Raw genomic sequence first — 57,671 nt, forward strand, 5'->3', positions numbered from 1 at the left:
GATGTACCGAATCGGTACTTGGTGCCTAGTAGCACGAATAAGAAAAGGAATACTCTTCAAAGAGACCATAAGCAGTTTGCTGACGCAAACCGCTCAAGAATAGTTTTGGCATTTTACTTGACGTGAGGCCACATAAGAAAAGCCCCTCAGTGAGGGGCTTTCTAATCTTAGCAATGACGGCTTACAGTTTATTGAGGAACTCTGAGTTTTTGATTTTAATCTCTGCTTTATCAGCAAGAGACTTCACAAAGCTCTGCTCCATTTCCTGTTTTTTGCGCTCAAGAAGTGCTTTATGCACATCTGATTTTGCTGCCTGCCAAGCTTCTTCAGAAGGTTTATCAACCTTAGCAAGGCGAACAAACACAGCACCGGAAGGAGTTTTGTAAGGACCCATCCATTTTTTCTCGCCAGTTTCGAATACTGCTTTCACAACTTCATCAGCAGAACCAACGCCCGGGATAAAGCCCTGACGATCTACCGGTGGAGTGTTTGCAACTTTTGGCTGACCGGCAATATCGCCTGCGAGAACTTTTTCGGAAACGCCTTTTGCAGCTTCGTATGCAAGTTCACCAGCTTTTTCAGCAACGAGCTGCTCTTTAATAGAAGCAGACACGTCTTTAAGAGGCATGCTGGATTCAGGCTTAGACTCTTCGACACGGGCAACAATGTAGCCGCCGTTAGACTCAAGCGGAGTATCTACAGTTGTACCGGCAGGCACTGCAAACAGCTCTTCAGCAGCATCTTTAGCAACACCGATAACAATAGGAGCCTGATCGCGGGAGAATTCCGGAGATGCAACCAGTTTGATATCCTGTTCTTTTGCGATGTCTTCCAAAGACTTACCAGAAAGAATCTGTTCCATTACAACATCAAGAGTTGCTGTAACTTTATCAGCAGCTTTGTCTTCAGCAAGTTTGGTCACAATCTGGTCTTTTACTTTTGCAAAAGCAGGTACAGTGCTTGGCTCAATGCTGTTAAGCTTAATGAGGTGTAAGCCGAAACGGGTACGAACCGGTTCGGAAATTTCACCAGCTTTCATTGAGAACACTGCATCTTCAAATGGCTTAACCATCTGACCGCGACCAAAGAAACCAAGCGCGCCACCAGTAGGTGCGGAAGGTCCTTCAGAGTATTTTTTAGCAAGCTTGCCGAAGTCTTTACCGCTACGTGCAAGTTTGAGTACTTTTTCTGCTTTTGCAGTTACAGCAGCAACTTCTTTGTCGGAAGCGTTTTCGTCCAGTTTAAAGAGAATGTGGCTTGCATCAGCCTGCTCTTCTGTGCGGAATCCGCTTTCGTGCTCAGCGTAGTACGCTTCAGCTTCTGCATCATCAACCTTTACAGTATGCGCAAGACCAGCTGGTGTAACAGCAAGGTACTTTACGGAAACCTGTGCAGGCACTGCATAGCGATCAATGTTTTTGTCGTAGTATGCTTGGATATCAGCATCTGCCACAGCAGCTTTTTTAAGAAAATCGGTTGTGGAGTACATAATGTACTCCATAGAACGTTTTTCGCTGGCATAATCAAAAGCATCGCGAGCTTCTTCATCAGAAACGCTTGCAGAAAGAACTGCATTTTCACGAACTTTTTTTGCCAAAAGGTCTTCTGTAAACTGACGCTCAAAAAGACCGGCAGACATTCCCTGTGCAGCAAGCATCTGCTTGTACACTTCAGGATCAAACTTGCCCTGAGCATTCTGGAACAGAGGGATAGATGCGATTTCTGTTTTTAATTCAACAGGAGTGACTTTCATACCAAGACGTTCAGCTTCCTGAAGCAGGAGAGTGCGGGCGATAAGACCCTGCATAACCTGCTGACCGATTTTCAGCTGTTTAAACTGAGATTCGTCAATGCCAGGAAAACGCTGCTTGATAGCACCCATCTGAAGTTCATATGCTCGTTTGAACTCAGGCATCATAATAGCAGTATCATTAACAGTAGCTAACACAGCAGAGTTTGAATTGTTGTTCATAGAGCCTACACCCCAGAATACAAACACTACAACTATGAGAGCAAAGGCAAGTTTTACACCCCAGGATTGGGAATTTTGCCGAATGGAATCCAACATACGTTACATCCTTTTCTATGAGGATATGGTGAAGCCCACGCCTAGGCTTCACGCCTTTTTGAGAAGCGAACATAATTCAGCAGACCCCCTGCACGAATTATATCCAGTTCCTTTTGCGTCAAATCGTTTGTTACAGCCACACGCTTTCCTGCGCTAAGAACAAGTTCAACAGAAGCTCCTGCTTGAAGCTCAAGCGCTGGCACTGTTACATTTTGTTCCTGTTCAAACGCTTCGTATGCTTCCTTATCCACCAGCATAAGCGGCAAGATACCGAAGTTAACGAGGTTTGCGCGATGAATGCGTGCAAAAGATTTAGCAACAACAGCCCGTACACCTAAATGACGCGGTGCAAGCGCTGCGTGTTCTCGTGATGATCCCTGACCATAGTTTTCACCGGCAACAATGACACCATTTGCTGTATTTTTTGCGCGCGTAGCAAATGATGCATCCATACGCTCAAATACATGTTCACTGATCGCTGGTACATTAGAACGTAAAGCAGTTATTACTGCTCCTGCTGGCATAATATGGTCAGTGGTAATATTATCCCCGGCAACAATGACTACATCTGCTTCAATGTCAGCCTCAACAGCTGCAAATTGTTCAAGAGGAACGATATTCGGTCCACGCACAACTTCAACATCAGAGCCATCTTCCGGTGGAAAAATAAACTGATCCCGAATAGACGGGGTAGTTTTCGGCAGTTCTGGAATTTGTGGAGCTTCACCCCACTCAGCAGGGTCTGTGAACTCTCCATGTAATGCAGCCATTGCCGCAGTCAACGGGCTCACAAGATACACCTGCGCATCCTTAGTACCGGAACGTCCTTCAAAGTTTCTATTAAAGGTGCGTACCGATACACCTTCCGAAACAGGAGAACCGCCCATTCCAATACAAGGACCGCATGAACACTCTAAAAGGCGAGCACCGGAATCAATTAAGTTCTCAAGCAAGCCTTCGCGGGTAAGCATTTTCAGCACCTGCTTGGAGCCGGGGCTGATGAGCGTATCAGTTTCAAATTTAACATGTTTTCCTGCAAACAAATTTGCCACAGAAGCAAGGTCTGCATAGGAAGAGTTAGTACAGGAACCGATAGCAACCTGATTTACGGTAGTGCCAGCAAGACTGGCAACAGTAACAACCTGATCCGGCATGTGCGGTTTAGCAGCAAGCGGAACCAGATCGTTAAGTGTTATGCGAATTTCTTCGTCGTACTCTGCGCCCTCATCCGCAACAAGTTTTGTCCAGTCTTCAGGACGTCCCATGCGGGTAAGGAATTCGCGAGTGTTATCATCACTCGGAAAAATAGAAGTTGTTGCGCCGAGCTCTGCTCCCATGTTGGTAATGACAGCACGCTCTGGTACGGAAAGGGTTTCTACACCGGGACCTGCGTATTCAAAAACTTTACCTACGCCGCCCTTCACAGTGAGTTGACCCAGCAAGTGCAAAATAACATCTTTAGCAGATGCCCAGCCGGTAAGTTCGCCTTCAAGATACACGCGAACAACTTTCGGCATAGTGATGGTGTATGGTTCACCTGCCATTGCTAACGCAACGGACAGCCCGCCTGCTCCCATAGCAAGAGAACCCAAGCCGCCTGCTGTTGGAGTATGACTGTCAGAACCAACCAGAGTTGCACCCGGTTTGCCAAAATTTTCAAGATGAAGCTGGTGGCAGATTCCTGTTCCGGCAGGTGAAAACACAATACCGTACTTTTCTGCAACCGTTTTAAGATAACGATGATCGTCAGGGTTTCTAAAGCCCATTTGCAGTGTATTATGATCTACGTAGCTAACAGATAAATCTGTTTTTACACGGTCAACACCCAATGCTTCAAACTGGAGGTATGCCATTGTTCCTGTGGCATCCTGTGTCAAAGTCTGGTCAATACGCAGCTCAATTTCGCTGCCTGCACTCATAGTTCCGGAGACCAGATGTCCGGAAATAATCTTTTGCGTTACGTTCTGTGGCATCCCTTGTTCCTCTTTTCGCTACGGGTAGTTCCCTACCCTTTTTTCAAACGATATTGTTGGTCACTATGAAAGTGCACTGCGCCAGTTATCTGTCGTAATGCAGCCCCATCTGTGAAGAACAACGAATCCATCCCCTGTCAGTACGGTTGAGTGTGTGCTCGGTGTCTAAGGAATTTCAACCCCTTGACTACGGTACTCATTCAGCTTGTTTCGTAAGGTTCGAACAGAAATCCCGAGCAGGTCAGCTGCCTGCGTTCGGTTGCCCGATGTCTGTTCCAAGCCTTTCAAAATAAGTATGCGTTCCATCTCATGAATTGGAATAACACTACCATTAAAATTGCCGCAACCGCCATCACCTAAGCCGGAGCAAGAATCTGAATCTGTACCGGTTGCCTGACACTCTTCGACACCCTCGTCTTCGAAAAGCGGCCAATTATCAGGATCAAGCAAAAAGTGGCACGGTTCAATGGCGTTACCACCAGCAAGCAGTACTGCGCGCTCCATAAGGTTCTGTAATTCACGAACGTTACCCGGCCAATTGTACGTCTTCAGCCAGGAAATCGCCTCGGAAGAAACCTGAGCAGCAGGCAGTGCGTATTCCTTTGTATACATATCAATAAAGAAACGGGCGAGTTCAATAACATCATCGCCACGTTCTGCAAGCGCCGGAAGTTTTAACGGAATTACGTTAAGGCGGAAATACAAATCCTGTCGGAATTGTCCTTCCTTAACCCAATCTTCGAGATGACGGTTTGTGGTTGCCAAAACTCTGACATTCACTTTGATGGTTTCTGTACCACCAACACGGTCAAGCTCTCCTTCCTGAAGGACGCGCAATAGCTTTGCCTGCAACGCAAGATCCATTTCTGAAATCTCGTCCAGCAGAATTGTACCATTGTGCGCCAGCTCAAATTTTCCGAGCTTACGAGAAATAGCGCCGGTAAATGATCCCTTTTCATGCCCGAAAAGTTCGCTTTCTAGCAAGTGTTCTGGCAATGCAGCGCAGTTAACTGCAATAAAAGAATTATCTGCACGGTCTGATTGTGCATGCAGATATCGTGAGAACATTTCTTTACCGGTACCGGATTCTCCGGAGATTAAAACAGTCGCTTTTGAAGGTGCAACCTGCCGCGCCAATGCAAGTACTCGTTGCATAGCACGGTTAGAACCGATGATTGTCGGTCCGTTATCTGTAGCCGGAATAGCCGCTTTATTCCCACCTAATGTAGATGTAGGTGGAACAGCCTTCGGCTTTGTACCTTGTTCGGGCACTACTGCACATATTTTTTCAAACAACAGTGGTTCGAGCCAATAATCATGCGCACCCATTTGAAGAAATTTTTCAGCTTCGCTTGCATTTCCTTTATCAGAAAATACAACAATAGACGGGAAGTCTTTGTCTGCCTCGGCAGCAGTCAAAAGTTCTTCCACTGAATAACCGGATAATGAAGGACGCGAAAAAATCACATCAGGACGAGACTTGGCAATAAATGCAAGTGCGCCTTTATAATTTTCCGCAAGCCCTACTTCAAAACCTGCGTCTTTAAGCTGGGGGAAAATACGAGTAATCGAAGTAGCCGGTGCAAGAAAAAGTATACGTCTTGATGACATGCAATCCTCTATGGTGACATCAAAAAAACAGAAGTTAAACAGCGGTCAACTTTGCCACAAATTCATCGGATTGGCAAAGTGTTGTTATAGCGGCTGCCCGAATGCCTCTTTCAAAAAAAAAACACTTCGAGTATACCCGCATCCACTTACTGCAAGGCTTGCAGTAGAAACCTAACCGCCGAGATTGGAGAATAACACGTTCATGCCCAATTCCACACCATCCCAAAAGCAAGGCTCTCACGGAGGCGAAATATTTCGCGTTGCCCGCGAAACAGGCGCGGCACTTGCTGATATTATGGATTTTTCCAGCAACGCCAATTCACTGTGCAGAGACACAACAGAAGAAATTCTGTTCTCCAACATGAAGGGGGCATACAGCGACTATAACCATTATCCTGACACATGGTCAGCAGATTTGACGGTTGCAATTGCAGAGCACGAGTCGGTTACACCACATGAAGTTCTTGTCGGTCACGGTTCTACAGAAACAATATTCTTAACATTTCAGCAAGTTAAACCTAAAAGCGTATTGCTTGTCGGCCCTATGTTCTCTGAATACGAAAAAGCGTGTTCAATCTTTGCTGAAAGGTATGATGTCGTTACATGCACATCCGATACCAGTTTTGTACCGGATACGGCTGATTTTGCCAAATCAAGCCAATACGACCTCGTGGTGCTTTGCTCTCCGAATAATCCTGCGACGATAACCTACCCCAACATGCAGGAGATACTCAAAGCTATTTCAAGCCCATATATATTGATAGATTCCACGTATCGAGAATTTATGTATGGAGAAGAAGCATATGCAGCGACAGAAACAAAGCAGTACCGGAAATGGTGCAACAAAAATTCACGCATTATCACCATGCACAGCTTCACTAAATTTTTCTACTGCACTGGAATACGACTGGGATATGCGCTGAGTGACGAAAAGACAATCCAATTGCTGCAAAAAGGAAAAATGCCGTGGACAGTAACAGCATCCGCCCAAAAAGCGGGACTTAGCTTTCTGAAAAATATTGAGCGATACCGTGACAGGCTTCCGCAGATGCGCAACTTCAGGACAGAATTTGTAGAGGCTATTTGTTCAACAAACGTTTTTGCGCCAAACAAAATTTTCGCGGGAGTCAATTTTCTCTTTTGTAGATTACAGAATCCGAACCACGGGGCAGATTTCTATGCTTTTCTTTTTGAGCGAAATATCCTCGTCCGGCTTTGTGACAATATCCCGGGGACTGAAAAAGGATTCATCCGCATGCAGGTGAAGACGCCCCAAGAATGGGAGCCACTTATTAAAGCCTTGCGAGAATGGAGTGCGTTGCTTAACAGATAGAACTTTGACACAACACGTTAGAACGACAAAAGCCCAGTGAGGGGAACACTGGGCTTTTGTCAAAAATGAAGCGACTGAATCATTTCCGTGAAGCGAGGGACCACACGGAGTTGACACCGAAAAGAGCGGTTATTACCGTTCTTTTGTTTCTGTTATAGCACATCCTGTGCCAAAAACACCGTTCACCGCAATAAGCCGGATAGCAACACTTTTCGATTGACGCACCAAGCCTACTAAGTTACGAATTTTCGTCGATTACGATTTTTCGTAACGAAATAATGGAGCAAGGGGACGATAATGCCAAAATCAGGCGACAGCCAGCATCAGGTTCAGGATGCACAAGATGTAAAAAAAGCAAAAGAACGTGTGTTCAGTGCAACCTTTTCTGGAAGAGATGTCACAATCAGTGACTTTCCACTACCTGATGCGAGCAGCCATGAATCTTTCCCCCTTCCATCAACGCAAGACGAAAGACCTGACGCACAAAAAAAGCATCCTAAAAGCTACCAGCGACTTCAAACCAAATTGAATTCGTTGGATATTACACCGTTTTTGGATTTGATGCTCTCTGTAGCGCACGAGCGAGATCCTGCCAAAATTATCGAACGCGCTAGTACCGGATACAAAGGTACACATGTTACCATGGGCGTATTCTGGTTACGCCCTACTCCCAAAATGGCAGACATAATACCTCCGCACCCGTTATCAGAGAGTATGCTGAAGCTTGTTGCCTACTCCGGCATAGGTGACAGTACCCCTTCAGCGTGGAAACATGCGCAAGGAACGTTCGACCTTGTCCCCATCACTGAACCAATTTTTGCATCATGCCTTAACGGTATTCCGTCCATCGGCTCTTCTCCAGAAGACTGGGATCGCCCTGCATGGGCAATTCAAGAAGGCTATCAGGCATATTCATCATTTCCTGTTATGTATAATGATGAGTTCCTCGGCATTATATCCACATTTTATGACCGCCCAATGGTTGGACCGTTTGCACAACTCCACTCAATGCACCAGAAAATGCATAAAATTTTTGCGGATACAGTTGCCCGTGCTCTTGTAAATGCTGTTGCATTTGAAGAAATCCAAAAACTACGCGGTGAGCTTGAATTTGAAAACGAACTGCTGCGCCGTGCTGTTGATGAAAAACGATTAGACGACAATCTCATCGGCGATTCAGATTCGTTAGCCCACGTTATGGAGCAAATCGGTGTGGTATCGCCAACTGATGCCAGCGTACTAATTTTGGGCGAATCCGGGACAGGTAAAGAATTATTAGCAGGAGCAATCCACAGTCGATCTTCACGTAGCCAAAATGCTTTTGTTCGCGTAAACTGCTCTGCTATTCCACACGAATTATTCGAAAGTGAATTTTTTGGACACGTTAAAGGCTCGTTTACCGGTGCTATTCGTGATCGTGTCGGACGATTCCAGATGGCTGACGGCGGAACTCTTTTCCTTGATGAAGTCGGAGAAATCCCATTAGAACTTCAAGGCAAGCTCCTCCGAGTCCTTCAGGAAGGAACATTCGAACCTGTTGGTGACGAACGTTCCAGAAAAGTAAACGTCCGCATTGTTGCCGCTACAAACAAAGACCTGACAAAAGAAGTTGCAGCAGGACGGTTTAGGCAGGATTTATATTTCCGGCTCTCTGTTTTTCCAATAAACGTGCCGCCACTTCGTGACCGCCGTAACGATATTCCGCTATTGGCGCGGCATTTTATCCACCTTGCTGCAACACGTATGAACATTACCCCACCGCGCCTTAAACCGCATCATGTTGAAAAACTGCAAGAGTACGATTGGCCGGGTAACGTGCGTGAACTTCAGAACGTTGTGGAACGCGCAGTTATTATGTCGCACAGTGGCACTATGGAATTCTACATCCAAGATAACAGCCACGCGACACCGCCAACTGAAATGAATGTGCACGCATACTCTGCCACTATCCCAGCGGCAGCGCCGCCTGCATCTGCGCCTCCACCTCAAGATATTATCACTGAGGTGGAATGGATTGCCATGCAGCAAGTCAATATTCAACAAGCTCTGGAAGCGACAAACTGGCGAGTTCAGGGGCACGGCGGTGCGGCAGAACTGCTTGGCATTAAACCGACCACCCTTCGCTCGCGCATACAGAAACTGGGCATAAAAAAGCCATAGGCTCTGCGTGTGGTGCTAGATATAAAAAAGCGACTCATCGCTATTTGCGACAGTCGCTTTTACACACTTTTTTTGAAAGCACTTCTGGAAATCTACGAAGCAAAGTATCGGGCTAATGCCTCGTCTACCGTCCCGTCATAGCCGATGGCAGAAAAAATCCCGCCTTCGCTCAAATAAAATCTTGTTTTTGAACCAACATCTCCACACAAAACGGTGGTGACTCCTTCTTTAATCAGCCACTGGGCAACCTTCTTCCCTACAGCTTCCGTATCGTCTCGATAAGGATTCTCATGAACTTCACGAGCATCCTTTCCCTTTTCAACCAGTACAAATAAGTCAGCTCGACCAAAAACTGGCTCAACTACGTACGTGTCATTTCGTTTTTTTGCTGCAACAGCAATCCTCATATACCCCTCACATCCTGTCGGTAGCCTTGGCAGGCAACAACTGCCTAAACAAAGGCTGCGTTTCGCAGTTCTTCTGCCGCATCCTTCGGAGACAAAGCACCACAAATTGCAGAGATAACAGCAACACCGTCAGCGCCTGCGGCAATTACATCTGCGGCATTCGCTGTGGTAATTCCTTCAAAGCCTACAATCGGGAGATTCGTCATGCTTCGAGCTTTTTCAACGCCTGGCAGTTGCCACGGCTTTGCATCTCTTGGCACAGAAGGTGTAGAAAATACAGGAGAAATACCAATATAGTCAATATCTAATGCGTTGGCTTCTTCAATCTGGTCAGGGGTTTCAACGGTAATCCCCACAATTGCATCCCCACCAATCAAGGAACGCACATCCTGAACCCGCATGTCGGTCTGTCCCACATGAACACCATCAGCATGCACTGCCAGCGCAATATCAACACGGTCATTAATAATCAAAGGAATATCCATAGGAGCTAACAAAGCTCGAAGCTGGCGTGCAACTTCTACAAACTTTCGAGTCTCCATGGTCTTCTCACGAAGCTGTACCATAGTTACGCCGCCGCGCACGGCAGCTGCAACTGTTTCTTCAAGGGGCATCATTGTGCAGCGGCTGCTGTCTGTTACCAGATAAAGCGAGAAATCTGCATGTTGCCTCATTCCACAACCCTCACTTCGACTAGTCGGTTAATATCTTTCTCTGTAAGCTTATGGAGCGCATCAATAAACTGAACAGCAAAAGAACCCGGTCCATTTGATGCTGTCGCTGCAAGTCCACCTGCTGCTGCCATGCATCCCATTGCGGAAACAGCTGCTCCGAGCATATCTTCACAAATAGCCATATGTGCTCCGCAAAGTGCTGTGGCAATGCACCCCATACCTGTCACCAGTGCCATATATTCACTGCCGCCTCTAATTGTGTACATTGTATCACCATCGGTAATAACATCAATACAACCAGAAACAGCCACAACACAGCGGTATTTTTTAGCTAATGCGTTAGCCGCTTTTTCCGCTTCACTTGTATCATGACAAGAATCAACGCCGCGTGTTGTAGAGGTTATACCAGCCAGCGCCATAATTTCTGAGGCGTTGCCTCGCACAATTGAAATTCCACCTTCTTCAAGAAGAGATAATGCCGTTTGGGTTCGCAACGCGGAAGCACCGGCACCAACAGGATCGAGGATAACCGGTTTATAGTTCGCAGCGGCAATGGAAGCGCCCAGACGCATACTTTCAATCCATTCCGGACTAAGGGTTCCGATATTCAGAACAAGAGCACCAGCTATGGCAATAAGCTCCTCAAGTTCTTCTTTTGCATGAGCCATAATCGGTGAGGCGCCAGCGCTGAGAAGTGCGTTTGCGGTAGAGTTCATGACAACATAGTTTGTAATACTATGCACGACAGGACCACTGCCCCGCACTTTATCTATATTGTCCCATACAGTGTCGATTGATAACATAAATGCACCTTCCTCTAATGACGTTAAATAGCATAATAATCAGAATAGGGCATAGCTTACGCCTAAGCTACTATATTGCAATCAAAAAACGGAACAACCAGTATGCTGCATTAAAATAACGCCGCGACCGCTCATTCCGTCTATCAACCGACCTAATTGTCTTTTTTTCTAAACTAAGCTGCTCTTAAACTCATCATTCACGCCCACAATAGCAATACCATGTTCATTCGCAAGAGCAACAGCTTCATCCCTATCGAAGAAAAGTGTTTTTCCTGCGTAATACGCAAGACAGCTATATCCACCATCAACAAGATTCTGAATCGTATTCAAGCCAAGAGCTGGCAAATCAATACGTTCGTCCTGATTAGGTTTCAGCAACTTAATGGCTACGCATCCTTTGCCGCCAAGCTCTGCACCGCGCTTGATGGTTGCATCCGTTCCTTCAAGACATTCAACAGCAACTACCATATTTTCGCGCACAACAATGCACTGCCCGATATCCATAGCACCGATCTGTTCGCCAATAGGAATACCGTATGCCAAAGTTTCACGTTGCTTGTCTGTAAGCTTCTTTTTTGTAAGCACGCCAGCAGGACCACGTAAGTTAGGCACTAGCTCCGCTGCCTGCACAATTTGCAATCCATCAGATTCCAACTCATCCAGCACAGCGCGCAAAAGGACATCGTCCCCTTTAGAGCGGATTTTAAAAAGAAGTTTTGCCGCGCGTAAATCTGGACGAACATCAAGCGCTTTAGGCTTATTGATAGCTCCGGCAAAGCATACGCGGGTAACACCGTTTTTTCTAAAAAATTGGATCAGTTTTGAAAGTGCTCCCAAATGAAGCATCTCAAAAACATCTGCTTTGCTTTCAATTGCAGGGTCTGTGTGCCCGACAAATCCGCACATAACAACTGAAAACCCATCCTTGCGAGCACCTTCAGCCACAAGTTCAGGGAATTGGCCTGCGCCTGCTATAATGCCGATTTTTTCCCGTAGTGCTGCCATAACGTTTATTGCTCCATAAAGTAAAAAAGAAGGAAGGCACTACACCTTCCTTCTTAGTATTGTATTCCGACAGTGCAGCTTAATCGTTATGCGCTGGTAAAATACCGCGTTCACTTTTGCGCACAAAATCTACAAATTCGAGAACTTCAGTAAAGTTTCCAAATTCATATTCCAGCTGTTCCAAAGCCTCTTTACGAGGAGTAGAAGAATGCCAGATAAGTTTGTATGCATTTTTAAGCGCACGGATAACTTCACGAGGAGCTTTGAGTCGTCGTAACCCGACAAGGTTAGGACCATGAACTCCGGCACGGTTACCTGTTGCAAGCATGTATGGTGGCAAATCCTGCCCGATACCGGTCATACCACCAACAAAGGCGTGTTTTCCGATACGCACAAATTGATGCACGGCAGAAAGTCCCGCAATAATAGCGTGGTCAGCAACCTGCACATGCCCCGCAAGGGTCGCATTGTTAGACATAATGATGCTGTCGCCAAGAACACAGTCATGAGCAACATGCGTATATGCCATCAAAAGGTTACCATTACCGATAACTGTTTCAAAACCGCCATCTTCAGTTCCGCGATGCAGTGTTGCAAATTCACGAATCACGTTGCTATCGCCGATTTTCAACCAGCTAACTTCTCCGTGGAATTTAAGATCCTGCGGGACACCGCCAACTGCTGCATACGAATGAATATGGTTGTTTTTGCCCATCTGTGTGTATTGCTTAACAGAGGCAAACGCATCAATCTTTGTACCGTCGCCGATAATAACATCGTCTTCAATAACAGCACATGGACCGATAACAACACCATCTCCCAGTTCCGCTGTTGGCGAAACAAAGGCAGAAGGATGAATTTCTGTAGCCACGCTACATATCCTCCTTATTCATGATAGCAGCTGTCATTTCTGCTTCGGCAGCAAGAACACCGTCTACGTATGCCTTGCCTTCCATCTTCCACAATTTCAGTTTGTGGCGAATCAGTCGGCATTTAAGCTCAAGCTTGTCACCAGGGTAAACTGGCTTACGGAAACGCACTTTTTCCATACCGGTAAACAAAAAGAGCTTGTCTTCGAGCGGCATATCAGTACTTTTGAGTACAAGAAGTCCACCCGCCTGAGCGAGAGCTTCCATGATAAGAACACCCGGCATTACAGGAATGCCCGGGAAGTGCCCCTGAAAGAAAGGCTCGTTCATAGTTACGTTTTTGTACGCTTCAATAGATTCAAGCGGAGTATAATCTACAACGCGATCTACAAGCAGAAACGGGTATCTATGTGGAAGTAAATCCAGAATCTGACGAATATCCAGAATATTCTGTTCGGTGGCGGTCATTATATGTGTACCTCTATTTTTTCAACGCTTCGATTTCTTTTTCGAGCTGTTTTACTCGTTTAAACAGATCAGGAATCTTAGGAGAAAGAGTTGTATGGCGCATGAAAATCCCCTTTTCCATCGCCGGCATACCAGCCATAGTAACTCCAGCTGGAATGTCTTTGCCCACTCCGGTCTTAGGACCAACAGTAGCACCGTCACCAATATTCAGATGACCTGCAATACCTGCCTGTCCTGCCATGACTACGCCGTTACCGACTTTAGTCGAACCGGAAATTCCTACCTGTGACACAATAAGGCAGTTACTACCCATTTCAACATTGTGTCCGAGCATAACAAGATTATCAATTTTTGTTGCATCACCAACGCTGGTAGAACCAAGCACGGCACGGTCGATAGTGGTGTTTGCACCAATTTCTACATCGTTTCCGATTGTTACTGTACCGATTTGCGGAATTTTCTGCACACCGTATTCAGTTGGAGCAAAGCCAAAGCCATCACCACCAAGAACAACGCCTGCATGGATAATGCAGTCATCACCGAGCACAGTTTCTGCCATGAGCACTACATTCGGGTACAGAATACAATCTGACCCGACCACGGAATCTTCCCCGATGTAGCATCCCGGGAAAACAGTGGTTCCTGCTCCAATGTTGGCACGAGGACCAATAAAGGCGTGCGGATATACAGTGACATCATCAGCAAGTGTTGCAGTTGGATCGATAAAAGCAAGTTCGGAAACGCCTTTCATCTCTCCCTGCGGCTTGGCAAACATAGCAACGCAACGAGCAAAATCAAAATAAGGATTATCACTGATAAGCGCGCGCTGAACATTCTCTACCTGTTCGGCAGTACAAACAACTGCACCAGCTTTAGTTTCTGCAAGCTTAGACGCATATTTAGGATTCGCCAAAAAACTAAGTTCTGTTTCCTGTGCGTCATCAAGGGTGTTTACACCTGTTATTTCAAGGTCTTCACCCGCAAACTCAAGACCAAGATTTTGTGCGATTGTAGAAAGCAGCATGCTTAACCGTCTTCCTTACTTTTTATCTTTTTTAGCTTTTTTCTGGTCAGCTTTAATTTTTTCAAGCTTAGCACGGTACAAACGGTTTACAACAACCATAACCTGCTTGGTAACATCAACAGGATTTTTAATGTAAAGAACCGCACCCTGTGCTTTAGCAATAATCATTTCGTAGCCGTTCTTTTTGCCAAACTCACGGGTAGCTTCCAGCATAAGAGCGGACATGTCACGAAGTGCAGACTGTTCTGCTGCACGAGCACGCTGAACAAAAGTCTGCTGACGCTGAGCGAGTTTCATTTCTTCAGTACGCAATTCTTTAGTCTTAGCTTTTTTAGCGTCTTCGGAAAGAGCCTGACTCTGCACACGGAATTCCTGTACTTTTTTATCAAAAGCAGCTTTGTCTTCTCTAAGTTTTTTATCTTCAGCGCCAAAAGTCTGCTTCATTGCTTTAGTAATAGCCAATGCTGGTTCAGAATCTTTAGCGATTACTCCAAAATCAACTTCGCCGTATTTTGCAGCAAAAGCTGATGAAGTACAAAGTAAGGTACAAGCCACTACCGCTAAAAGAATATTACGCATTTAATGCTCCTAAAAATAAAATTCGTTACGTAACAATATGTTGTTTATTACCATTAATAAAAACTATCAGGGCGATTGAGTGGATAGCTCCAACGCATTCCTCAGTCAAGAACTTGTAAGCGTTCCTGCGTACAATCTATAACTGGTAACGCATGCTGAATGCATCCACAGTCCGCACAGAGCACTGCACATGTGCAAAGATAACCCTTCTATATGACGAGACTTATTCACAAAAATCAGTACTACACAAAAAGCTTCGGTGCTGTCAGTGAGAAATCGACAAGCACTCGCATTATTTTATCAGCAGCTACATAGCTGCATAATTTTTCAAATTACGCCTGTACGTGCTCAACGCATTCGCAATGCCATCAGCAAGAAGATTCAAGTACGAACTATTGCGCAATCTTTTTGCTTCAGTCGCGTTTGAACAATATCCCAATTCCACAAGAATGGACGGCATCTTAGCACCCATAAGTACATAGAATGGAGCACTTCGTACGCCATTGCTTTTGGATTTCCACCCTCTGGCACGTACAGTTTTGACCATACTTTTCTGTACCAGTTCCGCAAGAGCTTTTGACTCCTGCATCTTCGAGTTAAGCATCAAATCAGTCAAAATAAATTGCAGGTCGCTTATTCGTTTTTCTGTGATGGCGTTCTCTCGCGCAGCTACACGGCGGGCACTTTTGGATCGCGCAAGGTTCAAGTAGTACGTTTCAATACCGTTGACGCTTCGTTTTCTGTTTGCATTAATATGCAATGAAACGAATAAATCAACCTTCTGTACGTTGGCTTTTGCTGTACGCTCTTCCAGAGGAATAAAAACGTCTCTTGAACGTGTATACAACACGTTAAAGCCTTTTGCCTTAAGTTTTTTACCCAGCATTTTCGCAACCTTAAGGACATAATCTTTTTCACGAATCCTGTTTTTCGATGCACCGGGGTCTTTGCCACCATGCCCTGCATCAATCATAACAGTTTTCACGGTAAGCCCAAGTTGTTCGATAAGGTCTGGCACCTTGCGGGAAGGTGGAATAGTGCGGGAAGGCTTTTTATTCGGTTTTGGCGCAGCAAATTTTTTCGACAAATCCACAGGAGGATGGCTCATTTTTCCATCTTTTGGCGCAGATACATCTACCACAACCCTATATGGATTTTCTAAAGCAAATACGGTGTACTTTTGCACAGATTCAAAATCAAGCACGACCCTGCTTGTTGTTGGAACCGGCTTGCCTACACGGATCATCCGTAAGATACCATCATAGATTTTCAATTCATCTTTGACAGATTTTACAGGAGCCGTGCCCTCAAGATCGATATACAGTCGAAATGGCAAATTCCGAGAAGGGTCTGCATTAAGAAATTTGTATTGATATCTCGCATCACCGCTTAAATCCAGCACTACACGAGTGTAGTCATTACTGCTTGTAAAACGGATATCTTTAAGAGCAACTTTGCTGGCTGCTCTGTGCGACTTCTTTCTAACAGTAGAGACAGACTTGGCAGCTTCTGCAACAGCTTTAGAAACCGCGTGAGAGCCAGAGTTTGATTTTGCTTTGCTTGAATTTATATCGGCAACAATTTTTCTGTGCAACGCAATAGCAGACTTGTATTTATCGCCATTTTTATATTTGCGCAGAATAATATTGAGAGTCCGGCGTGCATCAGCAGCTTTATTCAAATTGTAATATTGAATACGAGAAAGTCGGTACAAAGAATCGTCAGTCCAAGAATGCTTGGTAAAACGTCTTGCACAACGATTGTAGTAGTCCACAGCGGCTTGGTAGTCAGAGCTAAGATATGAACGCTTTGCCAGCTCTTCATTCACACGCCCCATGTAGTACAGCACCTTGGGGGCATGCGCTCCATCAGGATTAGCCTGATAAATTGCAAGAAATTTATCTTCCAGCCGTTTCCAGTTTGACCGATAGCGAGCCTGTTTAGAATTTTTTGCAAGTGCTCTAAATTGATTTAACGCGGAATTATAATCCTGACTGATTGTAGCGTAGGAGTTGGTAACTGAGATAAGAAATATAAGAAGAAGCAAAGGTAAGCAGAGCACACCTCTTTTTCTGATAATTAGCATAATGTTCCTAGATAACCCGCGCAGACATGTTGGAGGTTGATAAAAGCAGCCAGTCGCAAATTATTAGTAGGATACTTAAACCTGCCAAGGGGTGCAACCCCGACAAATACTTTAGCATAAAAAAAAGCGCGGCATTATGCCGCGCTTTTTCATAACTAGCTCTAAAACGCCTGTCCCATTGCAAACTCAAAGCGAGGATCTTGCTTTTCCCCGTTTACATCAGCAAGCGGGATACCATACGCGAAGCGTAAATCACCCATTGGTGAGCGCCAGCGCAGTTCCAGACCTGTACTGTACAGCCACTCTTTGTTTGAAGTGAGACCATCATCTTTATCATCGAAGTTGATACCAACGTCGAAGAATGGAACCAAGGTCATGCCAAGGTCATTTTCAAAGTACCACTGATATTCAAAGTTAGCGAATGCCATGCGTGTACCACCAATTTTGTCGCCATCAGCCTGACGTACTGCAAAGTCGTTGATATCGTAACCACGCACACTGTTGATGCCACCAACCCAGAAACGCTCTACAATCGGGATATCGTCATGAGAGCCACCGTTAGGCAGCAACATGCCACCTTTTGCACGCGCCATCAGAACGTTATTATCATTCAAAGCGTAGAATTGACGGGCTTCACCAACCAGCTTGATGAAATCATCCGTACCCTGAAGGAATCCACCACCGTAGTTTACAGTAAAGTTTACAACGTTACCGGAAGTCGGGCGCTGGAAGTTATCCATTGTATTGCGGCTGAAAGATGCATGAAGAACACTAGCATGACGGATACCATCATCTGCCTGTTCTCTGATAAGGCTACTTGCATCCGCTTCTACGCCAGTAATTTCGTACTGGTCGTAACGGTAGCCAGTGTAGACACGAGACCACTTACCGATTGGGTAACCGAAGCTAACCTTACCACCGGTTTTGTTGTAGTCGTAGTCATCATATTCAGTTTTTGTAATGTAGGTACGACCGCTGAATGAAAGGTCACTGTCATACACGCTCGGGTTCAGGAAGCTGAAGTCGTATGAAGTCTTCTTGGAAGAGAAACTTGCAGTCGCCGCAACTTTATATCCTTTACCCCACAGGTTATCTTCCTTGATAGAGCCGGAGAAGCCAACACCATCGTATGAAGACCAACCTACACCAGCCATAACAGAGCCGGTATTTTTCTCTTTGACCTTAACTTTCAGGTCGACTTCATCAGGGTTATCAGTCGGAACAAGAGTTACACTTGCTTCGGAGAAGTAGCCTAAGTTATTCAACTTGCGGTTACTTTCACGTAACTGATTACCGTTAAAAAGTTCACCGTCAGTCAATTCAACAGCACGGCGCACTACGTTGTCACGGGTTCGGGTGTTCCCTTCCATCACAACTCGGCGAACATAAACTTTGTTCTTTTTATCAATTTTAAAGGCAACGTTCGCAATATTGTCTTCCTGACGCTGAATGCCGAAATCAACATCCGCATAGGCATAGCCGTAGTTTGCGTACCAATCGCCAATTTTTGTGCTGTCTTCACGAAGAACAGTATAGTTAAGGTACTCTTCTTCTTCTTTCCACTCATCCGTACCGATAATAGAGAAGTACGTTGCATCCGGCTCAATAAGGTCACCAGAGAAGGTAATTGTGCCGAGTTTGTAGCGTGGACCTTCGGAAACAGGGAAAGTAATTACAATGCCGTCTTCCTCGTAATCAACACGAGCACTACCAACACGTACATCAAGGAAGCCACGGTTCAGGTAGTAAGCTGCAATAGCTGCAACATCGCGTTCAAGGTAATCTTCACGCAACACGCCGGAACCTGTAAGCCATGAGAAGATACCGCGTTCAGATAAAGCGAGTGCTGTTTTTACATCATCCGCATCAAGGACTTCTGTCCCTTCCAGCGCAATATCCTTAATGTACAGCTTCTCACCTTCGTTTACATTGAAGGTAAGGGTAGCACCGGTACTGCCGCGTTCAATCTTGTAATCGACTTCAGCAAGATAGTACCCTTCTTTTCTGTAGAGATCACGAACACGGGCGATGTCATCAGAAAGGAATTTTTCGTTGAGAACAGCACCCTGCTTGGAGCTGATTGCAGCAAGAATATCTTCTTCATCTACAGCGTCAGAACCTGAAATAACAATATTATTAATTCTAGGTTTTTCCACTACAGTGATAACAAGCTCATTACCATCGCGTTTTTTATCGACGGAAACCTGCACATCACTAAAGTAGCCAAGGCCGTAAATGCGTTTAATTTCTTCGTTTATCTTTTTGCCATCCAATGCATCACCTTTTTGGATTCGCATACGCATGAGAACAACGTCTGGATCCAATACCTTGGTGCCACGGATAACAATGTTTGAAATAGACTGCTTGCGCAGCATCTCGTTTGATGCCTGTGCCACAAGCTCATCAACAGCAGGCAGGACGTTAATAAGTCCTGATTTATTGATGAAAATAGGCTTAGCAGGCTGAAGCCCGTATGCTTCAACTAATCGGGCATCAATAGAAAGCTGTTCTCCAACCTGTGTAAAGCTACCGTACAAAGCGTAATCTGCATTGGACAGCAAAGACAGGTCGCGAACAACTGAAATATTTAATTCCGTAATGGAATTTTCAGCTAAGATTCTTTCCAGCTCATTATCGGGCACTACTGAAAAGTTTTTTGTAGCTAAACGCTCCCTGATTAATTCAGGCAGTCCGTCTTCCAAATAACTCAGGTCTTCTCCAGAGTTAACCGAAAACGGCAAAACAAGCACCCGAATACCATTCCCCGGCGCAGCAAATGCACTTACAGCAAACAATAGCGTAAGCAACGTGCAGATCGTGACTACGCACGATCTAAACTGTTTGGACATAAAGTTCTCCAGCTCGCAGTTCAAGGCGGCGACGCATAATATCCGAAAGTTCTGGATTATGCGTAACTACAACCAACGTCATACCCAGCTCATCATTTAGTCTAAGAAGTAGTTCTCCGACTGATTCGCCAGTGCGTTCATCTAAATTTCCTGTAGGTTCATCTGCAAGTAATACAGAAGGGCGCATAAGAATGGCACGGGCAATAGCCGCCCGCTGTCTCTCACCGCCAGATAACGTTGTCACCTTATGGTTTAGCCTTCCTCCAAGCCCGACAAGCTTTAGCATTTCGGCAGCACGGGAAAAGGCTTCTTTTTTGGCAACACCCCCAATAATGGCTTGCATGGCTACGTTTTCAACAGTTGAAAATTCCGGCAATAAATGATGAAACTGAAAGACAAAACCTATCTCATGATTTCGTACAGCAGCTTTTGCATCATCGGATAATTCAGCTAGATTACGCCCGTTGAAAAACAGTTCGCCCCTTGAAGGGATATCAAGGGTTCCCAACAGATGCAAGAGGGTACTTTTTCCTGATCCGGAAGCACCGGTGATGGCGAGCGCTTCACCCTGTTCTATCACCAGATCAAGATTATTTATAACAGTAAGCAGTTCGGCAGGACCTTCATAATCCTTACCCACACCCTTTAATTCATATAATGGTGCAGTACTCATTACTCGTACCTCAAGGCATCTGCCGGTTCGAGCTTCGCTGCCTGTTTTGCAGGGTACAGTGTAGCAATAAAACAAAGAACCATTGCTGACGCACCGATTATAACCAGATCAGTCCAGTCATAAATGATAGGAAGCTTGTCCAAAGAGTACACGCCCTTAGGCAGTTGTACAAATTGATAGCGCTTTAACAGCTCCCCTACGCCAAGCCCAAGAGCGAAGCCCAATGCAGTTCCCACTACACCAATAATAGTACCTTGCAGCATGAAAATTCCACGGATTTGCTTTTTTGTTGCGCCCATTGACATGAGCACAGCTATATCGCGTGTTTTTTCCATAACAAGCATTACTAGTGTAGTAATGATTGAAAAAGAACCAACAAGTACAATAAGTGTAAGGATGACACCCATTGCTGTTTTTTCCAACTTCAACGCTGCAAATAAGTTAGCGTTCATATCCATCCAGCTTCGAGCATAGAAAGGATAGCCACCGAGGCGCTCTGTAATTTTCTTGGCTATTTTATCTGCGTTGTTCACATTACTAACAGAGAGTTCCAGCCCTGTTACCGCATTGTTTTCCCAGCCTAGTAATTCTCGCGCAGATTTAAGCGTAACAAATGCAAGGGAAGAATCGTACTCCCACATGCCTGTTTTATATATCCCCACAACCCTAAAATTGCGGACTCGTGGCACAAAGCCCTGAGATGTTTTTTTACCGGAAGGTGAAAGAAGGTTAATACGCCTGCCGATACCGACTCCAAGGCGCTTGGCAAGTTCGTTGCCAATAATTATTCCGGGAAGCCCTTCGCGGACAAGATCAGGAAACCCGCCATCTTTCATATACTTACGGATGGTAAGCACCTTATCGGCAGACTCCGGCTGCACACCGCGTAGAATAATACCCTTCACTCCATGAGATGAGGAAGCCATGAGTTCTGAGTAAATAAAAGGGGTGACTCCGGTTACACCGGAGACACCCTCGATTTCTTTCGACAACTCAGTATAGCCAGAAATATTCCCAGCTGCACTCATGGTAATTACGTGAGCATTCACGCCCAGAATTTTATCCCTCAAGTCCTTTGTGAAGCCATTCATCACACCCAGAACTACGATAAGCGAGGCAACACCAAGGCCTACTCCGAGAACAGAAATTATCGATATTACCGATATAAAAGACTGTTGTCGGCGCGCAAACAAGTATCGCAACGCAATGAAGGACTCAAATTTCATAAGCTATGGCTAACTCTCCGGTTTAAGGAGCGGGAACAGAATAACCTCACGAATTGACGGGGAATCAGTAAGAAGCATTACAAGACGGTCAATACCAATACCCTGTCCGGCTGCCGGAGGCATACCGTATTCAAGAGCACGAAGGTAGTCTTCGTCCATGTAGTGTGCTTCGTCATCACCCGCTTCTTTTTCTGCAACCTGATCGAGGAAACGCAAACGCTGATCAACAGGATCATTAAGTTCTGAGAATGCGTTACCAAGTTCGCGACCTGTCATGAAGAGTTCATAACGGTCAGTAAAACGAGGATCATCTTCGTTTTTGCGAGAAAGCGGAGAGATGTCTGTCGGGTAGTTGTAAATAAAGGTAGGCTGAACCAGCTCCTGCTCAACATCAAGGTCAAACAATTTTGCCTGAAGTTTAGCAAGCTTTTCACCTTCAACAACTTTTTCCCCGCGGCTTTTCACGTATGCAGCAAGCTTGTCGTAGTCTTCGTAAAGTTCCTTGGAGTGACCACCAATAACTTCTAAAGACTCAAGGAAGCCGATACGACGCCATGTGCCCGGAGTCAGGTCAATTTCCTGCCCCTGATAGGTGATGATAGTAGAACCACACACCTTCTTGGCAATATGTCCAAAAAGTTCTTCTGTAAGATCCATTAAATCTTCAAAAGTTGCATATGCCCAGTAAAATTCACACATGGTAAATTCAGGGTTATGCTGGGTAGAAACACCTTCGTTACGGAAGTTACGGTTGATTTCAAAAACCTTTTCGAAACCACCAACGAGGAGGCGCTTCAAGTACAGTTCCGGTGCAATACGCATGTACATGTCATGGTCTTGCGCGTTGTGGTGCGTTACAAACGGACGAGCAGTCGCACCACCGGGAATAGGATGCATCATAGGAGTTTCTACTTCCATGAAGCCTCTGTCTTCCATAAATCTACGGAACTCACGTACTATAGCAGTACGTTTGCGGAAAATTTCGCGGGTCTTCGGAGTTACAATAAGGTCAACATAACGCTGGCGATATCGAATCTCAACGTCTTTAAGACCATGATATTTTTCCGGAAGCGGGCGAATAGACTTAGTAAGGAGCTGCACACTCTTACAGTCTACTGTAAGCTCACCTGTTTTAGTGCGGAACAACGTGCCCACAACACCAACAATATCGCCGATGTCGAACTTTTTAAACTTCTGGTACGATTCCGCACCAAGAGTATCACGGGCAGCGTAGCACTGCATTTTACCACTTTTATCAAGAACGTGGAAAAAGGTTACTTTACCAAAAGAACGAAGACCGACAATACGGCCAGCACAGTAGAATTCCTTATCAAGAGATTCTAATTCTTCGGCATCAAGTCCTTCATATTCTGCACGAATTTGAGAAAAATCGTCTTCCTTTTTAAACCCGTTAGGGTACAAGGAAATGCCTGCGTCCATTAAGTCGCAGGACTTTGCCACTCTATTCTTCACCACTTCGTTTAACTCATCGCGGTCAACAAAGCTTTCCAGCATTGGCATAAAGTATTCTGCCTGACTGGATTTTGTGGGAAGTTTTATTTTTTTACGTTTTGACTGTTCCTGTTCGCTCACGGGATCACTCCGTATAATGAATTCGATCACTGCTGAATTGGGAAGGGTTATGCCAATTACCAGAAATCGTCAAGGAACCCTCTTCGTCTCTGCGCATAAATTTCAATTTTACACTTTTTTTCGTAAAAAAATAAAAAATGCTTGACCACTCCACAGGTTTTCTCTAAACAACTTTTCGCGCTGAGGGAAACCAAAGCACATAATATTCCTCGATGGCTCAATAGGCAGAGCGGGTGACTGTTAATCACTAGGTTGTAGGTTCAAGTCCTACTCGAGGAGCCAGATTTTAAGCCTCTTTCGAAAGAAAGAGGCTTTTTTTGTACTATACAGTACAAAATTGCCTCAAAATACATTCCCACCAAACGACACAATAGCACAGCACGCTGTAACTATTTTACATTATACATGATTCAACACCAAAAAACAGATTTTTCTCACACTTCGTATAGGTAACAACAACTACTGTATGGAGATCATCCAACACAAAATCAAAGAACTTTTTCTTTTTCCTCTTGACCTCCCATCGCAGAATCCGTATACAGAATCTCGCGCTGATTGATTCAGCACATATTCCTCGATGGCTCAATAGGCAGAGCGGGTGACTGTTAATCACTAGGTTGTAGGTTCAAGTCCTACTCGAGGAGCCAGATTTCAAAGCCTCTTTCGAAAGAAAGAGGCTTTTTTTGTATTCTTAGATTTTCATCGGCTTTTCATTGGGGTTACCACCGCTCAAACTTTTGCTCCTCAACAAGTCACTCAGAATCAATCTATATACTGTTACCCGATGCAAACATTGCTTCCTACAAAAAGAGGTAGCCCACACCTTCTTTTTAGAAAAAGACATTCTCGCAATACAAAGCAGGAATTCCCTCGAACACGCTTTGATCTCTTTTTTAAAATTTTTTATTTTTTTGCTTGACGGCATTCTCTCTTTTCCATAAAAGCTTTTCCGCACTGAGGGAAACACCTCAAGCAAACATATTCCTCGATGGCTCAATAGGCAGAGCGGGTGACTGTTAATCACTAGGTTGTAGGTTCAAGTCCTACTCGAGGAGCCAGATTTCAAAGCCTCTTTCGAAAGAAAGAGGCTTTTTTTGTGCCTTGACGTAAACTTCAGAAGTACGGAATGCACACTTCTTGTATTTATTTCCACTTTTTTCAAATTTATTGATTTTTTTGTTGACGAGCACGAAGCAAATCCGTAAACACATTTTCGCGCTGAGGGAAACCGAAGCACACAATATTCCTCGATGGCTCAATAGGCAGAGCGGGTGACTGTTAATCACTAGGTTGTAGGTTCAAGTCCTACTCGAGGAGCCAGATTTTAAAGCCTCTTTCGAAAGAAAGAGGCTTTTTTGTATTATTTGAAAGCCCTCCCCAGCATAGCCCTACGCTCCACAACGCCTCATCCTTTGTTACCTGTATAGTTTTTTTACACGGTAGACGCATGGCATTTTCCTAGGTATTCTAGCCAAACTGATTTTGCAGAATAGAAAATTTTCCTTTTTTGTTGCTGCACTTACAAACATAACACAGGATACTACCGCTGATTCAATTGCGATCCTGTGCCGCGCATAAACCTGCACAGTGTTGTTGCCACAACCTGCTGCACAAGGAGATATTATGAAAAAAATTCTTTTTGCTCTTGCTATCGTATGTATTTTTGCCACTGCTGCATCCGCTCAAAGTAAATTTGAAAAAATGGATTCCAATAACGACGCCAGCGTCAGTTGGGAAGAATTTTCCAAAACCTACCCTTCCATGAAAGAACTCGCTTTTCAGACAATTGATAAAGATGGTTCCAAAGGAATTTCAGAAGAAGAATGGAAAGCCTTCATGTCCGGTCACAATACTGGCGGCAAAAAAGGCGGCGGCATGATGGGTGGAAAAATGGGCGGCGGCATGATGGGCGGTAAAAAAGCTTCCGGTGCTCCAGAACTTATTGCGCCTCCAAGCAAATAAAAATCAAAAGTTACTCCCATAAAAAAGGTCGACCATTCAGTCGGCTTTTTTTATGTCGTTCTTGCACAGAACTGTAATTAAGTAGCTCCTCTAAAAGCCTTTTTGCGGTATGATGCCAAGAGCACGTATTCGTTTACCCTTTTCACACCATAGGAACAGCGCACTAATGAGCCTTGCTTTACTCTTTTTTTTCTTCAAAGGACTTATTATCGGTCTTACCATCGCCGCTCCCGTCGGGCCGGTTGGCGTTCTGTGTGTCCACCGAACATTACGGTATGGCAAGCTTGTGGGGGTAATCTCCGGTCTTGGAGCCGCCTTTGCTGATCTTTTTTACGGAGCGGTAGCTGCATTCGGACTGGTTGCCATAACCAATCTCATCACAAATTCGAGCACAGCCATCCGCCTTGTTGGGGGCTTATTGTTTATGGCAATCGGCGTCCATATGCTCCGTCAACACCCCGCACCTGCAACAGAGTCAGACGATGAAACCATTAACAGGCATAAACCGGGACTTCTCACAGCCTGCTTCAGCACCTTTGTCCTTACAGTTATGAACCCCGGAACAATTGTAGCTTTTACAGTTATTTTTGCGACATTCGGCATTAACCACAAAGCCAACGTAGTCGATGCCGCACTTCTCGTGCTTGGTGTATTTATAGGCTCTGCAATCTGGTGGTGCGGATTAGCTTTCTGTGCCAACGCAATGCGGACATACGTAGAAAAACACACTCAGCTTATCAGCAAAATATCCGGTACAATTATCGTCACTTTCGGTTGTCTTTCGCTTCTAAGCCTTATTGTCGAACTATAATTTTACTAAAAGTAAAGAGCTGCATAGTAATTTCTCCACACGGGAATTGTCTATTGCCAGAGCACAGTGCAATCCTTATATTCCGCGCATGACAAAAACATGGAAACAAAAATCTAGCCGCCTTGTACTTGGGCGCACACCGCTTGAGCAGCCTGCTTTTCTTCCAATGTCCAAAAAAGAAATGGACGAGCTTGGCTGGGATGAGCTTGATATACTTTTCGTTACAGGTGACTCTTATGTAGATCACCCAAGTTTTGCCGCTGCTCTGTTAGGACGTTGGCTGGTAGCACATGGATACCGAGTAGGGATTGTTGCGCAGCCCCGCTGGGATTCTCCTGAGGATCTTTGTGCTATGGGACGTCCTCGGCTGTTCGCCTCTGTGAGTGCAGGTGCTATTGATTCCATGCTGGCGCATTACACTGCGTTCAGAAAAAAACGCCACGATGATGCGTACACACCGGGTGGTAAAGCAGGAGCACGCCCGAACCGCGCCACAATCGTATATTCAAACCTTATTCGCAGCGCATTTCCAAACATTCCTGTGGTTATCGGCGGTATTGAAGCTTCATTACGTCGTATTACCCATTATGATTTCTGGACAGATAAGCTTCGCCGCTCCATTTTATTAGATAGCAAAGCAGACTGCATAGTTTACGGCATGGGTGAATACGCCATGCTCCACATTGCGCATGTTCTCGATCAGTACGGCGAAACATCCGGCACTCCTTTTTCCTATATCGCACAGGATGTCAGAGGCATTGCCTATATGGGCACACACGATGATATTCCGCCGCAAGCAAAACTTGTAGAACTGCCTTCGCACGAAGAAATCGAAGCTGATGCAAAACAATTGATGACAGCCACGCTCAAACTGGAACGTCATGTTCAAGCAGCCGATGGATGGGCAATTCAACCTGTGGGCAAGCGTGCAGTCATTTTAGCTCCGCCAGCATTACCATTGTCTGAAGAAGAAATGGACGAATTGTATGGTCTGCCCTACGCCAAAACGCAACATCCTTCCTACAAAGAAAAAATTCCATGCGTAGACATGATGACAACCAGTATTACAACTCACCGTGGTTGTGGTGGTGGATGCTCATTCTGCTCACTTGCCCTGCATCAAGGCAGACGGATTGCATCGCGCAGTAAAGAATCCATTATGCAGGAAATAGAAACCCTCATCCGCAACAAACGCTTCAAAGGTTCCATAAGCGATGTGGGCGGTCCTTCCGCAAACATGTGGCAGGCATACTGCAAGGCAAGTCCTGAAAAATGTAAGCGACAAAGCTGCATGCACCCGAAGGTTTGCCCGCAGTTCACCGTCAATCAGGCAGAAGGCATTGCACTGCTTCGAGATATCCAAAAAACAGCGGGGATTAAAAATGTCCGCGTCGCAAGCGGCGTGCGATATGATCTGGCACAAAAAGAAGAAACTGCGCTGCGTGCCTATACAATGGAATTTACCGGCGGACAGCTAAAAGTTGCTCCTGAGCATATTTGTGACGGCGTGCTAAATCGTATGCGTAAGCCAGGTCTTGCGTCATTCGAACGATTCCTTGATGCGTTTAAAAAATACTCCGAGCAAGCAGGCAAGGAACAATATGTTATCCCTTACCTTATGAGTGCATTTCCGGGGTGTACTGACAACCATATGCACGAGCTTGGCAACTGGCTTCGCGCCCGTGGCTGGCAGCCACAGCAGGTTCAATGCTTTATCCCTACACCGGGGACTGTAGCTACTGCCTCGTATTACGCAAAAATCGATGAAAAAGGGAACGAGCTTTATGTAGCGCGCACTGATGCGGAGCGACTTCGTCAACATCACATTCTTATGCCAAGTGTAGGACGAAAAAAAACGCACACACAACGCGGTAACCGCGGTGCATATGCTGCTAAAAAATCTGACGACTATTCAGATTCTAACCAGCGTTCCAATAAAAGAAAAACAAAACACGACGGCAAGCCTAAACATAAAAACCATGCAAAAAATGGCAACCGTTCTACACAGGGAAAGCGTTCATCACGAAATGCCCAATCTGGTCAGGGCAAGGCATCCCCTTTTGCAATCAACAAGAGGTAGCGTATCCTTATCCGCTAATGCTCTGCTCTAGTGGCAACGATATTTACAGCTTATATTCGACGTGCAGAATTTCTGCACGTCGTTTTTTATTGTTCAGTAAAGCAACAGAATTTCCTTCAAAATTATTCACGGGAAACATTGTTCAGCAGCCACTCCACCGTTCCTGAGACAGCCCACCGTTCTTTTCCCGGCATGCTTATAATTTCTTTTTCTGTCCTACTTTCAAGCTGCACTATAAGATGATTTTCTAATAGCGTTATGCATTCAGGCTCAATTCTCTTTTCGTGTTCTAGCTGCAACATTATTTCTTTTTGCTCCGCAGCGGAAAATTCTTCAAACAATTGCGCAGCGTAGTCCCTGTCTGTTCTCAGCAACAATATTATAGCAGCCCGCTGAATAGCTACAGGCTCATTGCGTAGCACTGCTACAATCTCTTTTACTGGCACAGAAATAATCGGTGCAAACGGCATGTGCACCCTGTCATTCCGACATAATGCTACAACTTGAGCCATATCCTTTGCAGCAATGGCGCGTATCATAAGCCTTCGTACCAAAGCACTGTCTACAACAAGCGCTCCGGTACTTACTATTGAGCTATTACGGCTTCGCAATAATGCTTTTACCTGCTCGGGATACAACGAAGGTAACTTCCCCGCCTCCCGCAAAAAACCGGCGGCTGCTTCTGGCGAAAAACTACTGAGCACTTGTGCTGCATGCGATTCACCCAAGGCAAGCACTGAGGCAACAAACTGCTGCGATTCAGACAATACAACTTCAACTCCAGCTCTATGCCCTGCTCGCCGCTCGATAGCCTCCTGTTTTTCAAAAGGCATTTTTTCTACCAGCGCATACCTTCTGTCCTCTGAAAGTTGGGATAAAATAACTGCTGCTGAAAGGGGGTGCTGACTCATAAGTTCTATGCGTAATGTATCATTATCAAGACGCACCAGCTTTTCGATAGCCGACGCATTCATCTCGGCAAATTCCGGTACTAAAATTTCCTGCTTGCCTGTGAGTATTGGAATGATCTCTCCAAGTGCCTTCTCAGGGAAAACAAGCATCATTGTACCGTTCATTCCATTAGAACCATCTTGATGTCTACCTTCATCACCTACACTCACAGACAACTCACAGACAATGCACGATTGATCCAACTCAAAATAGTTTGCGTACTCTGCCTGTTCACTAGATTTACCATGAATTGACTCTATCTCGTAATACGGCGCAAAAGCCCATTCCATTTCAAGCAACAATAAATGTAGCAGATGTCTCACAACACTCTTGGCAATTGGAAACCCACAAGTCTCTTTTGATTTTTTTTGCTTTGCTATCCTCGATAACAGTACACGCGATGACTCTTGCGTACCCGCAGAATAGAGTGCATGTGCAAGCCCTACTGCGACGTCCCTTTCCAGTCCCACAAAATTCACTCCATCTAATGGGAACATGGAAAAACTCGTTGCAACAGGATGATCCATACGCAGCCAGACATCGAATGGAGCGCGAACAGTCCGCACTGGCGTTACGCTGCACGGACATCCTGTCAATTTGCGAAGCCGCTTTGTAGCACCTGATGCAAATTGACTCATAATTTTGTCCAGCACAGGAAATTGTACAGTCTTCCGGTAACGATATTCGAGCAGCTGTGTAAGCGTACCATTTTTTTGCGCTTCTGCTAGCTGTTCGGGTGCTAGTCCTGCTAACACCCCTTCACTGCCTGAAGGTATAAGCCCGTCACTGGGATCTGTGCCTGCTTCTGCATCCAGAGAATTTTCAGATTCAAACGGGCGCTTCAACAGCCACTGCATTTCTTCTACGGTCACATCATTTGCTGATGACGGATTTTCTTCAGCCCCAAACAGCTCAGACACAAGATCACTTTCTACCCCTGTCAGTGATGCCTGCCATGCCTCATCAGACCATGGGTCAAACTGGACTGTTACTTCAGTACGCTTTGGCACATTACAAGACTTTTGCCGTGCATCCTCTTCAGCCTCTAGAGAACGAGAGTACGAGCCATCACTTGAAGCTTTCGAAGCAGAGTCATTTATCTGAAATGGAAGAACTTTTCCCATATTCTTTTTATCAGCCATATATTTTTCCTGAAAATACGGTTCGAGGTGCACTTTTTCATATCTGGAATGCAAATACGCTGGTTGAGCTTACGTATATCTATACAACAGATTCAATTTTTTGCACTACCCAAGCGATTATATATAGTAATTTAATGGATATATTACGTTCTAACGGCACACTATTCCTTGCCCCTTTCCCAACATGCAGATAGTCTGTGAAGTATTATAATTAACACAGCTCCATGGAGCAATTTTAATTAGTTATACTAAATTAACTATACATTTCACAATGACGCATTGTCATTACTTGAAATAGATATTCTACAAGTAACTTGCTGGTTTTACACTGCAAAGAATGACGCAAAATCTGTCGGGAGGATCAAAAAATGACCATGATGCATACATCCCAGTGGAGAAGGAGTATTTATAATATTCTTGACGGATTGAGCGATGGGTTATCGCACTTTGCCGGTGCCAGCCGAGTTGCGTTAATTATTTGCCTTGAGCGTAACGAACCTTTTTATATTCTCGATCCGCAAAATTTGCTTGATGGACATCAGCCTCGCCTCAAAGATCTTTTCAAGAGCTTCCAAGACACAGTTTCGCACAATTTGCGTTCCGAATTTGATCCGGCTAACGATCCACAACTAACGGGACTCATAGCATATGGCGGCTCGTGCACTACATTGCCGTTTCAAATGTGGTTTACGGAGGAACACCCAGATATCTGTTCCAAAGGACCTACGTTACGCTGGCTGGAATATGCAGCCACTCAATTGTGCGCTGATTTCAGCCAAGATGCCGGACTGCGCAACGATACCTCCAGCTATGTACTGCAAGGCTATGCACAACACGCCATCCGCGATTATATCATCGATAAACGTAGCGAGGCACTAGGTATGGACACATACCTGCGTATCTATCCAACATTGAATGCAATTTTAGGAATTTCAAATACACGGGAGGAAGGAGCATGGCCGAGGGGGAAAATAGCCTTTGTTGAACCGCGCCTGTTACAGCACGTCCAGTTTCTTGCATCGTTTCCACGAATGGAGCAGCCACTGCTCGTAAACCTCAGGCATTGCAGAAAAACATTGCAAGCTGTAGAAAATACAGACCGGTATCTTATTTCGGATGGCTGCACCCTTGCGGGAATTGCAGCGGGAGAATTACCGCCTGGCACTATTGTCGCAACATTCGAGGGAAACCACGGGCTGGTCACTCTGGATGATGAACTTATTTGCAGTTTTGCATCAGGAAATTTTCTTGCTACCAACCGCCGCCCGAACCTCGTTCAACTTGAAGAAGCCCTGTTTGAATCCACCGTAACACCAGAGCAGCGGCACAGCCTTTTTCAGTATACAACCCGTGTTGTAATCCGCGCACGAGAGCGTAAGCATGGTTGCACCCTTGTATTAGACCTTAATACAATCCCCCGTAATATTGCAGGACAGACACTGCAAACCCCGCTTGATTTAAGCCTGCCGGAAAATATTGACATAGCCTGTTCACTTGCCAAAGTAGACGGCGCATTGCACATCAGCAAGACATCTACCCTGCTGGGTTTTGCCTGCCTTCTGGATGGTCGAGCTGTCCCCGGAGAAAACAGGGCACGCGGTGCTCGATTTAACTCGGCATTACGATTCACTGCGCTACATAAAAATATTATCGCTATTGTGGTTTCTTCCGACAGACCTGTTTCAGTAATCCAGCATGGTGTTGAACTTACAGCACAATGCAGCTGGAAACCCATCAGTTACAATTGCACACCACCGTTACTCTCAGACTGGATAAACGAATAGCTCTATTGAATAGGAACAGCTTGGGATACAAAAGCAAAACCATAGGATGAACCTGTACCGAGCATTATGCTCTCTACAATGGGTACGTCCACGGCTCTGTCGGCTTCCCATTTAAGAATAAAATTTGCGCCAGACCCACCGGAGTCATCATCAAGGCTAATGACATACCGTAAGGACTGAAGTGGATTCATGACCGCTGGAAGATCATCATAGCGACGCAATAATTTCCCATCAGTATCAAAAAATTCTAAACTCGTAATGCGGATTGACTCTGTCCTACTTGTATTGCGTACGCTTAATGTTGTTGTAACATTTATTTTTGCTTCTTTATTTCCATGATAAATGTACGCGTATGCTGGAACATACAAAGTTTGCCCATTCTGTCTGGTACGAGCCGAACTATTACTGGGAAATGCTATTGCAGCCACAAAAAACAATATACCTGTAGCCCATACGATACGAAAAGCACTCATACGAACCTCGTGTAATATAAATTACATATTATTTTGAGAGTGCAGCATAGCAGAGTTACATTTTTTAAAAAAGCGTAATCATCTATTTTATTGGTATATTACGAAAAAACACTTCTATCTATAACAACACGACTTCTCTATAGCCGCTACCACAGCCTCATTCACTCATATGTACATTTAATCTCGTACAAAGAAATCCGTTACCGACTTGCTAAAACTGTGCTACGCTCTGACCACCATCGTAAGTTGCATTCCAAATACGCACCACTGCACTTGTATTCAAAAACGGACTACGCTAATCTGTTGATATAGAAATATGTTCGACACCAAGGCTGTTGCCCAGTCTTCATAATAGAAACGGAGCGTACTATGGCAAACTACTGGCTCGTTAAGTCTGAACCTGGATGCTACTCTATCGACACATTGGAAAATGAGCCGAATCAGGTCACCTCATGGGACGGCGTACGAAATTATCAGGCACGCAATTTCATGCGCGATGATATGAAACTTGGCGATAAGGTATTATTTTACCACAGCGTCACCAAGCCTTCAGTTGTCGGCGTATGTGAAGTCGTCAGAGAAAGTTACCCCGACCATACTGCGTGGAATCCGGAAGACGATCATTTTGATCCAAAATCAACTGAAGATAATCCACGTTGGTTTATGGTAGACGTAAAATTTGTCGAAAAATTTCCCCGCGCTCTTACATTAAAAGAGTTACGACAGATTCCGGGACTTGAGAACATGGAGCTGTTACGCAAAGGTTCACGCCTTTCCGTAATGCCAGTTGATAAAAAAGAATTCGATATCATCTGCAACCTTGCAAAGGAGCAGGCATGAAAGAAACCAAAGAACGCCTCACGCAGTTAGAAGAACAGCTGTATTTTCAAGAAAAGACTATTACTGAACTCAATGAAGCGTTGACGAATCAACAATTTCAAATCGATGAAATGGAAAAAAAGATGGAGGCTATGATTCTGCGAATTCGCCAGCTTAGCCCTGTTCTTGACGATGGCGGTGTTGATGATGGTCCACCACCACATTATGGTGGCAATATCTAGCCCATTGCCAAATCAACATCATCCGCGAATACGCAAACGCTGGCTTCTAAGCCCATGTTGCGCTATCGACAGTAAAATAAAAAAGGTTGCCTTTCTCTGAGAAAGGCAACCTTTTTTATGCTTATGTACCACTTTTCATCACAGACTACCCCGTTGCAAAGCAATGTTGCGCTAAAGCTAGTCTTAAAAATGATATGCAATCATATAATAACTGGGGCAAAGGAATCGAAGGGTTCTGCTTACCAAAGGCATCTTGCAAAAAACAAGAACATATATTGCTCCCCCTTCAAAGGTGTCTACGAAACCTATTTCCCCTTACCACCAAGGTATGCAGACTGAATTTCCGGATTAGAAAGTAGGGTATCTGCATTATCTGCAAGTACAATGTTGCCTACTTCCATTACGTATCCGCGATCCGCAAGTTTAAGCGCAGCACGTGCGTTCTGTTCTACAAGAATAACAGTAAGCCCATGCTTGTTAATCTTACGGATAGTTTCAAAAATCGACTTTACAAGAATCGGTGCAAGACCAAGCGAAGGTTCATCAAGCAGCAACAGTCGAGGGCTGGACATCAATGCACGACCGATTGCGAGCATTTGCTGCTCACCGCCGGAAAGAGTACCGGCAAGCTGGCTACGACGTTCCAGCAGACGCGGAAACAAGTCGTAAATCCATTCTCTATTGCGTTCGATTTTCGCCTTATCCTTCAGTGTAAAGGCGCCAAGATCCATGTTCTCTTCTACAGTAAGTGTAGAAAATACACGACGCCCCTCTGGAGATTGGGAAATACCAAGCTTAACAATATTATGTGCAGGAATTGAATGGATAGGCTTGCCATCAAGAAGAATTTCTCCCTTGGCAGCCTTCACAAGCCCACAGATAGAGTTAAGCGTCGTTGATTTTCCCGCCCCGTTTGCGCCGAGAATAGTAACAATCTCACCTTCTTCTACTGTGAGGTTGATGCCGTGCAGTGCTTCTACGTTGCCGTAGTTTACGTGCAGATCACGAAGTTCTAGTAGCATATGGCAGGTCTCCCTTACAGCAGATCATCATCAGCACCGAGGTATGCTTCGATAACTCGGGGATCATTTTTAATTGTTTCAGGATCGCCTTCTGCAATCACAGCACCGTATTCAAGAACAACAAGATGCTCACAGATTTTCATAACAAGACTCATGTCGTGTTCAATCAGCAGAACAGTAATTCCGCGGTCACGAATAGCCTTAATAAGATCAATAAGCTCCTGCGTTTCCTGATCGTTCATACCGCCAGCAGGCTCATCAAGAATAATGAACTTTGGTTCTGTCGCCAATGCACGGGCAATTTCCAGCAAGCGCTGCTTTCCGTAGGATAAACTGTCAGCCTGCGTATCCCACTGGTCTTTCAAGCCGACAAATTCTAGTTCTGCCATGGCTTTTTCAAGCACGTGTTTTTCTTCAACACGCTGTGCAGGAGTACGGAACATGGAAGCAAAAATACCGGATTTCATACGGCAATGACAGCCGGAGAGCACATTTTCTAACGCACTCAAACTCTTGAAGAGTCGAATTGTCTGAAACGTACGGGCAATACCGAGATTAACAATGCGGTGGGTCTGCATGCCCACAACATCTTTACCGTTGAAAACAGCTTCGCCAGTGTCTGGAACATAGTTGCCCGTAATCAGGTTAAATACTGTAGTCTTGCCAGCGCCGTTAGGACCAATAAGCCCTACGATAGTTCCCTCTTCAACGCTAAAGGAAACGTCATTAACGGCAAGCAACCCACCGAAGCTTTTTGTTAAGTTTTTAAGCTCAATAAGACTCATTACTGCTCTCCTTCAGCGTTGCTGAAAAAGCGGGCAACATTGTATTTTCGCGGTAACGGCGGCAACAGCCCCTGAGTACGGAAAATCATCATGGCGATCATTGCTGCACCGAATACAAGCATTCGAGCTGATGCAAAATCACGGAATAATTCAGGCAGACCAATAATAAGGAAAGCACCAAGAAGCACCCCGCGAATAGATCCCATGCCGCCAAGAATAACAATGGTGAATAGAAGTACAGATTCCCAGAAAGAAAATGATTCCGGTGAAATAATCTTCATTTTCCCAGCAAAGATAGTGCCCACCATACCAGCCCAAAATGCGCCGATAACAAAAGCAATAAGCTTGTAGCGGGAAATATCAATACCGGAGCCTTCAGCAGCGACATCATCATCTTTAATGTAGTTTAACGCCCTGCCGAAGCGTGAGTTTTCCAAACGGTGGAATAAGAATATCGTAGCCGCACAGAATCCCCAGATAAGGTAGAAGAACTGATACGGACGCTTAATTTTAAGACCGAACAACATTGGACGATCAATGCCGAAAATGCCGTTTGCACCACCGGTTAATCCGCCAACGTCATTGATAAGTGCAATGCGGATAATCTCTACAATACCGATAGTCACAATAAGCAGGTAGTCACCGCGCAGGTGAATAATCGGTCTTGCTACAATCAACCCGAACAAACCGGCGAGGATACCAGCCAATGGCATAGTCCACAGCAGAGGTATGTCGAACATTGTATTCAAAATTGCAGAGGTGTACGCACCTACAGCAAAAAACGCAGCATGCCCCATCTGGAAAAGACCACACTGACCGAGGATAATATTCAGACTAAGCGCAAGGATTGCGTACAGCCCAATGTTATTCAATACATCAGTCCAATATGCATTCAGCACCAGCGGTGCACAAGCAAACAGCGCTACTCCTGCAAGGCACAGCATATCTTGTTTTCTAATAATCATACCTTGTCAGCCACCCTTTCGCCCAATAATCCGGTAGGACGGACGATCAAAATGAGAATGAGAACAAGGAAGGAGATTGCGTCTTTCCATGCAATGGAAATGTACGCAGCCCCTAGCGATTCCACAACACCAAGCAACAAACCACCGAGCATTGCACCCGGAATGTTACCGATGCCGCCGAGAATTGCAGCAGTAAATGCTTTAAGACCATACAGCCAGCCCATGGTGAAACTGATCTGACCATAGTACAAGCCGACCATAACGCCAGCAGCACCACCAAGTGCAGGACCGATCATAAACACAAGGCTGATTACGCGGTTAACATCAATTCCCATCAGCTTTGCTGCACCCTGATCGATAGCAGCTGCGCGGATAGCAGTACCAATACGTGTTTTATGCGTCAGGTAGTATAACGCGCACATAAGCACTACAGAGATGGCAAACATTAAAATACGGATTAACGGCAATTCCACACCTAATATATTCACGGTGATATTAGGCAGTAAGCCGTGCGGGTAAACTAACGGACGCGCACCCCAGATAAGCATGATTGCATTCTGGAAAAAGATGGAAGCACCAAGAGCACTTACAACCGCAGAAAGACGCGGCGAAGTCCTAAGCGGGCGATAGGCTATACGCTCTAGCAAAAAGCCAACCACGCCTACTAAAATAACAACCATCACTGCCAAAAGAATCAATCCTGCAACAGGTCCGATTGCATCTGTAAGTCCCAGTGAGGTGAGCAGTGTGAGTCCTAAAAAAGCACCAATGGTAAAAAGATCGCCGTGTGCAAAGTTAATCAGCTTTAGCACACCGTACACCATGGTATATCCTAGTGCGATAAGCGCATAAATACCGCCGACCGCCAAGCCATTTGTCAATTGTTGAAAAAATTCTTCCATAAGGAAATCCCGTTGAGAAAAAAACGGTAAAATCCAGAGCACAGCACCCTTGCCGTGCTGTGCTCTGGAAAAGAGAAGCCGAAATTACGGTAACATTACGAACTGGCCGTTAGCATCAACTTCGCTAACGCGATAGAACTTACCGGCACGGTCACCTTTTTTATCAAAAGCGATGGTGCCTGTCAGCCCAGGATAGTTGTCCATTTTGTTACGTAAGTACTCGGAGAGAACTTCCGGATCAGTGGAGTCGGTCTGACGGATTGCTTCAACAATAGCAAGGAATGCATCGCCAGCAAATACAGACCAGATAGAGGCAGGAAGTGCGTTGTACTTTGCCTTATAGGTATCCAGAATTTCTTTTGCAAAAGGAGAAGTAAGGTCGTTTACACCCGGAGGGCTTACAAAGAAGAACCCTTTAGCTGCGTCGTTTCCAGCAATTTTAACAAGATCAAGGTTGTTGGTAGCGTCGCCGCCCATCATATCAACATCCCACTTCATTTCTTTTTTCTGGCGCAGCAGCAAGCCTGCTTCATTAAAGTAGCCAGTGTAGAAAATTACGTCAGGATTGAACCCTTTAATCTTGGTAAGGATGGTGTTGTAATCCTGCTCGCCCGGATTAAGTGCATCAAAAAATACAACTGTATTTCCGTCGAGAAGTTTACGGGTCTCATCCGCCAGACCTTTTGCGTATGAAGAGTTGTCGTGCAGGATAGCAATGCGCTTATATCCGCGATCTTTCAAAACCTGTGCAGCGGCTGCGCCCTGAGAATCGTCACGAGGACATGTGCGGAAGAAGTTAGCAAGACCTTTTTCAGTCAAACGCACCATGGTAGAACCTGTTGCAATCTGAATCACATCTTCTTCGTCATAAATGTCCTGTGCTGCTTCAGTAATAGAAGAGCCATAGGTACCAATAACCGCAACTACACCGGATGTAATCAGGCGCTGAGCGGCAAGAGCTGCTGTTTTAGGGTCAAATGCATCGTCTTCTGCGATAATTTCAACTTTCTTGCCGTTAATACCGCCGTCAGCATTGACTTTCGCAGCCAGAATCTCAACGAGATTCTTCATATCAAGACCTTCTGATGCATATTTGCCGGTGAGCGGAGCTTGCAAGCCGATTTTAATAGTATCTGCTAATGCAGCAGATGACATCAACATTGAAGCAACCAGCCCAAAGGCTAAAACGTGCATAAATCTTTTCATTCGAAATCCTCCTATGGATGACTTTCTATAAAAATCCTACAAATAATTCCCTCTCCTTTATCGAAAACCAACCTAACAACCCGATCTCACAGGGCTTCAGGTATACTCTTCTCACATAGCAACCCACGACAATTTTGTCAAAAAATATGCGTTTTAATGTGATAGAACACTAATTTTCTATTGCAAAGTACGCCCTACTGCGTGAAAAAATACATAATTTTTTCACAGTGCACGCGTTTAACCTGTCCAATTCATTGTTGGCTTCAACGCATTGAATGATTCTTCAATCAATACAAAATTGGCAGTACTCGGCAAAAAAATGAAAGGGAGTGTATGAATGTAAAAACTGCATTGCATAAAAAAGTGAGTTATGCACATCCGAAACAAGAACTGAATATTTCAAATAGAATCCAGCAAAAATACTTCTCAATAGCTACTTATTCACTATTGTCCGCTTGCCAGCTTCATAAAGCAGGCTCATACTGTAGAATTCACGATTTTTCTCATTTCGGTATCTTTGCAACACCTTGATGACTCATACACTCGTGTCATCAAAATTCATTACAAAGACAGCACCACCCAACTTCAATGCAGGAACCCTTTCTTATACACAATTTATGACAAATATAAAGGGGCAAATGGGAGCTTCCATTTAAGGCATTTATATTGCATGCAAGATATATTACGTTTTTGTATATAAAAAGAACACTTACCTTACACTCTCCTTCTATTCTGTACACTCTTACCACACTAGAACATACCACAACATATTCTTTTTTTTCAAAAAAAACGGCTACCCTGCTTATGAAAATAAGCAGAGTAGCCAAATCACGTACATTCCCCCTTTAACTATCACGGATAACCACACTACTAGCTAATGCATTCCCAAAGCAAAATTAGGCGAGTAAAAATTTATTCATTGTCTTTAAAGACTGCTTCAGGCTCTTTCACATCATCTGTGATAATGCCATAAATAGCTTCCAGACGTTTTTTCAGCACAGGCGAAAGCTCTTCCAAACTTTGAGTGCCGTGCTCAACTTCCGGCGGGTCATACAAGCCTACATGCTTTGCCAGCATTTCTAATGCCTTTAACTTCGAATGCTGCTTTACACGAACTGTCCCACCACGGCTTGTTACCGTTTCCGTAATTTCTGCAATGGAAGCTGCTTGAGCGCTATTTATATCTTGCGAATTACGCAATGTCAGATGCCCGTCATCCCACGCACAAACATCCTTCAGCGTAGCAAATCCAACCGCGGCTAATTCTCTGACAACTGCGTCCTGCGTAATTTCCGTACGCTGCGCACGTTGTGCCTGCTTCCTGCTAATCGCCTGCATAATTTCGGGCAGCGCAAGAAGTCTTGTAGCCGTAGCACCAGCAGATTTCTGGGCATATCCAGCACGGCATGCAGCAAGTCGTCCGTTGTAGTCTAGCAGGTACTCATCAACAAAACGCCGCTGTTTGACTGAAAGTGTCTTACCTGCACCCTTCTGCTGAACAGCTGGCTTTCGTGCCTTCTTGTTTTCTGCACGATCTTCAGCCGACACGACTTCGGAACCTTCTTCAGCCATCACTTTTTCACTCCCCGCAGTTCAGCCTTAATCTCTGACAGAACTTCCTGCATGGCTGCAACTCTCTCATCAATCCGCGCTACTTTAATAACTACTTGCTGCTGTGCAACGTACTCTTTCGATAACGTACCGGTAACTTGCTCTACATGATCCAGCCGAGCACTAAAACTACTGAATACTCCTGCTAACGTTGCCACGGTAGTAACAAGCCCGACAGCAGCACTCAACGTCACTTTTCTATCCATGCGCCAACGCGCTTCACTGTTACATCCCACTGCTGCCACCATTTCCTGCTGTATCTTTTCTGTATGATCCCAAGGATGATCCAAGGTAATAATTAACCACTGCCCCAAATGCAGTTCCCAACGAACCAAGCAGCAATAATGCTGGCTCGCTAACATCGGGAGCCGCTACCACTTCGCTAAGCATCCAAAAAAATCCGCAAATAACCACAAGAGAGACAATACCAGTAATCCACGCACCGCCATGCCCTGCTTTAGCAAGTGCAACCTCACGCGCCCTAGCGCCCTGCACGTTTTGTAATTCTGCTTCCAACTGTGCACGCTGCCAGCCAAGCAGTTGCGCCTGTTGCTCTACCTCAAGCTCTTTCAATTTTAACAGCACCTGTGGATTTTCCAATGCGGCAGCAACTGCCTGCGGCTCTGGATCTACCCCTAAGAAACTGCTGATAAGTGTTCCGGCAGCACCCGCAATTGCACCCACCGGTCCTCCTAAAGCTGCTCCTAATACTGGCGCAACCTTTGCCACACTCGTTGCCAGCTCTTTCCAATCCATACTGCCTCCTTATCTTTGCACCGACTATACTCCGCAAAAAAACGACAATTATCGAAACCCCAACGATACAAGGCTGAGCGCGCACTCTTAACCATACGCTGACTGGATTGACGATAGACCTGATGGCGCAAAAAAAAGCATCTTCCCAAACAGGAAGATGCTTCATTTTGAAATAATCAACTCTGCTACCCTAGAGCAGAAAAAACATACAGCTTATGAACGCGGTCAGAAGTAAAAAAACTGATTATGGAACGCACACACCGCGTTCAATTGCAGCATCATACGGTTCGCCATACCCAAGTGCTGATCCTTCTTCCAAAGCGTCGCACCCCTCGTCTATTTTAAGTTGAGCAAGGAGAAGTTCACCTAAGAAATTCCAAGCTGTTCCGCTCTTCGAATCAAGTTCCAACGCTCTTTCGTAATTCTTTTTAGCACCCATATAATTGCCAAGTCCAAACTCTGCATAGCCCCGATAAGCATAGGAATCACTCTGCGGGTAATACCGCACAGCTTTATCTAAATCTTCAACAGCCGCTTCATATTCTTCAAACTGGATCAATAGACGTCCGCGGCGCAACCATGCTTCACCGTATTTCGGTTCAATACGCAGTGCCTCGCGCAACAACCCAGCAGCCTTTGCAGGATTTTCGCATACACCGTTTTTCCAAAGCACATGCGCTTTTGCATATGCAAGCTGTGCATCGTGATGTAAAGCTCCCGATATTCCAGTCGGATTATGGGTAACCTTCGGTTGAGCTACTGTTCCAGAACAGCCTGAAAGGAAGAAGGCTGTTGTCAGAAGCAACACTATACAACGCTTTATCATGTAAATACCTTACGGAAGCACCACAACTATTAGGTAAGTTGGGAAAAAAAGATTGACTCATTTTGCAGCACGATTTATCGAATCCTCTATACTAATTTGTTTATACAGGAGTTTTCATGTTTTCGTCTGCAGCTACACGCACTAAAATTCATTCTCTCATGCAGCAGCTTCGTTCCTACCCCTTTTTGCACCAAAAAGAAAATGCGGAAAGATGCGTCCGGTTACTTGAAACTATTGATGAGCAGTACGCCATTTACTCTCAACTCTGCCACTCGCAAAGCCACTTTATTCATCATTTTCAAGATATTTTGCATAAACACCGCATTGAAGAAGACGATATTTTTTGCCTACTGGAAGACCTGCTCATTTTAGTACGTGAAAAAACTCTCCGGACAGGAATTCCGCAAGCCAATAAGGCAGAACTTGCTGCTCTTACACTTGTTTTTGACGGTAAAGACTGGAGCAAAGACGATGGCACGCTCTTTTCCGAAACTTTTTTCTACAAAGTTCCACTTAGCCTTATTCATGCAATTTCTGACGAACTGCACGGAAATCAACAGGATGCTCAATATCTGCCACAATAAGTTTTCATAAATTTATATATAATTCTACAAGCCCTATTCCCCGCACTGGCAGATTCTGCTACTATTTAGGAAAGATAGAAACAAGCAATAATCGATGGGGGGCTGTATCGGTTATGAGCAGAATACCGCGGTCTACTTTTATAGGGAAGAGTAGACCGGCTCTTTTCTTCATTATCGCCACGTGCTGCGCAATATGCTATCACCTTGCCGTTCACCAATGGTTCACGGAGTCTTCTCCCGTGCACTTTTTTCTTCCACTATTTTTAGGAACTATAATTTTCCTTTTCACAAGCTATTTCGCCTCCCAGAACAGCAAGATTGAAGAAATTGCAAATTCCCGCCTAGAACAACTGGCTGCGACAAAAACGGAAGTCACGCAACTCCGCATGCGACTTGTTGACGTGGAACGCAGGGCACGCTCTGCACGCCGAGAAGCACAACGCTTGCGGTTGGAACGTTGCACTCCACGCATTGAATTAACCAATAAATTTGAAACAACATTCCACGCCACGCCGGACTCAATTCTTTTGGCAGACATGGAGTCCGGTCTTGTAACTGATGTTAACGAGAGCTTTCTCAGGTTACTCGATTATGACTGGAATGACGTTTACAATAATCCGGTCAACACCCTTTTTACATGGGCAAATGAACAAGATGCTCAAGAGTTTGCAACAGCACTCATAACGGGGCAAACAGCAAACAATCTACAGGCAATATCTCAATCTCAAAACAGGGCAGACTTTTTTGCTTTGGTGTCAATGCGGTCAGTATCAATTTCTGGAAAGCGTACACTCGTTATTGCTGTACGCGATTGTTCAGACCTTCATGCAGCTCACGATAAAATCCGTACTTTTTCGACAGCACTTGAACAAAGTCCAGTCGGCACAGCAATTCTTTCAAGCGATGGCTGTGTCGTGCACATCAATACACGATTTGCAAAGCTAACAGGATATACTGCCGAAGAACTCCACGGCAACAAAATTCCTTTTTTCGAGAACCTTCCAGAAGAATCTGTCTTATCGTGGGAAAACTTGGCAACAAAATCCGAATGGCATAGCGAAATTTATGCTCCCTGCTGCAAAAAAGGTAACTGCTGGTTTTCTATTTCTATTTCACCTGTCACAGAAAATGGCAAAGCCTCTCGATATGTATTGATTCTTGAAGACATAACCAAGAAAAAAGCACAAGAGCGCCATATTCAACACATGGCAATGCATGACGGGCTTACAGGGGTCGCGAACCGTCGCCATTTCAAAATGCAGCTGAAACAATCGATAGAATTGCAGCGCAGAAGCCAAATTCCATTTGCACTCATTTTTATGGATTTAAACAAGTTCAAAGAAATCAACGACACTAGGGGACATGACTTTGGTGATGAAGTCTTAAAAAAGACAGCCAGTCGCCTTAAAAGTGTTCTGCGAGAGGTAGACTTGGTTGCGCGTCCTGGTGGAGATGAATTCTTGCTTCTTCTTAGCGGCATCCAGTCCATGGACGATCTACAAGCGACTCTGACTCGAATTGCCTATCATACCGCACAGCAAGTAACATTTTGTGATAACACGACTATCAACGTCACGGCTGCCATGGGCGTTGCGCTCTGTCCAGAACACGGTACAAATGCAGATGATCTCCTTTCTAAAGCAGACCACGCCATGTATGCATGCAAGCGGACAGAGTCCAGCCCGTTTGTCGTTTGAGAGCCATCAATGGAAATGAACTCCTGTCGCAGATAACCGCACCCGAACAGTACGGTTATCTACTAAAAAAAGATTAGTAGTCGATCGTCACATCATTTCGCTGCCACTGAATTTTGCCTCTGCTCTTTTTGTACTTACGCAGCAGCACATACAATGCTCCAGCGCCGCCATCCTTATTTTGTGCAGTGCAAAATGCCAAAACAACACGCTTAAAAGGGTCACGAGTGAGCCATTCCTGAATGCGCTCACGCAACACAGCATACCCTTCTGGAGAATTTTTCCCACGCCCCGGTATGAGCAACACAGTGCGTTTTCCTTTATTATAAGAAGCACGAAGGAAACAAACCAAGGCTTCGTACGCTTCCTGCGCGACCATACCATGCATGTCAAGATGCCCTTCTGGACTTAACTGCCCTGCACGCAACTTTCCCAGTATTATAGGGTCTAGCCCCTCAACATGTCCTTGAATATACTCATTGGTATATTCGAGCCTAAACTCAACCTCACCGTCCAACAACGCTTGCAAGGCTTTGACCGGATCATCGGCAGCAGTTCCTTTTTTTGCACTTAGCACAACATCGGGCACAACTTCGCGTCCCTTGTTGCTCAATCCGGTTACACCTTTCATTGCAGCAGCAAATGCGTCCTCTTCAGGAACCTCAACCTTCGGTTTTACAGAACTTACAGCTTCTTTGGATCGCTCACGTGCTGTCTGTTTTTTACTCTTTTTCTTAGAAGCTTTTGAGAAGCCTTTCGCATCCTCCATCCGCATTGCCGGTTCATTGGAATGAATGCATTTTTTCACTTTTCCCTGACCACCATCTAAGTTGGATACATTTGACATTGCTTGAAAAAACAAGTCTTCATCATCTGAAGGAACTGAAAACAACTCTTCTTCAGGAATATGTTTTTTTGTGTGCTTTGCTTTTTTCTTCTTTGGTGCACTGGGGTCAGGAAAATCTTTTTTATTCAATTTTTTAAAAGGATTATTGTCCATATCTATCACCTTCACTACGCATTATCATAAAAAAATATCGATACAAAACACCCTTTACAAGGACGCTTTAGTGCTCTTATAACCGTCGAGCAAAATAAGGAGCATACATGTATTCTTTTACCCCAACTGGTGTCTGTGCTAAACAGATTCTGTTCGACATAACCGATGGTGCTATCCACGACGTTAAATTTGTTAAAGGCTGTCCCGGCTCCCTTTCCGCATTAAGCAAAATGCTTGAAGGGAAAGCTGTTGAAGAAGTTATTTCTCTCCTCAGAGGAACTCTTTGCGGTACAAAAAACACTTCCTGTCCAGATCGACTTGCTGAAGCTCTTGAAGAAATTCAGAAAGGCAATGTTACTCCGTATGAAGTAAAAGCAGCCTCAAGCGGTTTCAACCCGTTTTCATAACAGCTGATACATTTTTTCTGTGTACCAGCAGATGCTAACGCAGCATTAGAAATAGTTCTTTATGCGAAAAAAATACCCTGACACCGTCGTGTCAGGGTATTTTTACATCTAACTTAAAAATTCCCAATCTTTTATTTTCAGGTCCACACTGGCACTGCCGTTGTACCGGTCAATTCTTGGAGAATATGCAAGACGCAACTTCCTGCCCTCCATAGAAGGCGGTATGTCATCAACCATTCTCCATGCTTTTGCATGCAATGTAATACCGGAATCCAAGTCGAGCAATTCCAACTTCAAATGCTTACGAGCGAATATGCGACGGGACTTGAGAAGTAACACTGGCGAAGTAAAAACAGGTTCGCTGTTTCCCATACCAAACGGCTGTAACAGCTCAAGCTCTTTAAGTAAGGTGAAGTCTGCTGCTAACTCAAATCCCATTGGAGCATCAAATTTCAATGTTGCTGTTAACTGCTTATCCCCAACAGTCTCAATCACAATCTCGTTGAATCGCTCACGCAACTCATCCAGATTGTCCGCTGCCAGAGACATTCCCGCAGCAAGCTTATGCCCACCGAACCCAAGCAACAAATCTTTGCAACGACAAAGACCTTCGTGAAGATGAAACTCGCTTATTGACCGACCTGAGCCTTTAATATTGTCACCTTCACGGCATAGGATCAGCGTCGGCTTGTAAAACTTTTCCACAACCCGTGAAGCCACAATACCGATAACACCGGAGTGCCAGTCTTCTCCGTACAGAACTAACCCCATTCTGTCAGACTGAGCTTCTGCCTGTTCCATAGCGGCATTGAGAATACGCTCTTCTTCATTTTTGCGCTCTTCATTCATCACATCAAGCTCACGGGCAAGCTGGCGAGAACGCTCATAATCATCAGTAAGCAGCATTTCCAGAGCAATATCAGCCTTACCCATTCGTCCTGCCGCATTTATGCGTGGGGCAAGACCAAAAGCAACCTGTCCTGCTTCAACAGCTCCACCAGCAGCGTAACCGGAAACTTCTTTCAAAGCTGCAATGCCGGGGCGTCGAGCATCTTTAATTTTGAGCAAACCATTTTTAACTAAAATTCTGTTTTGACCGGAAAGGCTCACTACATCGGCAATAGTGCCAAGTGCAACGAGATCAAGTAAATCCCGCACATCTACTTTTATCTTGGATTCTTTTACAAGGTGAGCATTTAGTGCACACATTAAAAAGAATGCAACACCGACACCGGCAAGATGCGGGCACGGGCATTCACTAAGCCTAGGATTACAAATAGCGTGTGCATCCGGCAACGTTTCAGCAGGAAGGTGGTGATCTGAGACAACAACAGTCATCCCCAGCTCTCGAGCTTTGGCAATCGGTGCAAAATCTGTGATGCCGCAGTCTACTGTAAGCAGAAGCTCTACACCATCCTCAGCTAGGCGCTCAATCCATGCCTCGTTAAGACCATAGCCTTCTTCCATACGATTCGGGATGTGCTGGATAATGTCATACCCGTGCGCTTTAACCATCTGGGTAACAACTGCGGATGATGTTACGCCATCCACATCATAGTCGCCCCATACAGCCATTTTTTTACCTGCACCCAATGCATCTGCAAGTACAGCGGCGCTCTCTTCCAGCCCCGGCCACTTGCAAAACGGCTCAAGATATTTAAGCCCCGGCGAAAGATACTGCTGCATATCCTCTGGCGTGTGCATGCCACGCAACCATAGGATATCAATCAGTGTCTGAGAAATTTCTAACTGTCCCGCCCAGTCTGTCAATTCGGAAGGTGCGCTTTCGCCTTCACGCTGTACCCAATTTTTAGCCAAAACAACTCCAGTACGGTAACAATATCATCTAATGTAAAAGTAACAGCAGAGAATTACATAGGTAATTCTCTGCTGTTCAAAGTAACGTATCGTAATAAAATAGTAAGAAGCTATTCTAAAAACAAGTCATCATCGTCGTCATCACTGCCGAATACGTCGTCCGCTGAAGGTGATGGTTCCGGTGCTTTTTCCGGCTTTGCAGATTCAAGCTCAAGTCCGTTCCCTACAGCAGCTGAGACTTCTTCTTTTCTACTTGCCGCAACTTGAGCTGTACGAACAGCAGTGCGTACTTCTGAAACTCGATCTTTAGGTACAAGATTTTTATCAAGAAGCCATAAGAAGAATTTGATAACAACATCAAAACCAGGGTTAACTTCAATTGCCTTCATAAGATAATCTACGCACGGGGCATATTCTTTATTTTCAAAGTAGGCGCGAGCAATGTTGTAATAAAGGTGATCGTCACCACCCGACAATTCAAGAGCTCTGTTGTAGTATTCCAAAGACTGTTTCGTCATCTGGTTTTTACGAAGGCTTATGCCGAACTCGTTAAATAAATGTTTGTGCTTTCCTTCAAACGCAGCATCCAGCTTAACAAGTCTTTCAAAGATGTTATTAGCTTTGCTGGTTTCTCCGCGATCAAGGTAGGTTAACCCCAGCCCGAAGTTAGCACGAACATTTTCTTCATCAACCTGTAGAGCATTGCCGTATTCAAATTCCGCAGTAAAGTTCTCACCGTTATTTCTGTGCGTGTCGGCACGGTCAACAGTATCGGCAAGTTCCTGCATTTTCGGGAACACTGTTGTTACATAAAACTCAGGTTCCGGCTGAAAACGTGCAATAAGATCTTCCAGCGTGATGAAACGTTTTTTTCCTGAAGGGATATAATTTGCGTTAAGAGGCTGAACTTCCATTTTCCCGTCCAGCTCTTCCACAAACCAGAAAGTTTTCTGTACGGACTTACGAACGCCAGTACCGGTCTCTGTCTTTTTCACTTCCTGCGTGGAAAAAATGCCTTTAATCGGCTCCCGTTCTTCCTTTGAAATTACTTCCTGTACACCCACTTCAACCTCCTCAGATCCAGCAGAAACTCGTGGTTATATTTTCATGGACTCCAGAATCTCCTGTGCAGCATGCAATGGAGATTCCGCCCCTGTTACAGGACGCCCGACAACCAGATAGTCAGATCCGGCTTTCACAGCTTGTGCCGGAGTCATTGTACGTCTCTGGTCATCACCAAGGGAAACCGGACGGATTCCCGGGGTAAGACAAATAAACTCATTCCCGCAAGATTTTTTGATTGTATCAACTTCAAAACCGGAGCAGACAACGCCGTTAATGCCCCATTCCTTACCGGATGTAGCAAACGATACTACTGTATCTTCGAGCGATGTTGTCATTCCTTTAGGTAAATCTTCCTGAGACATTGATGTAAGTACAGTTACACCGAGCAGCAACGGTGAAACACCAGAATCTACAGAACCTTCTGCCAGACCTGCAACAGCAGCTCTAGCCATGCGCTCTCCGCCCATAAGGTGAATATTTACCATGTCCACACCGTGCCGTACGCTGGAGCGCACTGCACCTTGAACAGTATTCGGAATATCAAAGAACTTCATATCAAGAAAGACTTTGAAGCCCATTTCTTTTAATTCACCAATAATTTCAGGGCCTGCGGCTGTAAAAAGCTCCAACCCTACCTTTACCCAGACATCAGCACCTTTGAGCATTCGCGCCATAGCAAGTGCTCCTGCTTTATCCGGATAATCAAGCGCAATAACAAGATTCGCCATGCTTATCTCCAGTCTTCCATAATAGAATCAACGAGATCAGGAGAGCTTTGTGGTGACAGCGTAGCAGCGATATATGCACTGCGCAGCTGATCGTACGCTTTATCCAGATCATCGTTAACAATCCATGCGTTAAACCAGTGTGCCTGCTCCAACTCTTTTTGAGCATTTGCAATACGACGCATAATTGTCGACTCATCATCAGTGCCGCGACCACGCAAGCGCTTTTCCAGTTCTTCACGGGAAGGAGGCAAAATAAATACGTAGCAACCTTGCTTTAAGTTTCCGTAAAGCTGGCTTGCGCCCTGCACATCTATATCAAATATAATGTCATACCCTTGCTGGAGCATTTCTAAGGTTGCCTCTTTAGGCGTACCATAGAACTTGCCATGCACCTCAGCCCACTCTGCAAAGAAACCGGCATCACGCTTTTCGCAAAACTCTTCTTCGGATACGAAGTAATAATCTTTGCCGTGAACTTCGCCCTCACGAGGCTGTCGGGTAGTGTATGAAATCGAAAACGAAAATCGAGGAAATTCTTTCAGCAGACGTCTTGTCAAAGTAGTCTTGCCAGTGCCGGAAGGTGCACACAGTACGAGAACAATTCCCCGTCGACCAGTTGAATCAAAAGCTGTATCGACGTTACTGGAAATATCGAGAGTCATTAGTCGTTATCCTCCTGTAGGAAACGCTGACTAATAGTTTCAGCCTGAATGGCAGATAAAATTACATGATTTGAATCTGTGATAATTATTGAGCGTGTTTTTCGCCCGTGTGTTGCATCAACAAGCCGCCCTTCATTTTTTGCATCTTCCCGAACACGACGCATAGGAGAAGACGTGGGCGTCACAATACTTACAACACGGTGATGCACAACATAATTACCAAAACCGATGTTAAGCAGTTTACTGCTTTTCATACGTTACTCCAGATTCTGCACCTGTTCCCGGCATTTCTCGAGTTCGTTTTTGAAATCAACGATGATACGTGCAATTTGCTGATCTTGAATTTTGTTGCCGCATGTATTCACTTCGCGGAAACATTCCTGCAACGTAAAATCAAGACGCTTACCAGCTTCGCCACCGCCTTTGATAAGCTCATCCAAACGCTCAATATGCGCGTTCAAACGGGTGATTTCTTCACTTACATCAAGCTTATCGGACAGAACTGTAATTTCCTGTAAGAAACGTTGTTCTTCCAGTTCAGCTTCGACACGGGCGAGGACTTCGGTAATGCGGTCACGCAATGTTTCAAAGCGCTCTTCTTTAATCTGCGGTGCACGCTCTGTAATGGTAGAAACCCATTCGCGCATACGTGCTGTGCGCTCAAGCATGTCAGCAGAAAGAGCTGTCGCTTCAGTTGCGCGAGCTTTGTTCCAGTCAGCAAGCGCAAGTTCGAGACCTTCAACAAGCTGGTTAGAAAATTCTTTTTCCGGTTCTTTATTACTGTCTTCCCAGAGAAAAGACATGCCGAGCATACGGGTGTAGTCCGGTGCAAACTCATCACCGCGTTTCTGGGCAAAGGCAGCCAGTTCATCAAGCATCGCTGTTGCCTGAGCCGTATTAAACGCAACTGCCTGCAACTCTGCGCGCTGAATCTGCAAGTTGAGTGTAATTTCTACACGACCACGCTGCCCGAATTTGCGCACAGATTTTTCAAAACGGGTTTCCAGTGAGCGCGCCAGCATAGGGAGACGCCATTTGATATCAAGATGACGGCTGTTAACGCTTCGGATTTCCCAAGTCATGGTAAAGCCGTCGCCTTCGTGGGTGCAACGACCGTATCCTGTCATGCTTTTAAGCATATATTCCTCTCTATATGTCAAAGCCCTGCGGTACTATTGCAGGGCATACGTTTTTTTTTGCATACAGGAGTTCTCTCCTGCATAAGGGAATAGCCGCAACAAGTTGCTTGCTACGGCGCTCCACGCTTCCTACTCTACATCCATTCGTTATTCAAGACATGTTATAACATAGAGTTGAAACTTTTCGGAAAATAACCGTGGAGTATACAGAAAAATAATACTCTATACTAAAAAGCAGCCGGACAAGTGCCCGACTGCTCATATGTTTTATTCTGCGACAACACGCAATCCACTTTTTTCAAATGCGACAGCTGTGCCGGTTGCTATCTCCCGTAATCCACAACCAAACGGGAGCGTTTCAAAATAACATTCTGTATAAAACTGCGAAACACCTTTTTTCTCATCCGTAGACTGCACAACAACATCCAAAGGAATTTTTTCATCAATCAGTTGTTGCAGGAAAGTTTTTTTCTTTGCAGCAATGACATCACGCACAGCCTTTGCCCGTTCTTTTTTTATCTGCTTAGGCAATTGATTCGACATGGTTGCTGCCGCAGTACCCGGACGAATAGAGTATGGGAAAACATGGGCATAGGTTATAGGCATAGCCTCAATAAACGCCATTGTTTCTGCAAACTCTTCTTCTGTTTCCCCCGGAAAGCCCATGAGGATGTCGGCACCAAGCCCATACACAGGCCAAATTGCGTGCAATTTTTCTAAAAAATCTAAAAGAGGGGCTGTCTTATAATGTCCGCGTCCCATGCGTTTTAAAACAGAATCGCTCCCTGATTGCAACGAAATATGAAGCTGAGGCGCAACCATTGTGCTGCGAGCCAAGACATTCAAAGCTTTTTCTCCAAGTTGCCCCGGTTCAAGCGATGAAATTCTGAAACGGGCTTTGCCACCCCATTTTTTGCCAAGTGCAGATTCCAATTCGTCAATCAAGTCCCAAAAATCGGGAGTACCATCAAGGTCACGCCCAAATTGCCGCAAATTCACACCGGAAAGAATAAGTTCTCTGAAACCGGATTCCAGTAAGGTTCTGGCTTCTGTCACGATATCCGCGATACTCCGAGAACGGGAGCGTCCACGAGTCAATGGAACGATGCAGTATGTGCAACGGTGTGAACAGCCATCCTGTACTTTTACAACAGCACGGGCACGATTATACTTAGTTACCGCAAAATCAGGAAATACATTTTCCGGCTCAGTCATGCCTTCTTTTAATTCCGGCCATGTCTTAAGAGATGTTTTTGCATCTTGTGGAACAATGCGAACAACACCCGGTAACACTTTTAGTTCGTCGCCCATAACTTGTGCGGCACAACCTGTAACAACAATCTGTGCGTTTTCGTTTGCCCTATGCAACTGGCGCACAGTAGACCGTACGTCACTGACAGCTTTTGCAGTCACTGCACAAGAGTTTACGAGAATAAAATCAGCACCCGCCGCGGAGTCCGATTCTAAAAATCCGCGGGCAATCCACACTTCGCGTAGCGCCTGTGTTTCGTACTGATTAATTTTGCAGCCAAGTGTTGCTGCATAAAATGTATAAGATTCACTCATTCAAATTCTGCTCCGGCGTAATGTCGCCTTTTGCAGACTAGCCGGAAAATTTGCTGTGTCAACCGGTAAGACGCAAGCTAAAGCTGACATCGTTTTTCCCTCTGCTAAAAAAATCCTCTCCACCAACATATTGTTGTTTCGGTTAATCGCCACAACTCTTCGTTTCTAATCCGTATTTATATTCAACTACTTTTTCGTTTGCTGTTACCATAGCAACCACAAAGGGAGTTGTGCTGCTATTACCCAGCGCTGCAAGGCAACATTTTTATACAAACTTCCGGCACGAACAGAACATTAGATGCTCTTGCTACACAGGTTCTTCTATGACCGTACATGAAAATGAAACGAAAAAATCCGAGGCGTTCGCTCACAAGACTAAAGGATACTCAATGCGCTCATCCCGTTGGAGTATGTTACGAGAATTTTTACGCGACCCTTTTTCCACCGGCACTGTCTGTTCCAGCAGTCCGAGTCTTTGCCGTATGATAGCCAGCAACGAATCGCTGCAACATGCTGACGTTGTGGTTGAGCTAGGAGCTGGCACTGGTTGCATTTCAAAACACCTGTTGCAGACAGTGAAACAAGAAGCCACATTTATTTCGATTGAGAAAAATCCCCACCTCTATAAAACACTTATCGCGCAGTACTCGCACTCGTATTTTGTTTTAGGCAGTGCAGAAAATCTCCCCGACATTCTTTGCGAAAAATCCATTCCCAAAGCAGACGTCATAATTTCATCACTGCCGTGGGCATCATTTTCTTCCGATTTGCAAGATCAAATCACGCAGGCAATACGCGCCAGCCTCAAACCTAATGGCATATTCATCACATATGCCTATGTATGCGGTGCAATTCTGCCTTCTTTTGCAACATTCCGCAGACAGTTAACGCAATCATTCTGCAACGTGGATACATCACAAATTGTCTGGAATAATTTCCCGCCTGCCTTTCTTTACCAGTGTCGACAACCAGTTCCAGTTTTCACAGAAACAACAACGGCAAAGCCTTCAACCCGCTCAAAATATACCTGTTAAAAAACCTCCCGAAAGTTTTTTCAGGAGGTTTTGTTACTACTCTTTTTTCCATGTACCCGGTCGAAGTTGGAGCTTTTCTATCCGGCTATAAAAATAATCTTCTGGCACATCGCGCCGCTCCTCTCCAGGGCGTAAACTTGTAATTCCCAGTCGTCCAATAATTGCCCGACCTTCTTGTCCTGCCTTCATGGTTCGCACACCCCACACGTCATGGAGCATTATTGGTTGCTGTGCAACTTCATCGTACCCTAAATAAATCCCGATGTGCCCTTTCATACCGATAAGTGAGAAGAACGGCACACCGTTTTCTATGATGATGTCGCGCTTGTCAGCTGCGGTCAGACCTTGCAAAGAGATAGCCTTTTCTCCTTTATCTGCTTGCAAGCTAGAGTTCCTTGGCATCCACACACCGAATACCGCGAATAAATCACGCACGGTTGACGAGCAATCTCTGTCTTCAAACAAACCGCCCCACCCGTAGCGTTGCCCCACTATATGGCTGGCAAGCTCTGCCAACGCGCGTGGCGTGAACACCATAGGAATCTGCGCCACATACTTGCAACGCATAGGCACTGCAAAAAACTCCACTTTCCCAAGCGCATTTCGAGCCGGAACCAATAGCTGAACACATGCAACCGGCGTAACTTTCGGAGCACACACTCTGATTGTATTTTTACCAATTTTTTTAACAAAAACTGTTTCGCTGGCTTCTGGTACATCAACAGCATTCGCTTGGACATTTTCTGTTTGTCCCCCAACGCTTCCGAATGAAGGAGGAGCAGTCGGGAGCATCCCACCAACAAAACCTGTTGAAAGATACATCCCCTGCGCTGTTTTTAAAGCAAGGTTATCCCGCATAAGCGCATACAGCGTTCCTGACATGAACATTTCTTTCTGCTGTTCTGATACATACGCAACATCGTTTGCCGGAATCCAACCACTGGCATAGGAAGTTTCTACATAAAGCCATTTACCGGATACCGACACATGAGAGACAAATAGTGGAGTGCCTACATGAACAGCAGAATTTTGGAAATAATCAAAAGGAAATCCTTCACCAGCCTGTGTAGGATTTAAAAAGTATGGTTTGACGGTTGGAAACACACGTAAAGAAGAGTGGCGCACGGTAATGGCATATCGCGCCATACACGGATACGTCTCCATGTTTTGACGCGCTATTAAGCAATCCATCGCCTTTTTTGACCATGGCAATAAATTTTCAGCGTATCCTTTGGAATATGGGTACGCTGCAATGCCCCAAAACGCATCTTCTTTAGATCGTGTAGGGCTATCCTGACGCCAAGGTGCAAAATGATATTCCCGTAACGCAGCAAACTGCTCTGCCTGTTCGGCAGGTGTCATTACAGGTGTATGTGCGGTGTATGCTAAATACGATGTCGGGTTTTGGGATAGGTTCTCTAAATCTGCAACAGTATTCTTTTCCAGATATTCCTGCGCGGTATACTGACAATGCGAACCGCAACCGGAAAGCCCTAAACTCACGCAAAAGACAATGACAGGCAGTAAAAAAAATCTATACACAGTACGATATCGTTTTGAATCCCTCACAAATCCTGTCACGCTATTCCCCCACTACCCTCTCGGGCTAATTTCTCCAACCGCAGCGACTGGCTGCACCTTGCAAATCATCTTCAGTTAAACCGACCTGCACATCATACTCAACAATCTTTGCTAAAGCTTGGAATCGTTTAATGAGAAGCAACTTTCCAATTGTCAGTTGTACGCCGAAAAACAACAGCCAGAAAATACTGTGTGACCACAGAGCGGTAAGAAATGCCACCATTGGAAACAAAAACATCAGCAGCATAACATTGCGCTCTTCAACAGAGCGGATAACACTCCAGATCCTGAAACCGTCTGTAGCGCGGGTGACCCAACTTTCATAATCAGTTGCCGGAGGTGCAAAAAAGAGCACTCCAGCTTCTACGAAAAATAGAAAAATTATCCACCATGCCGACTGCGACCAGAAAGCAATAAAAATAAGCAGAGTCAGAATGACTCGTGGCCAAAATGTAAGAGGATTACGTGTTTTTTGCCAGAACAACCCTGTCAAAGATTCTGCTTTTTGATAATTCATACGCCCCTCCTAATGCTGTGTACGCGAGTATGTATGACTCAAGTTGTGCTTATGTCCAAAGTGCACTGAAATAACTTACAGCAGTTCAACTACCACCTGCACATATCCCTTTGTCATTACCTGTACATACTACCAAGCTGCACATGCGTACTTTTCAGCGTGATATTCACAATCGTAGTCTTTTCGGTACACTGAAAAAGTTTTTTTGAGAATATCACATGGCAGGAAAAAAGAAATACACACTCATTATTTTATCATCCCGTTATGCTTACATCTATTCCTCACACAGCTATATGTCTGCTGCCAACAAAAAAAGCGCCTTCACCTTTTACAGCGAAGACGCTTTGCACACAAAATTTATGAACAAAGTATTGCACAGCATTTTGCACATTATGTGCACAGAAACTTATAAATCCTTTCCTGCCCAGATTACCCGCCCGATTACCTCCCAGCTACGGGACTCATCACGCGGGTCAATTTCAATATCTTGATACGCCAGCTCGCGATTATCACCGCGGAACAGATATTTTCCTGGAATACGGGAAAAGCGTTTTACGTATATTTCATCATCAAGGCGAACCACATACACCCTGTCTTCAACAAGCTGCTTATCTGACTGATTTACCAGACAAAGATCTCCATTATGCAACGTACTTTCCATAGAACGCCCCATAACTTCCATAATTTTCAAGCTATTGGCATCCTGTGTTTTATGCAGAATCCAATCAAGTCGAAATGCGTAACGCCCATCTGAAGAATCACTTGTTGCTAAAGATCCGCCACCTGCGCTTGGTCGCGCTTCAGCCTTATCAACAAAAATAAATTCTTCCTGATGCCCGTTCCCTTCCCGTGCAGGAGCGAGAAAAGTTGTAGCAGAGTCGTCCTGCGAAGCATCTTCGTACACATGTTCCTGCATACTACGTCGCTCTGCTCCAACAGAAAGTGGAAAGTACAATTCCGTTGAAGACTCGGTTTGCTCGGCTACTTTTTCAAGATGACTCGTTAATCTTTTTAAGTTTTGCCTATTCGGGTATCGCTCACCTTTTTTCCAAGCATACACTGTACGTGAGCTTACCCCTGCAATAGCTGCAAGTTCTGGAACCCCACCCACGAGCGTAATCGCCTCGGCAATAAACTCTTGAAGCTGCCATTCTTCTTCACTGTAATCTTTGTTCATATGTATGAAATACCATAATGTTCAAAAAAATAAAACAAGTTTTTGCACAAAATGTACAAACAGCTTGACGTGAATGTGCATTTTGTGAACAATATGCTCACTTCGCCACTTCATGGTCACTTTTTTCAATCAGAAAGTATGGTTAAAAACTTTCTGAGGCATATTCGGAGGAACACGCATTATGTCCGGTTATTTTTATCACGCCCCAGAACGCACCCGTTGTACAGTGTGTGGTCGTAACTTTTCCCGACCTTGGAGAATGGCGTGCGTAGGGCTTGCTATCTGCCCTGAGTGTAACCAGCCCCGTACAGGAAGCGGATACCAGCCTATGGTGCAAATAGAGGTAGGAGAACACCAGCGCTTGCTACAGCTGTACTATGCTGAGTTTAACCACCATGCAGCACCAACCCCTAACTCTGGTCACGCAGTTATGCGGGCAATTGAAAGATGCAACACGTTTTATAATGGAGGACGGTCATGCCAATCGTAGCTTGTAACCAGTGCGGAGCTGAGTTTTATGTCCGACCGGCACGCTACAACGCCGGAAAAGGGAAATTTTGTTCCCGAAAATGCGCTGCGGAATCAAAGCGAATCAAACAAACCGTCAGCTGCCCGTGGTGCGGGCGGCACTTTGTAAAACGTGCATCGCAAATATATTGCTCCCGCTCGTGCGCTGCTTCGGCAAACCATGCCGCACACGACAGGCATAGCAGTGATGAAAAGTACTGCATTGTTTGCGGAAAAAAATTCACGACCGGTGTAAGCAACAAACTATGCAGCAACGCATGTCTTGCACAACACAGAAACGGCACACGAACAGGTGGATATTCTCTGTTTGACGACCCTTGGGCAACCGGCGCAATTCCACCGGACAGATACGCCAGAGACTTATTCCGCATGCCGGATATCGGGCTTGGCTTCTAAACTTTCCCCACGAACCTACTCAAAGGATATGCATGAA

At 45.1% G+C, this 57,671-nt stretch carries 53 protein-coding genes and 4 tRNA genes (1 of these 57 running past the window's edge); 19 read left to right on the top strand and 38 right to left on the bottom strand.

Annotation, left to right across the window (positions count from 1 at the left end; genetic code table 11):
• Window positions 1-181: 181 nt before the first annotated feature.
• From N4A56_RS03020 to N4A56_RS03030, 3 genes are all read right to left on the bottom strand, one after another.
• On the bottom strand, window positions 182-2,068 hold the full coding sequence (locus tag N4A56_RS03020; RefSeq protein ID WP_295544981.1) for a SurA N-terminal domain-containing protein: 1,887 nt from the start codon (window positions 2,066-2,068) through the stop codon (window positions 182-184).
• Window positions 2,069-2,109: 41 nt separating this feature from the next.
• Complete coding sequence (locus tag N4A56_RS03025; protein ID WP_295544983.1) at window positions 2,110-4,041, bottom strand: aconitate hydratase; 1,932 nt, start codon at window positions 4,039-4,041, stop codon at window positions 2,110-2,112.
• 165 nt (window positions 4,042-4,206) lie between these two features.
• Complete coding sequence (locus tag N4A56_RS03030; protein WP_293668883.1) at window positions 4,207-5,652, bottom strand: sigma-54 dependent transcriptional regulator; 1,446 nt, start codon at window positions 5,650-5,652, stop codon at window positions 4,207-4,209.
• A 202-nt stretch (window positions 5,653-5,854) separates the two neighbouring features.
• On the opposite strand from N4A56_RS03030, the gene N4A56_RS03035 reads away from it, so the two are divergent.
• A complete protein-coding gene (locus tag N4A56_RS03035) occupies window positions 5,855-6,985 on the top strand; it encodes an aminotransferase class I/II-fold pyridoxal phosphate-dependent enzyme (protein ID WP_295544985.1) in 1,131 nt (376 codons plus the stop codon).
• A 297-nt stretch (window positions 6,986-7,282) separates the two neighbouring features.
• Window positions 7,283-9,145 carry a sigma 54-interacting transcriptional regulator gene (locus tag N4A56_RS03040; protein WP_295544987.1) on the top strand — a complete coding sequence of 621 codons (1,863 nt, stop codon included), beginning with the start codon at window positions 7,283-7,285 and terminating at the stop codon, window positions 9,143-9,145.
• A gap of 92 nt (window positions 9,146-9,237) precedes the next feature.
• Here the strand turns inward: N4A56_RS03040 and N4A56_RS03045 are convergent, their stop codons facing one another.
• The 13 genes from N4A56_RS03045 to lysS all read right to left on the bottom strand — a co-directional run bounded on the left by N4A56_RS03045 (window position 9,238) and on the right by lysS (window position 23,323).
• A complete protein-coding gene (locus tag N4A56_RS03045; RefSeq protein WP_293668887.1) occupies window positions 9,238-9,552 on the bottom strand; it encodes a NifB/NifX family molybdenum-iron cluster-binding protein in 315 nt (104 codons plus the stop codon).
• A gap of 44 nt (window positions 9,553-9,596) precedes the next feature.
• On the bottom strand, window positions 9,597-10,226 hold the full coding sequence (gene thiE, locus N4A56_RS03050) for a thiamine phosphate synthase (protein WP_293668888.1): 630 nt from the start codon (window positions 10,224-10,226) through the stop codon (window positions 9,597-9,599).
• The gene (gene thiM / locus N4A56_RS03055) at window positions 10,223-11,029 is read right to left on the bottom strand and encodes a hydroxyethylthiazole kinase (RefSeq protein ID WP_295544990.1); all 807 of its coding nucleotides are present in this window, start codon (window positions 11,027-11,029) and stop codon (window positions 10,223-10,225) included. Before thiM ends, thiE begins: the two co-directional genes overlap by 4 nt.
• A 168-nt stretch (window positions 11,030-11,197) precedes the next feature.
• Window positions 11,198-12,034 carry a UDP-2,3-diacylglucosamine diphosphatase LpxI gene (gene lpxI / locus N4A56_RS03060; protein ID WP_295544992.1) on the bottom strand — a complete coding sequence of 279 codons (837 nt, stop codon included), beginning with the start codon at window positions 12,032-12,034 and terminating at the stop codon, window positions 11,198-11,200.
• A 79-nt stretch (window positions 12,035-12,113) separates the two neighbouring features.
• Window positions 12,114-12,905, bottom strand: coding sequence for an acyl-ACP--UDP-N-acetylglucosamine O-acyltransferase (gene lpxA / locus N4A56_RS03065; RefSeq protein ID WP_293668892.1), 792 nt, complete (start codon window positions 12,903-12,905; stop codon window positions 12,114-12,116).
• A 1-nt stretch (window position 12,906) separates the two neighbouring features.
• A complete protein-coding gene (fabZ, locus tag N4A56_RS03070; protein WP_074217738.1) occupies window positions 12,907-13,371 on the bottom strand; it encodes a 3-hydroxyacyl-ACP dehydratase FabZ in 465 nt (154 codons plus the stop codon).
• Window positions 13,372-13,384: 13 nt separating this feature from the next.
• On the bottom strand, window positions 13,385-14,395 hold the full coding sequence (gene lpxD / locus N4A56_RS03075; protein ID WP_293668895.1) for a UDP-3-O-(3-hydroxymyristoyl)glucosamine N-acyltransferase: 1,011 nt from the start codon (window positions 14,393-14,395) through the stop codon (window positions 13,385-13,387).
• Between the two features lie 15 nt (window positions 14,396-14,410).
• Window positions 14,411-14,974, bottom strand: a complete 564-nt coding sequence (locus N4A56_RS03080) for an OmpH family outer membrane protein (protein ID WP_293668896.1) — start codon at window positions 14,972-14,974, stop codon at window positions 14,411-14,413.
• 307 nt (window positions 14,975-15,281) lie between these two features.
• Window positions 15,282-17,060, bottom strand: coding sequence for an N-acetylmuramoyl-L-alanine amidase (locus tag N4A56_RS03085; protein WP_295544996.1), 1,779 nt, complete (start codon window positions 17,058-17,060; stop codon window positions 15,282-15,284).
• A 161-nt stretch (window positions 17,061-17,221) separates the two neighbouring features.
• A complete protein-coding gene (bamA, locus tag N4A56_RS03090) occupies window positions 17,222-19,909 on the bottom strand; it encodes an outer membrane protein assembly factor BamA (RefSeq protein ID WP_295544998.1) in 2,688 nt (895 codons plus the stop codon).
• Window positions 19,893-20,582: an ABC transporter ATP-binding protein gene (locus N4A56_RS03095; RefSeq protein ID WP_293668901.1), complete on the bottom strand. Its 690-nt coding sequence runs from the start codon at window positions 20,580-20,582 to the stop codon at window positions 19,893-19,895. The genes bamA and N4A56_RS03095 overlap by 17 nt, the downstream gene beginning before the upstream one ends.
• A complete protein-coding gene (locus tag N4A56_RS03100; RefSeq protein WP_295545000.1) occupies window positions 20,582-21,808 on the bottom strand; it encodes a lipoprotein-releasing ABC transporter permease subunit in 1,227 nt (408 codons plus the stop codon). The genes N4A56_RS03095 and N4A56_RS03100 overlap by 1 nt, the downstream gene beginning before the upstream one ends.
• A 9-nt stretch (window positions 21,809-21,817) precedes the next feature.
• Window positions 21,818-23,323, bottom strand: a complete 1,506-nt coding sequence (gene lysS, locus N4A56_RS03105; protein WP_293669157.1) for a lysine--tRNA ligase — start codon at window positions 23,321-23,323, stop codon at window positions 21,818-21,820.
• 284 nt (window positions 23,324-23,607) lie between these two features.
• On the opposite strand from lysS, the gene N4A56_RS03110 reads away from it, so the two are divergent.
• The 7 genes from N4A56_RS03110 (at window position 23,608) to N4A56_RS03140 (ending at window position 28,254) form a co-directional block, all read left to right on the top strand.
• Window positions 23,608-23,683 (top strand) — tRNA-Asn (locus N4A56_RS03110).
• Between the two features lie 289 nt (window positions 23,684-23,972).
• Window positions 23,973-24,048: transfer RNA gene (locus tag N4A56_RS03115), tRNA-Asn, on the top strand.
• A gap of 335 nt (window positions 24,049-24,383) precedes the next feature.
• Window positions 24,384-24,459, top strand: a tRNA-Asn gene (locus N4A56_RS03120).
• Between the two features lie 186 nt (window positions 24,460-24,645).
• A tRNA-Asn gene (locus tag N4A56_RS03125) sits at window positions 24,646-24,721 on the top strand.
• Window positions 24,722-25,024: 303 nt separating this feature from the next.
• Complete coding sequence (locus N4A56_RS03130) at window positions 25,025-25,363, top strand: EF-hand domain-containing protein (protein WP_293668905.1); 339 nt, start codon at window positions 25,025-25,027, stop codon at window positions 25,361-25,363.
• Window positions 25,364-25,529: 166 nt separating this feature from the next.
• Window positions 25,530-26,174: a LysE family transporter gene (locus N4A56_RS03135; RefSeq protein ID WP_293668907.1), complete on the top strand. Its 645-nt coding sequence runs from the start codon at window positions 25,530-25,532 to the stop codon at window positions 26,172-26,174.
• Between the two features lie 88 nt (window positions 26,175-26,262).
• Entirely contained in the window at window positions 26,263-28,254 is a 1,992-nt protein-coding gene (locus N4A56_RS03140) for a YgiQ family radical SAM protein (RefSeq protein ID WP_295545002.1), read from the top strand.
• A gap of 122 nt (window positions 28,255-28,376) precedes the next feature.
• On the opposite strand, the gene N4A56_RS03145 is transcribed toward N4A56_RS03140, so the two are convergent.
• On the bottom strand, window positions 28,377-30,347 hold the full coding sequence (locus N4A56_RS03145) for a hypothetical protein (protein WP_295545003.1): 1,971 nt from the start codon (window positions 30,345-30,347) through the stop codon (window positions 28,377-28,379).
• A 368-nt stretch (window positions 30,348-30,715) separates the two neighbouring features.
• Between N4A56_RS03145 and N4A56_RS03150 the strand changes: the two genes are divergently transcribed.
• Window positions 30,716-32,131, top strand: coding sequence for a DNA integrity scanning protein DisA nucleotide-binding domain protein (locus N4A56_RS03150; RefSeq protein WP_293668911.1), 1,416 nt, complete (start codon window positions 30,716-30,718; stop codon window positions 32,129-32,131).
• Between the two features lie 2 nt (window positions 32,132-32,133).
• On the opposite strand, the gene N4A56_RS03155 is transcribed toward N4A56_RS03150, so the two are convergent.
• Entirely contained in the window at window positions 32,134-32,604 is a 471-nt protein-coding gene (locus N4A56_RS03155; RefSeq protein ID WP_295545005.1) for a DUF3124 domain-containing protein, read from the bottom strand.
• Window positions 32,605-32,973: 369 nt separating this feature from the next.
• On the opposite strand from N4A56_RS03155, the gene N4A56_RS03160 reads away from it, so the two are divergent.
• Together N4A56_RS03160 and N4A56_RS03165 are read left to right on the top strand one after the other, a co-directional pair.
• Window positions 32,974-33,444, top strand: coding sequence for an EVE domain-containing protein (locus N4A56_RS03160; protein WP_295545007.1), 471 nt, complete (start codon window positions 32,974-32,976; stop codon window positions 33,442-33,444).
• Entirely contained in the window at window positions 33,441-33,665 is a 225-nt protein-coding gene (locus N4A56_RS03165) for a SlyX family protein (RefSeq protein WP_293668915.1), read from the top strand. Before N4A56_RS03160 ends, N4A56_RS03165 begins: the two co-directional genes overlap by 4 nt.
• A gap of 305 nt (window positions 33,666-33,970) precedes the next feature.
• Here the strand turns inward: N4A56_RS03165 and N4A56_RS03170 are convergent, their stop codons facing one another.
• The 9 genes from N4A56_RS03170 to N4A56_RS03210 form a co-directional block, all read right to left on the bottom strand.
• Window positions 33,971-34,687: an ABC transporter ATP-binding protein gene (locus N4A56_RS03170; RefSeq protein ID WP_293668916.1), complete on the bottom strand. Its 717-nt coding sequence runs from the start codon at window positions 34,685-34,687 to the stop codon at window positions 33,971-33,973.
• A 14-nt stretch (window positions 34,688-34,701) separates the two neighbouring features.
• A complete protein-coding gene (locus N4A56_RS03175; RefSeq protein WP_295545009.1) occupies window positions 34,702-35,472 on the bottom strand; it encodes an ABC transporter ATP-binding protein in 771 nt (256 codons plus the stop codon).
• Window positions 35,472-36,437: a branched-chain amino acid ABC transporter permease gene (locus N4A56_RS03180; protein WP_295545010.1), complete on the bottom strand. Its 966-nt coding sequence runs from the start codon at window positions 36,435-36,437 to the stop codon at window positions 35,472-35,474. The genes N4A56_RS03175 and N4A56_RS03180 overlap by 1 nt, the downstream gene beginning before the upstream one ends.
• Window positions 36,434-37,339 carry a branched-chain amino acid ABC transporter permease gene (locus N4A56_RS03185; RefSeq protein WP_295545012.1) on the bottom strand — a complete coding sequence of 302 codons (906 nt, stop codon included), beginning with the start codon at window positions 37,337-37,339 and terminating at the stop codon, window positions 36,434-36,436. Before N4A56_RS03185 ends, N4A56_RS03180 begins: the two co-directional genes overlap by 4 nt.
• An 84-nt stretch (window positions 37,340-37,423) precedes the next feature.
• Window positions 37,424-38,545: a branched-chain amino acid ABC transporter substrate-binding protein gene (locus N4A56_RS03190; RefSeq protein WP_295545013.1), complete on the bottom strand. Its 1,122-nt coding sequence runs from the start codon at window positions 38,543-38,545 to the stop codon at window positions 37,424-37,426.
• A gap of 912 nt (window positions 38,546-39,457) precedes the next feature.
• Window positions 39,458-40,117 (bottom strand): terminase small subunit, encoded by a 660-nt coding sequence (locus N4A56_RS03195; RefSeq protein ID WP_295545015.1) that lies wholly within the window; start codon window positions 40,115-40,117, stop codon window positions 39,458-39,460.
• Window positions 40,117-40,392 (bottom strand): hypothetical protein, encoded by a 276-nt coding sequence (locus N4A56_RS03200; RefSeq protein ID WP_293668923.1) that lies wholly within the window; start codon window positions 40,390-40,392, stop codon window positions 40,117-40,119. Before N4A56_RS03200 ends, N4A56_RS03195 begins: the two co-directional genes overlap by 1 nt.
• Window positions 40,382-40,912, bottom strand: a complete 531-nt coding sequence (locus N4A56_RS03205; RefSeq protein WP_295545017.1) for a hypothetical protein — start codon at window positions 40,910-40,912, stop codon at window positions 40,382-40,384. The genes N4A56_RS03200 and N4A56_RS03205 overlap by 11 nt, the downstream gene beginning before the upstream one ends.
• A 244-nt stretch (window positions 40,913-41,156) precedes the next feature.
• Complete coding sequence (locus tag N4A56_RS03210) at window positions 41,157-41,738, bottom strand: tetratricopeptide repeat protein (RefSeq protein ID WP_295545018.1); 582 nt, start codon at window positions 41,736-41,738, stop codon at window positions 41,157-41,159.
• Window positions 41,739-41,854: 116 nt separating this feature from the next.
• On the opposite strand from N4A56_RS03210, the gene N4A56_RS03215 reads away from it, so the two are divergent.
• Both N4A56_RS03215 and N4A56_RS03220 read left to right on the top strand, forming a co-directional pair.
• On the top strand, window positions 41,855-42,322 hold the full coding sequence (locus N4A56_RS03215) for a hypothetical protein (protein WP_295545020.1): 468 nt from the start codon (window positions 41,855-41,857) through the stop codon (window positions 42,320-42,322).
• Between the two features lie 239 nt (window positions 42,323-42,561).
• The gene (locus tag N4A56_RS03220) at window positions 42,562-44,019 is read left to right on the top strand and encodes a diguanylate cyclase (protein WP_295545021.1); all 1,458 of its coding nucleotides are present in this window, start codon (window positions 42,562-42,564) and stop codon (window positions 44,017-44,019) included.
• Between the two features lie 73 nt (window positions 44,020-44,092).
• Here N4A56_RS03220 and N4A56_RS03225 read toward each other — a convergent pair whose 3' ends face one another.
• A complete protein-coding gene (locus N4A56_RS03225) occupies window positions 44,093-45,016 on the bottom strand; it encodes a Smr/MutS family protein (RefSeq protein ID WP_295545023.1) in 924 nt (307 codons plus the stop codon).
• Window positions 45,017-45,123: 107 nt separating this feature from the next.
• Between N4A56_RS03225 and N4A56_RS03230 the strand changes: the two genes are divergently transcribed.
• On the top strand, window positions 45,124-45,423 hold the full coding sequence (locus N4A56_RS03230) for a TIGR03905 family TSCPD domain-containing protein (protein ID WP_293668932.1): 300 nt from the start codon (window positions 45,124-45,126) through the stop codon (window positions 45,421-45,423).
• Window positions 45,424-45,531: 108 nt separating this feature from the next.
• On the opposite strand, the gene recJ is transcribed toward N4A56_RS03230, so the two are convergent.
• From recJ to mtaB, 7 genes are all read right to left on the bottom strand, one after another.
• Window positions 45,532-47,241 carry a single-stranded-DNA-specific exonuclease RecJ gene (gene recJ, locus N4A56_RS03235; protein ID WP_295545024.1) on the bottom strand — a complete coding sequence of 570 codons (1,710 nt, stop codon included), beginning with the start codon at window positions 47,239-47,241 and terminating at the stop codon, window positions 45,532-45,534.
• 110 nt (window positions 47,242-47,351) lie between these two features.
• Window positions 47,352-48,305 carry a tetratricopeptide repeat protein gene (locus N4A56_RS03240; RefSeq protein ID WP_295545026.1) on the bottom strand — a complete coding sequence of 318 codons (954 nt, stop codon included), beginning with the start codon at window positions 48,303-48,305 and terminating at the stop codon, window positions 47,352-47,354.
• 33 nt (window positions 48,306-48,338) lie between these two features.
• The gene (gene pyrF / locus N4A56_RS03245) at window positions 48,339-49,034 is read right to left on the bottom strand and encodes an orotidine-5'-phosphate decarboxylase (RefSeq protein ID WP_293668937.1); all 696 of its coding nucleotides are present in this window, start codon (window positions 49,032-49,034) and stop codon (window positions 48,339-48,341) included.
• Window positions 49,035-49,036: 2 nt separating this feature from the next.
• A complete protein-coding gene (gene gmk, locus N4A56_RS03250) occupies window positions 49,037-49,696 on the bottom strand; it encodes a guanylate kinase (protein WP_295545028.1) in 660 nt (219 codons plus the stop codon).
• On the bottom strand, window positions 49,696-49,950 hold the full coding sequence (locus tag N4A56_RS03255; RefSeq protein WP_293668939.1) for a DUF370 domain-containing protein: 255 nt from the start codon (window positions 49,948-49,950) through the stop codon (window positions 49,696-49,698). Before N4A56_RS03255 ends, gmk begins: the two co-directional genes overlap by 1 nt.
• Window positions 49,951-49,953: 3 nt before the next feature.
• Window positions 49,954-50,835 carry a YicC/YloC family endoribonuclease gene (locus N4A56_RS03260; protein ID WP_293668940.1) on the bottom strand — a complete coding sequence of 294 codons (882 nt, stop codon included), beginning with the start codon at window positions 50,833-50,835 and terminating at the stop codon, window positions 49,954-49,956.
• A gap of 267 nt (window positions 50,836-51,102) precedes the next feature.
• Window positions 51,103-52,401: a tRNA (N(6)-L-threonylcarbamoyladenosine(37)-C(2))-methylthiotransferase MtaB gene (gene mtaB / locus N4A56_RS03265; RefSeq protein WP_295545031.1), complete on the bottom strand. Its 1,299-nt coding sequence runs from the start codon at window positions 52,399-52,401 to the stop codon at window positions 51,103-51,105.
• 389 nt (window positions 52,402-52,790) lie between these two features.
• Here mtaB and N4A56_RS03270 point away from each other — a divergent pair, with 389 nt between their 5' ends.
• The gene (locus tag N4A56_RS03270) at window positions 52,791-53,435 is read left to right on the top strand and encodes a methyltransferase domain-containing protein (RefSeq protein WP_295545032.1); all 645 of its coding nucleotides are present in this window, start codon (window positions 52,791-52,793) and stop codon (window positions 53,433-53,435) included.
• Between the two features lie 36 nt (window positions 53,436-53,471).
• Here N4A56_RS03270 and N4A56_RS03275 read toward each other — a convergent pair whose 3' ends face one another.
• The 3 genes from N4A56_RS03275 to N4A56_RS03285 form a co-directional block, all read right to left on the bottom strand.
• Window positions 53,472-55,016 (bottom strand): SH3 domain-containing protein, encoded by a 1,545-nt coding sequence (locus tag N4A56_RS03275; RefSeq protein WP_295545034.1) that lies wholly within the window; start codon window positions 55,014-55,016, stop codon window positions 53,472-53,474.
• Window positions 55,017-55,041: 25 nt separating this feature from the next.
• On the bottom strand, window positions 55,042-55,533 hold the full coding sequence (locus N4A56_RS03280) for a hypothetical protein (protein WP_295545036.1): 492 nt from the start codon (window positions 55,531-55,533) through the stop codon (window positions 55,042-55,044).
• 406 nt (window positions 55,534-55,939) lie between these two features.
• Entirely contained in the window at window positions 55,940-56,710 is a 771-nt protein-coding gene (locus N4A56_RS03285) for a S24 family peptidase (RefSeq protein ID WP_293668947.1), read from the bottom strand.
• 181 nt (window positions 56,711-56,891) lie between these two features.
• Between N4A56_RS03285 and N4A56_RS03290 the strand changes: the two genes are divergently transcribed.
• The 3 genes in view from N4A56_RS03290 to N4A56_RS03300 are tightly spaced (at most 32 nt apart) and all read left to right on the top strand, a layout consistent with a single transcriptional unit that may run on beyond the window.
• Window positions 56,892-57,200, top strand: coding sequence for a hypothetical protein (locus N4A56_RS03290; RefSeq protein WP_293668949.1), 309 nt, complete (start codon window positions 56,892-56,894; stop codon window positions 57,198-57,200).
• Window positions 57,188-57,634 carry a hypothetical protein gene (locus tag N4A56_RS03295; RefSeq protein ID WP_293668951.1) on the top strand — a complete coding sequence of 149 codons (447 nt, stop codon included), beginning with the start codon at window positions 57,188-57,190 and terminating at the stop codon, window positions 57,632-57,634. The genes N4A56_RS03290 and N4A56_RS03295 overlap by 13 nt, the downstream gene beginning before the upstream one ends.
• Before the next feature lie 32 nt (window positions 57,635-57,666).
• Window positions 57,667-57,671 carry the beginning of a hypothetical protein gene (locus N4A56_RS03300; protein ID WP_295545039.1) on the top strand. Its footprint extends 298 nt past the window's final position, so 5 of the gene's 303 nt are visible here — the first part of the coding sequence; its start codon is at window positions 57,667-57,669; its stop codon lies off the right edge, out of view.

This window comes from Halodesulfovibrio sp. (assembly GCF_025210605.1).
Lineage (GTDB): Bacteria > Desulfobacterota > Desulfovibrionia > Desulfovibrionales > Desulfovibrionaceae > Halodesulfovibrio.

Coding starts and splice junctions, on each gene's coding strand:
- N4A56_RS03020 (WP_295544981.1), bottom strand. CDS start 2,068: ATGTTGGATTCCATTCGGCAAAATTCCCAATCCTGGGGTGTAAAACTT.
- N4A56_RS03025 (WP_295544983.1), bottom strand. CDS start 4,041: ATGCCACAGAACGTAACGCAAAAGATTATTTCCGGACATCTGGTCTCC.
- N4A56_RS03030 (WP_293668883.1), bottom strand. CDS start 5,652: ATGTCATCAAGACGTATACTTTTTCTTGCACCGGCTACTTCGATTACT.
- N4A56_RS03035 (WP_295544985.1), top strand. CDS start 5,855: ATGCCCAATTCCACACCATCCCAAAAGCAAGGCTCTCACGGAGGCGAA.
- N4A56_RS03040 (WP_295544987.1), top strand. CDS start 7,283: ATGCCAAAATCAGGCGACAGCCAGCATCAGGTTCAGGATGCACAAGAT.
- N4A56_RS03045 (WP_293668887.1), bottom strand. CDS start 9,552: ATGAGGATTGCTGTTGCAGCAAAAAAACGAAATGACACGTACGTAGTT.
- thiE (WP_293668888.1), bottom strand. CDS start 10,226: ATGAGGCAACATGCAGATTTCTCGCTTTATCTGGTAACAGACAGCAGC.
- thiM (WP_295544990.1), bottom strand. CDS start 11,029: ATGTTATCAATCGACACTGTATGGGACAATATAGATAAAGTGCGGGGC.
- lpxI (WP_295544992.1), bottom strand. CDS start 12,034: ATGGCAGCACTACGGGAAAAAATCGGCATTATAGCAGGCGCAGGCCAA.
- fabZ (WP_074217738.1), bottom strand. CDS start 13,371: ATGACCGCCACCGAACAGAATATTCTGGATATTCGTCAGATTCTGGAT.
- lpxD (WP_293668895.1), bottom strand. CDS start 14,395: ATGCTGCTTTCTACAATCGCACAAAATCTTGGTCTTGAGTTTGCGGGT.
- N4A56_RS03080 (WP_293668896.1), bottom strand. CDS start 14,974: ATGCGTAATATTCTTTTAGCGGTAGTGGCTTGTACCTTACTTTGTACT.
- N4A56_RS03085 (WP_295544996.1), bottom strand. CDS start 17,060: ATGCTAATTATCAGAAAAAGAGGTGTGCTCTGCTTACCTTTGCTTCTT.
- bamA (WP_295544998.1), bottom strand. CDS start 19,909: ATGTCCAAACAGTTTAGATCGTGCGTAGTCACGATCTGCACGTTGCTT.
- N4A56_RS03095 (WP_293668901.1), bottom strand. CDS start 20,582: ATGAGTACTGCACCATTATATGAATTAAAGGGTGTGGGTAAGGATTAT.
- N4A56_RS03100 (WP_295545000.1), bottom strand. CDS start 21,808: ATGAAATTTGAGTCCTTCATTGCGTTGCGATACTTGTTTGCGCGCCGA.
- lysS (WP_293669157.1), bottom strand. CDS start 23,323: ATGCTGGAAAGCTTTGTTGACCGCGATGAGTTAAACGAAGTGGTGAAG.
- N4A56_RS03130 (WP_293668905.1), top strand. CDS start 25,025: ATGAAAAAAATTCTTTTTGCTCTTGCTATCGTATGTATTTTTGCCACT.
- N4A56_RS03135 (WP_293668907.1), top strand. CDS start 25,530: ATGAGCCTTGCTTTACTCTTTTTTTTCTTCAAAGGACTTATTATCGGT.
- N4A56_RS03140 (WP_295545002.1), top strand. CDS start 26,263: ATGACAAAAACATGGAAACAAAAATCTAGCCGCCTTGTACTTGGGCGC.
- N4A56_RS03145 (WP_295545003.1), bottom strand. CDS start 30,347: ATGGCTGATAAAAAGAATATGGGAAAAGTTCTTCCATTTCAGATAAAT.
- N4A56_RS03150 (WP_293668911.1), top strand. CDS start 30,716: ATGACCATGATGCATACATCCCAGTGGAGAAGGAGTATTTATAATATT.
- N4A56_RS03155 (WP_295545005.1), bottom strand. CDS start 32,604: ATGAGTGCTTTTCGTATCGTATGGGCTACAGGTATATTGTTTTTTGTG.
- N4A56_RS03160 (WP_295545007.1), top strand. CDS start 32,974: ATGGCAAACTACTGGCTCGTTAAGTCTGAACCTGGATGCTACTCTATC.
- N4A56_RS03165 (WP_293668915.1), top strand. CDS start 33,441: ATGAAAGAAACCAAAGAACGCCTCACGCAGTTAGAAGAACAGCTGTAT.
- N4A56_RS03170 (WP_293668916.1), bottom strand. CDS start 34,687: ATGCTACTAGAACTTCGTGATCTGCACGTAAACTACGGCAACGTAGAA.
- N4A56_RS03175 (WP_295545009.1), bottom strand. CDS start 35,472: ATGAGTCTTATTGAGCTTAAAAACTTAACAAAAAGCTTCGGTGGGTTG.
- N4A56_RS03180 (WP_295545010.1), bottom strand. CDS start 36,437: ATGATTATTAGAAAACAAGATATGCTGTGCCTTGCAGGAGTAGCGCTG.
- N4A56_RS03185 (WP_295545012.1), bottom strand. CDS start 37,339: ATGGAAGAATTTTTTCAACAATTGACAAATGGCTTGGCGGTCGGCGGT.
- N4A56_RS03190 (WP_295545013.1), bottom strand. CDS start 38,545: ATGAAAAGATTTATGCACGTTTTAGCCTTTGGGCTGGTTGCTTCAATG.
- N4A56_RS03195 (WP_295545015.1), bottom strand. CDS start 40,117: ATGGCTGAAGAAGGTTCCGAAGTCGTGTCGGCTGAAGATCGTGCAGAA.
- N4A56_RS03205 (WP_295545017.1), bottom strand. CDS start 40,912: ATGGATTGGAAAGAGCTGGCAACGAGTGTGGCAAAGGTTGCGCCAGTA.
- N4A56_RS03210 (WP_295545018.1), bottom strand. CDS start 41,738: ATGATAAAGCGTTGTATAGTGTTGCTTCTGACAACAGCCTTCTTCCTT.
- N4A56_RS03215 (WP_295545020.1), top strand. CDS start 41,855: ATGTTTTCGTCTGCAGCTACACGCACTAAAATTCATTCTCTCATGCAG.
- N4A56_RS03225 (WP_295545023.1), bottom strand. CDS start 45,016: ATGGACAATAATCCTTTTAAAAAATTGAATAAAAAAGATTTTCCTGAC.
- N4A56_RS03230 (WP_293668932.1), top strand. CDS start 45,124: ATGTATTCTTTTACCCCAACTGGTGTCTGTGCTAAACAGATTCTGTTC.
- pyrF (WP_293668937.1), bottom strand. CDS start 49,034: ATGGCGAATCTTGTTATTGCGCTTGATTATCCGGATAAAGCAGGAGCA.
- gmk (WP_295545028.1), bottom strand. CDS start 49,696: ATGACTCTCGATATTTCCAGTAACGTCGATACAGCTTTTGATTCAACT.
- N4A56_RS03255 (WP_293668939.1), bottom strand. CDS start 49,950: ATGAAAAGCAGTAAACTGCTTAACATCGGTTTTGGTAATTATGTTGTG.
- N4A56_RS03260 (WP_293668940.1), bottom strand. CDS start 50,835: ATGCTTAAAAGCATGACAGGATACGGTCGTTGCACCCACGAAGGCGAC.
- mtaB (WP_295545031.1), bottom strand. CDS start 52,401: ATGAGTGAATCTTATACATTTTATGCAGCAACACTTGGCTGCAAAATT.
- N4A56_RS03270 (WP_295545032.1), top strand. CDS start 52,791: ATGCGCTCATCCCGTTGGAGTATGTTACGAGAATTTTTACGCGACCCT.
- N4A56_RS03280 (WP_295545036.1), bottom strand. CDS start 55,533: ATGAATTATCAAAAAGCAGAATCTTTGACAGGGTTGTTCTGGCAAAAA.
- N4A56_RS03285 (WP_293668947.1), bottom strand. CDS start 56,710: ATGAACAAAGATTACAGTGAAGAAGAATGGCAGCTTCAAGAGTTTATT.
- N4A56_RS03290 (WP_293668949.1), top strand. CDS start 56,892: ATGTCCGGTTATTTTTATCACGCCCCAGAACGCACCCGTTGTACAGTG.
- N4A56_RS03295 (WP_293668951.1), top strand. CDS start 57,188: ATGCCAATCGTAGCTTGTAACCAGTGCGGAGCTGAGTTTTATGTCCGA.